This window comes from Desulforhopalus sp., from assembly GCA_030247675.1.
Classification (GTDB): Bacteria; Desulfobacterota; Desulfobulbia; order Desulfobulbales; family Desulfocapsaceae; genus Desulforhopalus_A.
Genome location: JAOTRX010000006.1, coordinates 230,686 through 288,356 on the forward strand (window position 1 = coordinate 230,686; position 57,671 = coordinate 288,356).

Below are 57,671 nucleotides of genomic sequence, written 5' to 3' on the forward strand. Positions count from 1 at the left end.
GTGGCCGACACCCTCGAAGAACTCGCGAAAAAACTGGAGATTACCGACCCGGCAGCCTTTGTAGCCACCGTCAAACGCTACAATGAACTGGTCGCCTCCGGCAAGGACGACGACTTCGGCAAGCCCGCTAACCGGCTGGTGCCAGTCGAGAAGGCACCGTTCTACGGCATCCACCGCCGGGTTCGGGTGTCGACGATCTGCTCCGGCATGCTGGTCAACGAGAACCATCAGGCCCTCGACGCCGACGGTAAGGGCATCAAGGGTCTGTATCTGATCGGCAACCTCGGCGGCGGCTTCTACGGCGGCGTCGATTATCCGCTGACCGTTTTCGGTTTGTCGCTTGGCCGTTGTTATACCTTCGGCTATCTCGCCGGCAAGCATGTGGCGAAGTTGTAGGCTTAAAAGGCCAAGAAAGAGCTAGGGAACGGTTGCGGCCGTTCCTCCACAATATTTACGATTGGAGGAATAATGAAAAACAAAACTCTACAAAAGTTCTTGTTTTCCTTTTCATTTTTGATGTTTTTCGCAGGCGGTGTTTATGCCGCAGATCCGGCGAAAATGGAAAACAGTGCCTTAGGAAAATTGCATGCCGATCAGGGCATTGACTGTGCCCAATGTCACGAAAACGCCAAAAACCCCGAACCGGTAGCAATGGAAAAATGCCTGAGCTGCCATGGCGAGACGGCAAAACTCGCCGAGAAAACCGCTAACGTTAAACCGCACAACCCTCACGAGAATCGCCATTACGGCACGGAGGCCGATTGTAACCTGTGCCATCACCAGCACAAAAAATCGGAGAATTTCTGTCTGCCGTGTCATTCGCGGTTTGCTTTTGCAGTCCCTTGATTTGGAAGGAGGATAAGGCCGGCAGCCCACCGGAAATCTGGTCGGGCTGCTACTTGAGTACCGTGCAGATTGGCTAAATCAATGTGTCTCAAGGTACTTACACCCCACGACGAGGTATTGAAGAGAGGCTCTCTTGTGGGGGGTTGGAGAAAATCAATATCAAAGAGAGGAAGAGTATGAAATTTTTAGCAACAACAGCAATTGCCGGAGTGCTTCTCTCCAGTGTGTCTGCCCTGGCGGCGGACGATTTGAAGAGTGCTTTCTCGGAAGGCACCCTCAAGGGAGAGGTCCGAACATTCTATTATTCGAGGGATTTCGACAAACAAACACCCGATAGAGCAGATCTGGCTCTCGGCACCCTCATGTACTATCGCACCGCCCCGCTTTTTGGGCTGACCGCCGGGCTCGGTACCGCCACGGCCAGTGACATCGGTAGCGATGATGATAAGGCGGTGTATGGCCTTCTGGCCAGGGATGCCGATGGCGGCCATGACAGTTTTGCCCGGCTGCAGGAATACTTCATCCAGGGGAACTGGTTCGACACAACCATCAAACTGGGTGCCCAGGAGATTGAATCGGCCTTTCTCAATGGCCACGATATCCGCCTGCTGCCAAAAACCTACCGGGGCCTGACCGTCGAAAACAAAAGTGTTGAGAATCTCACCCTCAAGGCCTTTTACCTCACCGATTTTATGGGCTGGGCCGATGACGATTTCGTGAGAATGGCCTCCGTTGCCCAGGAAGCAGACGATGAAGCGCTGCTCGCCGGTAGTGTCCGGTATGTTTTCCCCTTTAAGGTTGTTTCCTTAGATACCGAGGCCTGGGATTATCGAATGGAGGATGTATTCAATTCGACCTATTTCAAGGCTACTGTGGGCAAGAAGTTTGACAGCTTCAATGTCAGTTTTACCCCCTCCTACCTCAAGCAGGATTCCATAGGAGATGATCTGGCCGGTGCGTTCGACACCGACCAATATGGTTTTAACACCGCTTTGAGATTTGCCGGTTTCGATGTTACCGCCTTTTATGCCAAGACCGGTGATAATGACCTGTTTGTGCCCTGGGGTGACGGAAAGGTGCTGATCCAGCAGATCAACGCTTCAGGACGGGCTGATGAAGATGCCTACGCCCTCAAACTTGGGTATGATTTTTCCACCATCGGCGCAAAGGGACTGAGCGCCTATGTCTTCCATGGCCTGTATGACACTCCCGATTCCGGGACCCATGCGGCGCCCGACATCAATGAAACCAACTTCAGCGCAACCTATGCCTTTGGCGGTAGTCTCGATGGGTTGAGTCTTCGCGCCCGCTATGCCATCGTCGATTTTGACAGCAATCAAGCCGATGATTTCGATGATTTCAGGATCTACCTCAAATACACCTTTTCCTTTGGTGGCAAGAAAAGTTGATGGGTAACATGATAGTGCAATTTGGCTATTAAAGCTGAGTTGAGCAACTTGCCTGCTTAAACGAAACTTATGCCCTTGTGGTATAAACTCTCCTCAGCCTGTCCAACCTGAACACCGGTTGGGCAGGCTTGAGGGGTGTCCTGACCTGCCTCAGCCACCATTATCTTCAGTGAAATCGTCAATAAGCAATATCTGTTCAGTTTTATAAAAAAGGACTGCCTGATTTTCTTGTATTTATGCCCAGCATTCAGGGGTGGCCCTAAGGGACCATCATCGCGGTTCAAATGATACCAAGAGGTGTAAAACCGGCTGTCATTATAGAATGCAACAATGTTCTCTTGATTTTTTTTAGACTTTCAGGTTGGCGCCTCTTTTGCGCATACGTCTGATTATCTTCAGAAATACAATGGATGAGTTCGCTGTTTCCACGGGCAATAAGCCATAAACGCAAAATCATACTGTGATTTCTTTTAGTTTTTCAAATAGATTTAAAGTGGTTTCCCTGGCATCACCAAGAAGCAGTATGGCCTTGCGGTTGTTGTACAGTTGATTAGGCACGCCCGAGTAGCCAGGATTTGTATCAAAGTTACAGACGATCACCTGCCTGGCATCCTGGGCATGCAGAATGGGCATCCCGGAGATAGGCGTGCCTTCACTTTCAATAGCTGCCGGGTTAACGACGTCACAGGCACCTATGACTATCGCTACATCGGTTTCACCGAACAGCTGATTAGCATCTTCCATCTCCAGCAGATTTTCATAATCAACATCCGCCTCAGCCAGCAGTACGTTCATATGGCCCGGCATCCTGCCGGCAACCGGATGGATGGCGTATTTGACACTCGCCCCCCTCTGTTCGAGCAGCGCCGCCAACTCCACCAGCTTGAACTGTGCCTTGGCAAGGGCCATACCATAGCCAGGGATGATAACCACGCTTCTTGCCGCGGCCAGTGCCGCCACTGCCTTCGATGTGGTATGGGATGCGGGGAGTGGTGTCTGAGCAGGTGTCTCTTCAACCAGGGACTGCTGCAGGAGCTGGATAGTTTCTTTGGCATCACCCTCTAAAAAGATGGTGTTTTCCTGACCGTACAAGGGGTTATCGACACCTGAATAGCCGGGTAGCCGATCGAAATTGCAGCAGATCACCTTTTTTGCCTCGTGGGCCATGAGAATGGGCATGCCCGAGATTGGGGTCCCTTCGACTTCGATGGCCGCCGGGTTGACCACATCGCAGGCACCGACGACGATAACCAGATCGGTTAGATGAAAGTCCGGGTTGATGACATCCATTTCCACGAGCATATCATAGTCGATGCCGGCCTCCGCCAGCAGCACATTCATATGTCCGGGCATGCGGCCGGCTACCGGATGGATGGCGTATTTGACATCCTTGCCCATCGCCGTCAAATCCTCGGCAAGGGTTGCGACCTCCTGTTGCGCCTTGGCCAGGGCCATACCGTAGCCCGGGACAATGATGATCTTCCCCGCCGTTCGTATGGCCGCTACTGCCCGGGGGAAAAGATCTGTGGTGTCAGTGGGAACTGTCTCGGCCTTTGGTGGCTGTACGGTAATAGCTGTTGTTTTGGCGATGGTCTGCTCTGGTTTGTAGTCCGGAAAAATAATCTTGCCTATTTTGCGGTTCATCGCCTTGCACATGACATAGGTAAGAATCGAGCCGGAGGCGGCGACGGTTGCCCCGAAGGCGATCAGCAACTGGTTTTCGATCACCATACCGCAGAGGGAAGCAGCCAATCCTGCGGTTGCATTGAGCGATGAAATGAGCACAGGCATGTCGGCTCCACCAATACGAATTGCCAAAAGGATTCCAAAACAGATGCCAAGTACAATCTCCAAAACGAAAAAATAGGGGGCTATCCCACCTGGTATCAAGAGAGAGAGGGTACCGACAATCACCAGAGCGGCGATATTGAAGATCACCAAAAGATTGTGGCGCGTGACCACCTGGGGGGACTGGACCATTTTACCCGCGAGTTTAGCACTGGCGATCATGCTGCCGCTGAACGTCAGGGAGCCGATGGCCAGACCGAGTACTCCAGAGATTTCGCTTACCAGGCTGAGGGCAGGGGTTGCCCTGGAAAGCTCCACCAGGGAGACTAAAAAAGCGGCAATACCTCCTGCTCCGTGCTGAAAGGCTACCATGGCCGGAACCTGGATCATGCTGACGGCCCGGGCCAGGGCAATGCCGGCTATTGCTCCCACGGTAAGCGCGAGGACAACGGTACCGATGTCGACGATGCCATGCCGGTAAAGAACGAGAATAATGGCCAGGAACAGCGCTAAGGCAGCAGTCAGATTTCCGTGTTTCGCCCTGAGAGGTTCACGGAATTGCCAGATACCAACTATAAGAAGAGCGATTACAATAAAATCGATGAGCAGTGTCATTGCAGGGGGTCTCTGGGTTGATCATTCAGGAAGTCTTCGTTTGCCTTTGAAGAGCTTCAGCATTCTGTCAGTAATGGCAAAGCCGCCGACCACATTGAAAGTTGCGGTCGTTATGGCGATGGCACCGAGAATTTTTTCCATGGCTGTGGTCGGCACGGAAAAAAGGATGAGCGCCGCCAGAATGGTTATGGCGGAGATAGCGTTGGTCATAGACATCAGTGGCGTATGCAGCAAAGGGGGAACCCGTGAAATAAGGGCGTAGCCAATGGCAAACGAAGCGATAAAAACCCCGGCCATCAAAAGCAGATTAAACATGGACATGTCTCCAGGTTATCAATGTCATACGGGAACAGCACGCGGGTGCTGGCAGCTACATTTCGTCTCTGCCGGCATCCGTTTTTTTCTTGCCATCCCGAGCCGTCACCCATTGTCGATGGAACTCACTTCATGGCCTTCAGGGTACCTTCATGGACGATCTTCGACTGATGGGTAACAAGGGAGCTTTTGACGATTTCGTCATCAAAATCGAGGCTGTCCTTGCCCTTTTTAAAGAGATTTTCGACATAGTAATACAGGTTGTTGGCATACAGCCAACTTGCATGGACCGCCATCCGTCCGGGGATATTCTGGATGCCGCAGATATGGACTCCATGTTTTTCGATGAATTTACCGGGAACGGTGACGTCACAGTTCCCCCCCTGATCGATGGATACATCAATGATGACGGATCCGGGCTTCATGGCGGCGACCATCCTGTCGGTAATGAGGATGGGCGCCACTTCGCCAGGCACCAGGGCACTGAGAATGACCACATCGATATCCGCCAGGTGGCTGGAAATGAGCGCCCGTTCTTTTTCCAGCCACCCCTCATCAAGGGACTTTGCATACCCGCCACTGCCTGCTGCCAGTTCTTGAGGGATATCGAAAGCAATGACCTTGCCTCCCAGGCTGTCTGCTTCAACCGCGGCATTTTTTCGAATATCGAGAGTTTTGACAACACCACCCAACCGCTTGGCGGTGGCGATTGCCTGCAGGCCAACGACACCGATACCGATGACCAGGAAATTTGCCGGTTTGATCGTGCCGATGGCGGTTCCAATCATCGGAATGAATTTCGGCAGCTGGTTGGCGGCCATTATGACTGATTTATACCCGGTAACCGCACTCATCGAGGATAGGGCGTCCATTCTTTGCGCGCGAGAAATCCGGGGGATGCCGTCCATGGTCAGGGCGGTGATATTTTTCTGCTGGAGATCCCTGACCATCTGATGGCTGCCGGGGGCCGCGGGATGGAGAAAGGTGATTAAGATGCTGTCTTTCTTCAGCATTTCCACTTCATGTTTGTTCATTTTTTCGTTGAAAACAGGCTGTTTAACCTTCAGGACCACATCGGCCTCGGCAAGCATTTTTTCCAGATCGGCGGCAATGGCCGCCCCGGCATTCCTGTAGTCATTGTCCATGATCAAGACCCCTTCGCCGGCCCCTGCTTCAACCACCACGCTGAAACCGAGGGCGATATATTTTTTTACGGTCTCGGGGGTAGCCGCCACCCGTTTTTCTTCGGATAAGATTTCTTTTGGTATTGCAATCAACATGGTTAACCTCACTGGTAAGCCTGTTGCCAGGCAAGGAAAGTACGCTTAGCGGCGCAGCTGCGCTATGGCTGGAATATCGAGGAGCAGCCAGCCACTTCAAACAATACGAAATCTTTCCCGCACCACTGAGTAAAGCTTCCGCAGTGCCGGTTCGAATATGGGTGGTTGCTGGCTTCCGAGCAGGTCTTCCACTGTTCGGACAATCTCTGCCTTTATTTCCGTATTGAAGTCATTGGCGCTGTTTTTCAGGAATTCCATCATGGTCTCACAGGCAAGAATACGCACCTCGTAGTACAGGTTTTCATCGGCGCTTATATTCATCACCTGCCGGATCAGATCGTCATCAGGACGGCTGATCTTACCGATTCTATTCAGCGTTTCTTCGCGCAACTTCCAGTTGTCCCGGTAGCGAAGTATCCTGGTCAGGCCAGGTTGGCATTCCTGCAGGTTGCCATCATCGGCAAGTTTGTAGATAAGCTCCAATACCGGTCCCCAGTCTTTCAGATTGCCAAATGGATCAGGTTGCATTTTTTCTCCTTGCTGTTGAGAGGAATAAACAGGACGAGCTGTACTGCCTTATCCTGAAAAAGTTTTCGTATTTTCTCTTGAGCAAAGGCAATGCCAGATTGGAAGTATTAGATATCTTGCCGATATAATGTAGTATTTTTAGAAGGGAATCGTCGCCGGGACGAGTACCGGTCGGGCGGAATCGCCCGCACCGGTTGGAGGGTATTAGGGTAATAGCTTAGAATTTTAGTGTTTTATTAAAACGGGCTAATTCGCCCGCAGGGGCGATATTGACACCTAGGGGAGGGGGTTCTTGCGAGAAAGGGCCCTTCGAGAAATACCCAACAGGTCTGCAGCCTTTGTCCGGTTGCCTTTTGCCTGCTGTAACGCTTGGGCGATGAGCGAACTTTCAAGACGTTGCACAGCCAGACGAAGATTAAACTGCATTTCCTTCGGGGCTTGGTCATGCAGAGGGTCGGCCGAGAGGAACTCGAGCCGTCCAATGGTCAAATAGCGCTGGAGGACATTGCGTAACTCACGGACATTACCCGGCCAATCGTATTCCAGGAGCAGATCCATAATGTGGCCCGGGATCTTCTCTAACCGGGAAGAGGGTGACATCTTCTGGACAAAATGATCGACCAGCAGGGGGATATCCTGCTTGCGCTGGCGCAGCGGTGGTAAGCGAATCTGGATGACCTGGAGGCGATAAAAGAAATCATTGCGCATCTGCCCGCTACTGACTTTCTCGCTCAGGGGGACATTGGATGCTGAGATGATACGAAAATCCGATTTTCTTGTCTCGGTGCCCCCCACCGGCCGGTAAACACCGCCTTCAATGGCCCGGAGGAGTTTGGCCTGCATATTGACGGTGAGTTCACTTATCTCATCAAGGAACAGGGTGCCGTGGTCGGCCATATCCAGATAACCAAAAGAGTCTGTATGGGCGCTGGAGAAAGCACCTTTCCGATGGCCGAAAAACTCTCGCTCAAACAGAGATTCCGGGATGGCACCGCAGTTTACCGCGACAAAGCGTTTGTTGTTTCGAGGGCTGTGTTCATGGATGGCCTGGGCCACCAGCTCTTTGCCGGAGCCCGATTCGCCGAAGATGGCCACGCTAGCATCGGTGACAGCCGCTTTCATGATCAGCTCGTAGACCTCCTGCATAATCGGTGAACGCCCGAGAATATTGCCAAAGCGATAGCGTTCTTTCAATGAGGCGCGCAATACCCGGTTTTCATCGTGCAACTGAGCGGCCATGCTTTGTGCGGCAACCTGTTGCTCTTTGATTTCAGTCACATCTTTGAAAGTAGACAAAAGCGCCGGCCGGCCTTTAAAGCTTATTGGGCTGTGGCAGACATGAATCCACAGGCTTTTACCAAGCCGGGAAAAGCAGTGCACGCGATCAACCGTGCCTTCCAAATTGCTGTCGGTGCCGATATAGCCCGTGTACATCTGCCTAATCTCTTTGGCATCACCAGTGCCAGGACTGTGTACCGGAGTGTTACTCAGGTCACTGGCGGAAGAGATGTTGAACATCCTGCAAAATGCCGGATTAACATAATAAAAACAAGAATCCTGGACTAATACGACCCCGTCGGTGACCTGTTCGGTGAGGATCCGGTAGCGTTCCTCACTTTCTTTTATGGCTTCCCCGGAAGCCTTCAGATACAAAATTTTGCTTAAGTGTTCGCTGATTGCCTGCAGCAGGTGGGACTCTTCTTCAAGAAACAAGCTGCTTTCATCCGAAGATACCGCCTCTGTATAGCAGACATCGAGGTCGCCGACATGTTTGTTATTGAGAATGATCGGTGTATTCCTGCACCAGCGGGTGTGCTTGAAATTGGCGGAAACGTACTCGCGGCCGTCGAGCCGGATGCAGGCACAGGCCAGTTCCGGGAATTGCAGGGCAGCAGGAATGAGTTCAACAGCGCGAGCCAGAATCCAGTTTATATCAGCATCTTGATTTTCGAAGAGATTGGAAATGGAATACAGGCAGTTGAGCTCCTTGACCCTTTCAGCAAGGGCGTTCGGAGCGACAGAGAAGGGCAAGGGTTTACCGGCAGTTATGGTATGTAAAGGCTTCATGTATCATCCATCCGGTGATTAACTCCCTGCCAAAAAATGAAGCCCCCTATTCGGCAGCTCCTGTCAGTATGCTTTAACGAATTAAAGATATGCAGAATAGTACAATGTTTAAAATTTAATTGCAGCCATAAGTCGCTGAATATGGAGGTGATCTTGTCACTTCGAAGATCTGAATATTCGACCACCGCGTCGATTTGAGCTTATTGCCATGAATAGCAATACCCTCTCCACTCTCTTCATCCAAAGCCGGTTATCGACTACCGTAAGCGGTGAAAGAGGGCTATGTGCCATTGTCGATGTTGCTGTCGTGCCTGTCGCACCTCAAATCTTTGCCTGCACACCCTGCCAGTCACCTCTGACCATTTCCGCGATTTTCTTTGCCCGCTCGCTAAAGAGCTGGATCGCCTGCCAATCCGGTTCCTGGCACACCTTCTGCATCAGCAGGCTATCGCCGTTTGCAAAACAGGGCAGCACCCCGCCGAGGAAGTAGCCCTGTCGGCGTAAGGTATCGGCCGCCGCAGCGGCATATGGCGAGGCAAGCGGCAACCAGATTTGCCAGACCACGATGCCTTTTTCCCGCGCCTGGTGTTCTAACCGGCTGGTATACGGCTGAAAATCCGCTCCGATTGCGGTCATTCTGATCCGTGCGACCTCTGCCAGTTCAAAAAGAGTCATGCTCCCCTGGCTGTTCCCCGCCGACGGAAACTTGTTCTCCGGCGGCGCAAAGGTCCGCTGCAGACAGAGGCCGGCGTAGAGAAAATCGAGTTCATCCTGGTACACCGGCGGCAGAAAGACGGTCTGCGCTTTGGCCCTGTGTTTGAAATAGCCGAGCAGGACGGAAACACGGCGGGCCTCGCCTCCTCCCACGCCATAGGCAGCTGCGCGCATGAGACCTACCTCCAGTCCGGATTCCTTGAAGTTGAGCTGCAGGCACATTTTCTGTAAGTGGGTATGGTTGGTCACCGGCTCCCCGATAATTCCTTCAATGGTAAAGCGTTTGCCGGTCTGGACGATGGTGTGTTCAAAGAGGCGGGGGAAAATGGCCTGGCCGCGGAAGGTCGACAGCACCGCTCCGGCGGCATTTTCATAGAGGTGCGACGCCGGGTCGAGGAGAACCAGGGCGTTATGACCGACAACTTCACCGGCAGCGGTGCGGGCCACGCAGGAGATGAGACGGCCCGAGGCATTCTCCGTTATTATCTGCTCCGAGTGGTAATATGTCGCAATAGGGTAGCCTTCTCCGTAGACTTGACGAAAAAGCCGGGTAATTCCCGGTGCGTCTTCGTTACGGAAGAAATCTATAGAGATCTCCTGACGCCCTGTCTCTGAAACCGGTGATTCGCTCATTGCTCCCTCCCGTCGCCAGTGCTGTTACCTGCTGTCGGTCTAGCCTTTATTCTGCCTCTTCTTCGCGCAGCTGTCCAGGTATCCCCAATGGTCAAATCAGTCGAAGTGAAACTGCGAGAGATAGCTCGCCAGGGCCTCCTTCTTCTCGCCGACGAGCTGTGGGCAGTTGGTGTGGTCCTTCACCCCTTCCATCACCCGGACGGCAAAGACCATACAGGTCGGCTCGCCGCACTCCTGGCAGTTGGTCTTTGGCAGCAACTTCAGAATTTCAATGAGAAGCGGTTGTTTGGCACCTTCATAACTTGGTACGATCTGCCCACGATTCTCCCAGGCGCTGTTGATCTCGCGCTGCAGCCAGGCAACGATCTTTTCCGCCTGCTCCTCGTCCTGAAGGGCATTGACGGCAATTTTCCGGGCATGGATGGTGATGAGTTTGCCGGAACTTTTCAGGGTCAGCGACGGTGGCTCCCTGGTGTAGGCAAAGCCGCCGAGAACGGTGTTCAAATACGGCAGAACCGCCGCCACATCGTCCTTGAGGTGGGCGTAACAGTGCAGGGTTTGCGCCCCGGCATTACATTTTGATCGGAAGATTTCCAGGGTATAGCCAGTCAGAAGCATGAATCCTCCTCCTTTCTAGCCGGCACGAAGTCCGGCAAAGGTGATGGCGCAAATCCCTTGCCGGCATCACCTAGAGACAGCGAATGCCGCCAAGGCTCCACAGGCAATGGCCGCAGGGCACGCTGCTACCGTAACAGTCATTGGCATACTGGTTGTCGTTGATGAGGGGCGAGCACGGTCCGAGAGAACAGCCCCAGCAGGAGGCGTAGTCGTCGGCATTGGCCTCCTCCCGGAATTTGTGGTATTCGGCACCTTGCCAGATCTCGGCAAGAGACTGCTGATACAAATTGCCGAAGACCCGTTCCTGCACGGGGATATCCTCACCGCGCACCCGGCAGGCGTAGGTATGCCATAAAAAATGGCAGGGCATGACGTCGCCGCTGCCGGAGATAAAGGTGGCGTTTTCACTGACAAAAGGGCATGACCGCGGGCTCTCTGCCTGCAAGGGCGGCAAAAACAGCTGTATATTTGCGGTTTGGGCGATGGTTTTTGTAGTTTGGAAGAGATCTTCGATCATCGGCAGGTCAGGATCGACATGCTCCAGCAGACCCTTCAGGTTCAAATGGACATCGCGTTTTTCCGCCACCCGGCGCATCTCGGCCACCAGCTGCAGCATGGCATGGTCTGTTGGGGTTTTTGCAAGGCTCAAATAGGTGGCGAGATAGCTCGCAAGATCCATCCCCATCTCAGCCGCCATCCTGTTGTAGGTGTTGAAGATCTCGACGGCCTCCCGGTAATGTGGGTTAAAGAGGCCCGCCTGCTCGTTCGCCCCGCCATAAGGGAAGAGATGGGTGGCGATGATGTAATCAACCCCATTTGCCGCGGCCCAGCGCACTACGTCCGGCAGTTCACCGATGGTATTCCTGGCGAGAACCATTTCCAGACCGATGGTGAAGTCATTGCCCGTGCTCAGTCTCGCCCTGTCAAGGGCGGCAACGGCCCTGGCAACCACTGGGAAGGCATGGCCCATTTCGCTGCTCTCCAAACCCTGGGTGCTGAGATTGTCGACGGAAAGGCAGATGGTGCTGAGTCCGGCGTCCAGTAGACCCTTTGCCCGTGGTTGATCGAGGAGGAAGCCGTTGCTTTGCAGGCCGATCCTCGCGTCCTTTGTCATTTTCGTCCGGGCGAGCCTGATGATCTGCTCGAGTTGCGGATGGAGAAGCGACTCGCCAATACCGTTGAGAATAAGGGTATGGGCGTGGGGCAGGGCCGGAGCCAGGCGTCGAAAGAGATCAAGATCCATGTCTTTTTCTTCTATGCAGCTGCCGGTGGCGTATTTGACGCACATCGGGCACTGGAGATTACAGCGGGTCGTCAGTTCGGCGTAGATTTTTTGCGGGTAACGATCAGTCATAATTCAGGGGAAGGTTTTTATTGCACTGCGGCACTTCGCGGAAACCAGTGCCGGGTGCGGTTACAGAACGAGCAGACGGTCAGCATGACCGGCACCTCGACCAGGACCCCCACGACGCAGACCAGGGCCGCCCCTGATTCGGGACCGAAAAGGGTGATGGCCACCGCCACCGCCAGCTCAAAGAAGTTACTGGCGCCGATCAGGGCCCCCGGCGCGGCGACATTGTAGGGCAATTTCAGCCATTTCATCAGACCGTAGGCAAGCGATGAGTTGAAATACACCTGGATGGTGATCGGTATGGCGATAAGCAGGACATGAAACAACCGGCCGGTGATGTTGTCGGCCTGAAAGGCAAAGATCAGCACCAGGGTGGCCAGCAGGGCGGAGATTGCCAGCGGATGGAGGGTCTGCAGAAACTTTTCGTTGAACCACTGGCTGCCCTTGGCCCGCAACAGCCACATCCGGGTGATGATGCCCGCGGTCAGCGGGATGACGATAAAGACCACCACCGAGGTGAAGAGGACGCTGAAGGGGACTATCAGATTCGAGGCTCCGGCCACCAGGTATTTGACGATCGGTGCAAAAAGGACCAGCATCAGCAGGTCGTTGACCGAGACCTGCACCAGGGTGTAACCGGGATCGCCGTCGGTCAGATAACTCCAGACGAAGACCATGGCGGTACAGGGGGCCGCCGCCAGGATGATGCTGCCGGCGATATACTGGTCGGCCTCGTCCGGGCTGATCCACGGGCTGAAGATCAGGCGAAAGAAGATATAGCCGAACAGGGCCATGCTGAAGGGTTTGACGATCCAGTTGACAAAGAGGGTAACGAACAGGCCTTTGGGATTTTTACCGACATTGATCACCGAGGAAAAATCGACCTTCAGCATCATCGGATAGATCATCAGCCAGATCAGCACGGCGATGGGGATATTGATCTGCGAGCCCTGGCCGAACTCAAGTCCGCGCAGGGAGGCAACGGCGTTTGGGATGACCTTGCCAAGACCTATGCCGACAGCCATGCAGATCGCCACCCAGACCGTCAGATATTTATCAAAAAAACTCATCTTCTTTTCCACAATCAGCTCCTCTTCCTCTTTAGCATATTCGTCTTATTGCCTTTTTTCACTCTTGCCTGCTTCTGTTGCCGGCAGAAATCGGTGGTATCGCAGGAAAGAATTTCCGCAAGTTTAAGCCTGTCGGCCGTGATTTGTGTTGTGCCCGCAACTGCCCTTTTCAGCCAGTCGCTGATCTCGGCCGGGAAGGAACCGGCCAGCCGGTAATACACCCAGCGACCTGCCTTGCGGCTTTGCACGAGGCGGGCCTTGTGGAGGATACTCATGTGTCTGGAGACGGTGGCCATGGTGATCTCCAGGAGCTCGGTGATCTGGCAGACACAGAGTTCGTCCCGGTCGGTCAGGGCGGCGATGATACGCATGCGGTTGCCGTCCGCCAGGGCCTTGGCGATATCGAGTGCAGTTTGCATATGGTGGACCTTATGATTGTATACTTATCTAATTGACGAATAATGGTATCGACCGTTCTCTTTCATGTCAAGTTTTTGATAATATTGACCTTGCAAAAATATTGAGTGAAAGCTACCCTCCAATACTACCAGGTTAGCGGAAAAGACCGGTAAATCTCCTGCAGGCAAAGAGGAAATTCGATGAAAAGGCCGTCGCGTTCTGTGATGTTTAGTTTCATTTTATGGCTGCTTTTTTCCTGGCACCAGGCCTTCGCTGTCGAGGAAAAAGTACCCGGACCCTGTCTCAATAAGGGGAAAAAATGGCGGATCGGCTATTACGAGGGGGGGCCGTGGCAGCACTACCGGGAAAGCCTGAAGGTAACTGTCAAAGGACTGATGGAACGAGGCTGGATCGATAAACAGCCACTCCCCGAGGTATCCCTTTCCGACCAGCCGTCTACATTGTACCTTTGGCAGTCGCTGTCCACTTCTCTGAAAAGTCAATACATCGAATTTGTCAGTGATGCCTTCTGGACTTCGGATTGGGAAGAGAGCAAGCGCCCGGCAGTTCGGGAAGACTGCATTCGCCGTCTGCAGGATGGCTACGTTGACCTCATCTTTGCCATGGGCACAAGAGGGGGCAAGGATATCGCTAACGACCGCCATGCGGTGCCCACCATGGTCATGTCGACGACCGATGCAGTGCAGTCGGGAATTATTAAAAGTGCTGAAGATTCCGGCCTCGATCACGTCCACGCCCGGTGCGATCCGACACGCCACCACCGCCAGATCCGTTTGTTTCACGACATCTTTCAATTTAAGACGATTGGCGCGGTCTATGATGAAAATGATCCGGACAGTCGGGTATTGGCCCACCTCGATAAACTGGAGCAGGTCGGCAAAGAACGCGGTTTTACCGTAATAGCCTGTTCAGCCCGGGATTCCATTGTCTCTTTGCACGAGGCGGTGGCTGGGTTTCGGAGGTGTGTCAGCCGCCTGGCCCCGCAGGTTGGCGCCTTTTATCTGGCCGATATGCAAGGCACCGAGGCGGATTTTCTCTGGGAAACCCTTCAGCCCCTTATCGAACATAAGGTGCCCACCTGGTCGGCGAGGGGGAGCATGCTGGTGCAGCGCGGCGCCCTGCTTAGTGTCGCCAGGGAGAATTTTGAGTATCTGGCACCGTTTTATTCGGAGGTTATCGCAAGAATTTTCAATGGCGCCAAACCACGGGCCATTCCGCAGATCATTAAAGAAAAACTGCGCCTGGCCATCAATCTGGAAACCGCCAAACGCATCGGTTATGAAATTCCTCCAAATGTCTTGAAGGTGGCAGATATCGTCTACGACCGCGTCGAGATTCCCGTTGCCGATCCATAAGGGGACAGTGCATGGCTGACAAAAAATGGTTCGAAACCCTCTCCATACCGCAAGGGCAAAGGTGTCGTTTGAGCGGCCAAGCTGCTCAAACCAGCTTTATCATGGGGGTTGCCATGTTTTTTGGGATCCTGTTCTGGGTGCTTGACAGCTATTTCGAATACACCTTCTTCCATGAGAATCTCAGCTTTCTGCTGCTCGAAGGGCCGGAGAGCTTAATGGATTCAATGCTTTTCAAGGTACCTCTACACTCGCTGTTTGTCCGGGGGTCGTTTCTGGTCGCCGCTCTTCTCGGCGGGATGATGACGGCGGTCTTTCTTCACAGCAAGACGAAAAGTGACACCGCCTTGCGAGTCAGCGAGGGAAGATACCGGAATATCTTTGAAACCGCCCGGGATGCCATCGTTGTTTGCACTTCGGAAGCCGGTGGGTTGGTTGATGTCAACCGCTTTGCCTGCGAACTTTACGGCTACAACCGGGAGGAGATGCTGGCAATGAATTTCCGGGATCTGGTCGCCGATCCTGACAAACACATCGTCACTTCCAAGGGTATTGAGAACTGGATTCCCCTGCAATATCACCGTAAAAAAAGCAATGAGGTCTTTCCGGCCGAGGTGTCCGTCAGTACCAATACCTGGCACCAACTTGATGTCTGCACCGTTGTTATCCGCGATATCTCGGAGAGAACCAGGGCGGAAAACGAAAAGCAGCTCCTCGAAGCGCAGCTGCATCGAGCACAAAAAATGGAGGCATTGGGCACACTCGCGGGAGGGGTGGCACACGACCTGAACAATATTCTCTCGGCTCTAGTCGGCTACCCGGATCTGTTGTTGATGGATCTTCCCGAGGAAAGCCCGCTGCGCAAGCCGATCATGACCATCAAGAAATCCGGGCAAAAGGCGGCGGAGATTGTCCAGGATCTTTTGACTCTGGCCAGAAGAGGCGTAACCATCACCCAGGTCGTCAACCTCAATACGGTGGTCAATGAATATTTCCAAAGCCTCGAATTCAGCAGATTAAAATCGCTCTATCCGGAAATTTCCTTTGAGGTAAGCCTTGATGCCGGCTTGTTCAATATCCTCGGTTCATCCGTGCACCTGTCGAAGGCGATCATGAACCTGGTGGCAAACGCCATGGAGGCGATTGCCGGTTGTGGTAAGATTACCATTTCGACCACCAACACCTATGTTGACATGCCGTTCAGGGGCTATGAGGATGTCCGGGAAGGGGACTATGTGCGGTTTCATATTACCGATACCGGATCGGGCATCTCGGCAGTCGATCTGCCGCGGATTTTCGAACCTTTTTATACCAAAAAAGTCATGGGTAAAAGCGGTACCGGCCTTGGAATGGCAGTTATCTGGGGTACGGTCAAGGATCACAACGGCTATATCGACCTGCGAAGCATAGCGGGAAAAGGAACTGCCGTTGATCTGTATTTCCCAATCTGCAGGGAGAAACCCGGTGAGCAAAAGGAGGTCCTTACGTCTACCGTTTCTGGAGGAGCGGAGACGATTCTGGTGGTCGATGACATCGAAGAACAGCGGGAGATCATTAGCCACATGCTGACACATCTTGGCTATCGAGTGACCTGCGTTGCTGGTGGTAAAGAAGCTCTCGCCTATCTGCAGGAGCACTCAGCTGATCTGTTGATCCTCGATATGATCATGGACCCGGGGATCGATGGTCTGACGACCTATCAGCTTGTAAAGCAGCACAAACCCAAGCAAAAGGCTATCATTTCCAGCGGCTTCTCCGAGACCAGCAGAGTGCGGGAGGCCCTGCAACTTGGCGCAGGGGTCTATCTGAAGAAACCCTATGTCATGGAGGATTTGGCAAAAGCGGTGCGGATGGAACTGGACAAAGAACCCGTATTGTAGGCATCTGGCAGCATCAAAATGGAAAAGAAAACTCCCCTTACTGAGCTTGCCAGGCGGCGCGGCGCACGGCACGGGTTTTGGGCAAAGATGGGCGATCGGCTATTCGGCGGGAGGCGGCAGTTTGATTGCCTGCAGGTGGAGGTCAGCTCGCGTTGTCTGGGGCGATGCAGCTATTGCCCGCACACCGTACTGTTTACACGGTGGCAGGGGCGCGACATGGACATGGATACCTTTGGCCGTCTCTGGCCGTTGATGAGTCGCTCCGTCCGGGTGCACCTCCAGGGCTGGGGTGAACCTTTTCTCAATCGCAATTTTTTCGCCATGGCCGACATGGCGCGGACGGCCGGGTGTAAGGTATCCACCACCACCTGTGGTCTTGGCATGGACCAGGACCGGGCAGAGAAGGTTGTCGCAAGCGGCATGGATATCGTGGCGTTTTCATTGGTGGGCACCGATGCCGCCAGCAATGCCCCACGCCACGGCGTCGATTTTGACAAGGTCTGCCAGGGCATTGAAACCCTCAAGGAGGTGCGTCAGCGGCGCAAAGCGGCGTATCCGGAGATTCATATCGCCTATCTCCTCCTTGCCTCCAAGGCTGAGGCGGTGGCCGGACTGCCAACACTTATGCGGCGCCTGGGAGTCAGCCAGGCGGTGGTTTCAACCCTTGATTATCTCCCCGAACCAGGGCTTCAGGACGAGGCCTTTTCCCTTCAAGACAGGGCAAAAACCGATAAAACAGCGGCCCTTCTCGGTGCGACGGCTAAAGAGGCGCAGCGCCTTGGTCTGGGTTTTCATTATCAGTTTCCTGTTGCCAAGTCTTCCATCAACGGCTGTAGCGAGAATATTAGCCGGTCGGTAGTTGTTTCCGCCGACGGGTCGGTGGCCCCTTGCGTCTTTCTTAATGTATCGACGGCGACCGCCGGTCGGGAATCCCGGATCTTTGGCAACGTCCATCTCAAGGCCCCACTGGCAATATGGGAAGGTGCCGAATACCGCCACTTCCGCAATCGCCTGATCCAGGGCGATCCTGATGTTCCCTGCCGGTCCTGCCGGAAGCGCTTTGTCACGGATGGGGGGCTAGAGGATTCCAACGAGTAGAACGAAAAACGTCCACCTGCCCAGGAGATCTGAAAGGCAGGTGGACGTGTTCAGTACATCGAAACGAGAAACCGAGCAGCTACATCATGCCGAGTGTCTTGGGTAACCAGATCGACAACATCGGCCAGTAGGTGACGATGCCGAGGAAAGTCAGCATAGTCAGGAGCCACGGCCAGACGGCGACGGTCAGTTCGGTAATACCCATCTTGGTGAGCCCCGAGGCGACATAGAGGTTCAAACCAACGGGCGGATGACACATGCCGACCTCCATGTTGACGACCATGAGGATGCCGAGATGCACCGGGTCGACGCCCAGTTTGACCGCCACCGGAAAGACGATGGGGGCGAAGATCAGCATGATCGACGACGGCTCCATGAAATTGCCGGCCATAAGCAGGAGGACGTTGACGGCAAGGAGGAAGGCGATATGGCCAAGGCCCATATCCAGCAGCCAGTTGGTCAGCTCCTGGGGGATATTCTCGTTGGCGAGGATAAAGGAGAACATGACAGCGTTGGTGATGATATAGAGCAGCATCGCCGACATGTTGGCCGAGTTAAGGAGGACCTTCGGCACACCTTTCAGGCTCATGTCCTTATAGATGAATACCGCAACAAAGAAGGAGTACACGGCACTCATCGCCGCGGCCTCCGTCGGAGTGAATACCCCGCTATAGATACCACCCATAACGACGATGATCAGCATCAGGCCCCAGACCGACTCGCGGAAGGTCCGCCAACGCTCACCCCACGATGCCTTGGGCTGCCGGGGGTAGTTGAATTTGCGGGCCCGGTACCAGGTCGTGCCGCCGAGCATGGAGGCCATAACGATACCCGGAATAACGCCGGCCATGAACAGGGCGCCCACCGAGGTGTTGGTGGCGATGGAGTACATAACCATGACGATGGACGGCGGGATGAGAATCCCCAGCGCCCCCGAGGTGGCGATAACGCCGGCCCCGAACTTCATCGGGAACCCGGCCTTGACCATGCCCGGAATGAGGATGGCGCCGATGGCGACAACGGTTGCCGGCGAAGAGCCGGATACGGCGGCAAAGAGGGCGCAGGCAAGAACGCCGGAAAGGGCCAGGCCGCCATGCCAGTGACCGACCATGGAGGTGGCGAAATTGATCATCCGCCGGGCGACGCCGCCGTGGGTGAGAAAGTTACCGGCCAGGATAAAGAAGGGGATGGCCATAATCTCAAACTTCTCAATCCCGGAAAAGAGCTTCAGGGCCACCGATTCAAGCGGCACCTGGGTCATGGTAAAGAGGAAGGTCAGAACCGTCAAACCAAGGGAGATGGAGATCGGCATGCCGGTCAGCATCAGGGCCAGCAGAATTCCAAAGATGACTATTGAACTCATTGTTTATCCTCCTTGCGGGCCTGATCATCTTTAAGGACTTCCCGTACCACAATCCGCTCAGTCAGTGATTCAACGGCATCGGCATCGACACCGTCGACATGGCTGTGATCGTGGTGGGGGAGCTCATGGGTCTTCAGGAAATTGACCATAACCTGGAGAAAACGGAAACACATGAGGGTGGAGCCGAAGGGTACGGCGCTGTAAACCAGCCAGGTAGGCCATTCGAGATCGGGGGTGGTTGGGCCCTCGGGCAGGACACCGGTATCCAGGCCAAGCAGGGAGAACACCGCATGGTGCATGCCGTTTTCCCAGATGAAGCGGTAGCCGAGAACGCCGACGATTGCCGTAAAGGTGGCGCCGGACAGCAGGCCGAAGACGATAAATTTGTTGCGCAATTTCGGTTGCATCTGATTGATCAGCACATCAACCCCGACATGGATGCCGGTGCGCACGCCGTAGGCGGCACCGAACTTGGCCATCCAGACGAACATGATAATGCACAGTTCCTGGGCCCAGCCAAAATTCATGCCGAGCAGCACATCCTGCACGACAGGAATCGGCAGGCCGGCCAAATAACGATGGACGACCGCCGCAAAGATGATTGCCACCGCCCCCGCCATAAGGAAGGAAATAAATATTTCCTCAAGATGATTAAGAATTTTCATTACTGCCGTAGCCTCCCCGGAAGAGAACGGGGTGGCAGGTAAAGGCCCGCCACCCCTGATTCTTCCCAGCTTTAAGAACTATTTCTTGAAACCGACCGCCTGGTAAACCGCATCAATGGTCTCTTTACCGATCCGGTCGGCCATCTTGTCGTGTACCGATACCATGGCCGCTTTGAAGGCGGCGCGCTGGGCATCGTTCAGGACAGTGACCTCGGTCTTGCCGGAGGCCTTGACCGCTGCCAGATCCTCATCATTTTTCGCCTTGGCGATGTTGTTGGCGTAGTCGGTGGATTCCTTCATGGCGGTTTCCAGCTGGCCACGGACATCGGCCGGCAGCTCTTCCCAGAATTTCTTGTTGACGATGACCGCATAGCCCAGGTAGCCGTGGTCGGTAATGGTCAGGAACTTTTGTACCTCATGCATCTTCTGGGTGTAGAAATTGGAGATCGGGTTCTCGGTACCGTCGACAACGCCGGTCTGCAGGGCTTGATATACCTCGGAGAACGGCATTACCTGGGGAATGGACTTGATGGCCTGCATCTGGGCCTCAAGGACCTTGGACGATTGGATGCGCAGTTTTTTGCCTTTCAGATCTTCCGGGGTTTTGATCGGGGTATTGGCGGAAAACGACTTGAAGCCGTTGTCCCAGTAAGCAAGACCTTTTATCCCTTTGGGTTCGAGTTTGGCGAGAAGGCTCTGGCCAACCGGGCCCTTGGTGATTTTATGCAGATCGTCGTAGTTATTGAAAATAAAGGGCAGGTCGAAGACCTCGAACTCCTTGGCGCCCAGAGGGCCGAACTTGGCAAGCGACGGGGCGAGCATCTGCACGGCACCGAGCTGCAGCGCCTCCATTTCTTCCTTATCCTTATAGAGTTGGCTGTTCGGATAGACCTCGATCTTTACCTTGCCCTGGGTCAGCTCTTCCGCCCGTTTCTTGAAGAACTCGGCCGCCTGGCCCTTCGGGGTGTCAACCGCTACAACATGGCTGAACTTGATGGAGATCGGTTCGGCAAACACCGGGGTGGCTAAAAGAGCCGTTGAAATCGTCAAGATCCCCAATGCCTTTGTCATTGTCTGAAACATGTTTTTCCTCCGTTATAAGTTGGATTGAAAATGTCGCCCTGCTCATGGGTGCAGGGTCCTTTCGGTTGCACCGGCACGGTGCCAATAGCTCCTTCACCAGCATGCCGGGGAGTATACCAAGAGAACGGTCAATGACGAAGCGAAATATAAATCGGTGAAGAATCCTGTCAGAGCAGATGATTGGCTTGGCGGGAGCTGTCATTGGCCGTCATCAACGATTTAATCAGCAAACACGTGGCGGCTGGTGTTACTTTCGCGTAACATTGTTTTGGGGATGTCCGATTATTCTCGGTATAATTGCCGGTGTAACGGACATGGTTCAATACTTGCAATGCCAGAGGTATGGGTATCTTTCTATCAATTTTGGAGGAGGTAAGCATGGCACTGTGCAGGGCTGTTGCTTGGGTGATCCTGTTACTGTTGATGAGCGATGGCCCCGCCTTGGCCGGACAAACCTTGCGGGCCGGGGTCGCCAGCATGATTACCCCGGTCAGTGCGGTGAAATACTACCAGCAGGTAGTGGACTATCTTGGGCAAAAACTCGGGATGCCCGCGGAAATGATCCACCGCACCACCTACGACGAGATTGACGTCATGCTCGAAGAAGGCAAACTCGACCTTGCCTTTATCTGCTCTTCCCCCTATGTCCTTGATCAGAATAAGTTTGGCGCCGAGCTGCTGGTGGCGCCGCAGGTCGGCGGTTCGACATTCTACCATTCCAACATCATTGTTCATAAGGACAGCCGAACCGAGACCGTGGAGCAGTTGCGCGGCAAATCCTTTGTCTTTGTCGATCCAAAGTCGAATACCGGCAGATTGTATCCGGCCTACCTGCTGGCCAAGCGCCAGGAATCGCTGGAGGGTTTTTTTAACTCTTTCCTGTATAGCTACAGCCATAATAAATCGGTTGAAATGGTGGCCAAGAGCCGGGTCGATGGGGCCGCCGTCGACTCCATCGTCTATGATTTCATGGTGGCCACCGACTCGCCCTATGCGGCCCAGACCAAGGTCATTCACCGTTCGCCGCCCTTCGGTATTCCGCCGGTTGTTGTGCCGCCGGGCATTGAACCAAAGATGAAGGTGGCCCTGCGGGAGATCTTTCTCGCCATGCATGGGGATCCTCTCGGCAAGGCGATCCTCGAACAAATGCGCATTGAGCGGTTTGTCGAGGTTCCGGACAGCAATTACGATCCGATTCGGGCAATGGCCACCTTTCTTGATAACAATACTATTGCCCTTGCAACCGAAGGGACTCCGGCAACGGGGTCTTCCCGCGGTGATGACGGAACGATCTCCTTTGGAGTGCTGCCCCGGGATAATCCGGTGACCACCTACGGCCAGTATCAACCCCTGGTTGATTATCTCAGTAAAAGCACCGGGCAAAAATTCGAACTGCGCCTGGAAAAAAATTACCAGGATGTTGTCGCCAGCCTCGGTGAAGGCAGGATAGCCTTTGCCTTGCTCGGCCCTCTGACCTACCTTGATGCCTATAAACGCTTTGCCGCACCGCCCATCGCCAGGGCAAAGACCTCCAGGGGCGAGACTTTTTTCCGCACCGTTATTGTCGTTGACGCAGGTGGTGGCATTGAGGAAATCTCCCAGCTGGTGGACAAGAAATTCGCCTTCGGAGCGCTGTGGTCGACCTCGGCTAATCTCATTCCCCGGTATATGCTCGCCTGGGCGGGCATCCATCTTGAAAATCTCCGCGAATATCGTAATTACGGCTATAACGACACGGTGGCCAAAAAGATCATCAGCAAGGAATTCGACGCCGGGGCGATCAGCCTGTCCACCGCTGAACGGTATCTGCCGCACGGCTTGAAGATCATCGCCACCTCCGACCCGATACCCACCGGCCCGGTGGCCGTGTCGCCGAAGGCCCCCTACCTTTTGGTGAAGAAGGTTCAGCAGGCCCTCCTTGCCCTTTCCGAGCATGAAGAGGGCCGGAAGGTACTGGCAAAGCTCGATCCCGATCTGCAGGGCGGTTTTGTTGCCGCCTCCGATGCCGACTACGCCGAGATCCGGCGAATGATCAATGAGGTACCGGCAACCTGCGGCAAGGCTTGTCATCCGAAGATTTCGTTTTAAGCTGAGGGAGAGAGGGTGAAGCTGTCGCTACAGAAAAAATTCATTATTATCGCCTTTCTCGCGGTCTTCTTGCTGACCGCCGTCATCAGCATCCTTGCCGCCGCCAAGACCCGTTCCGCCCTTCTCCAGGCCAGTGAAAAACAGGGCCTTATGCTGGCCCAGACGGTCAGCGCCCTGATCATCAACGAGCTCATCTATGAAAAGCTCGGCCTGGTCGAGGAGGGTGGCCTGATCGACAATTATGTCCGCGAATTGTATCAGCGCCGCGAGCTCGACCTGAAATACGTCGCCGTTCTTGACACCTCGCTGCAGGTCATCTCGCACAGCAACTTTGGCGAATTCGGTAAACGCTACAGCAGCCCGCTGATCGAAGAGGCCCGCAAGTCAGGCAGCATCAAGATGCAAAGAACCTCCGGCGGATCGGCCGTAGGAGAGGAAATGGAGTTCGCCGCGCCGCTGGCCATCGAAGGCAAACACTGGGGCGTCCTGCTTTTCGCCCTGTCGTTGCAGGGGGTCGAATTGGAGATACGGGCGATGATCGCACAGATTATCGGTCTTTCCCTGCTTTCCCTTGGTTTCCTCTTTATTGTCATCTATTTCCTCAGCCGCCGCTTTATCAAGCCGATCATTGATCTTTCCCTGGCCATGGGCGAGGTCGAGGTTGAGATGCGCGAGAAGACCATGCCGGTTGCCGGCAGCGATGAACTGTCGAGTCTTGCCGAGAGCTATAACGACATGGTGCGGAGAATCCGCCGGGCCAATGAGGAGATGAAGCTCGCCCATGAAAAGCTCCTGCAATCGGAAAAGCTCGCCACCCTCGGTGTCCTTGCCTCAAGCGTTGCCCACCGGATCAACAACCCCCTGGGCGGCCTGTTTAACTGTGTCCGCCTCCTGCAGAAACAGGGGGACGATCCGGCCTTTCGCAGCAATTATCTGGAGTTGGTCCTTGAAGGTCTGGAGAGTATCGAGAAAACCGTCAGCCAGTTGTTGTATACGGCCGGCCGGCGCGACGGCGAGGAAAAACGCGCGGAGGTGGCGACGGTGCTCGCCCGGGTCTTGAAATTTCTCGATTATCGCATGAAAAAGCAAGAGATTTCCTACCTGCAGGAGGTATCGCCGGGACTCTTTATTGCAGTTGCCCCCCATGACCTGGAGGAGATGTTTCTCAACACCATGATCAACTCCATCCAGGCAATGGAGGAGGGAGGCAGCCTGCAGGTCCGGGCCGCAGGCGGCGAGGGTCAGGTGGAAATCAGCGTTACCGATAGCGGAACGGGAATCCCCCAGGACAAGCTGGATCAGGTCTTCGATCTCTTTTACTCGACCAAAAAGGCCGGTGAGGGCACCGGTCTTGGAATGTGGATGACCTACGAACTGGTGAAGAAATACCGCGGCCATATTGCCCTGGAAAGCCGCGAAGGGGTCGGCACCAAGGTGTCGATCATTATTCCGGAGGGAACATGAGCAAGAGCATTCTGCTGGTTGAGGACGAAAAGATCCTGCGGATATCCCTGACCGACGCCTTAAAAGCCGAGGGCTACACGGTACTGCCGGTGGTCGATGGCGATGAGGCCCTGGCGGCTCTTGGTGAGGGTGATTTCTCCCTGGTGATAACCGACATCCGTCTGCCCGGGGCAAGCGGCGTCGATATTCTCAGAAAGAGCCTGGTCGAGTCGCCACTTACCCCGGTGATCATGATGACCGCCTACGGCAGCATCAAGGACGCAGTGTCGGCCATTCGCTCCGGCGCCTTTGATTACATCACCAAGCCGTTTGATCTCGACGAGATGCTGGTCACCGTTGCCAAAGCCCTGGAGGTGCAGCATATCACCGAGGAAAACATCCGGCTGAAAAAGGAGTTAAGCAGCTATTACGGTGTTCCCAATATCATCGGCGAAAGCAAGGCGATGCAGGCGGTCTTTGTCCTCCTCGGCAAGGTGAGCAGGACCGCCTCGACGGTGCTCATCCTCGGCGAATCGGGCACCGGCAAGGAGCTGATCGCCTCGACCATCCACTATCAGAGTGCCAGGAAGGACAAGCCGATCATCCGCGTCAACTGCGCCGCTCTTCCTCCCGAGCTCATCGAGAGTGAGTTGTTCGGTTACGAAAAGGGCGCCTTTACCGGGGCGAGTACCAGGAAACCGGGGCGCTTTGACCTGGCCGATGGCGGCACCATCTTTCTTGATGAAATCGGTGATCTGCCTCTTCTCACCCAGACCAAAATTCTCCGGGTCCTGGAAGAGCGGACCTTCGAGCGTCTTGGCTCGACCGGTTCGGTGAAGGTTGATGTGCGGATCATTGCCGCCACCAATAAAGATCTGGTGGGGGAGGTCAAGGCAGGCAGATTTCGTGAGGACCTGTACTATCGCCTCAATGTCATCCCGGTGGTTCTGCCGCCGCTGCGCGCCCGAAAAGACGATATCCCCCTGCTGGTGTACGCCTTTACCAGGCGCTTTAATGACCAGCTGGGAACCAGCAACAGTTTTGCCCCGGAGGCGGTCGAGGTCCTGATGAACTACGCCTTTCCCGGTAATGTCCGCGAGCTGCTCAATATCGTCGAACGCTCCATCGCCCTGGCAAACGATACAATCATCAGGCCGGAAGACCTGCCGGCCCATATTATAGGGCCCCGCCAGAAAAAAACACCTCTGACGTCCCTGCAGGGAATTGTCGCCGATGCCGAAAAAGACCATATCATCAAGGTTTTGCAGCTCACCAAAGGCAATCGCTCAAGGGCGGCTGAGATCCTTGGAGTCAGCAGAAAGACCTTGTGGGAAAAAATAAACCTTCATCATCTTGACCTGTAAGAGGGTTTTCGCCTATCCTTTTTAAAGAGTTGTCCGCCTGCCGTTACCTCCAGGTAACAGCCATTACCACTGGTCTTAGTGATAACTCCCTCAATTTACACGATTCTATTCGGTATCTTCGGCACATTTTTTTTGCGGTTCTCGCAGTTGCTGCACATAATTTTCTAACGCATTGATATACAAAAAAATATTCAGCGTTTGAGAATTATTCGTTTCGTTTTCGTAACAACCCATAGCGAAATGGCCATGGCATAGAAAATGCTATTCACAGGCTATAAGGCTGAACAAAGGCGGAGGAGGGATAGCCTCCCTTGGCGGTTTCAAGAGCGCTTTACCGGACGATCCCTCAAATGAACGTTGCAACAATCTCTCAACCAGCGAAACAGGAGGAAAATCAATGAGCCAGGAAGACATTCTCATGGTCATGCAGAGTGACCTTGAACGGGCGATGAAAAAGACGGCGGGAGACCGGCGCTGGGCGATGCTCATCGACCTGCGCAAATGTGTCGGCTGTCACGCCTGCACCGTCGGCTGCGTGTCGGAAAACAAGCTGCCACCTAAACTCCATTACCGGCCGGTTTATGAATACGAACAGGGGACCTATCCCAAGGTTGCCCGGACCTTCCTCCCCAGGCCGTGCATGCAGTGCGACCAGCCGCCCTGTGTTGATGCCTGTCCCGAGCCCGGCAAGAATGGCGCTACCTGGAAGGAGACGGAGGGAATCGGCGCCGGGATCGTCATGATCAACTACGAGAAGTGCATTGGCTGCGGCGCCTGTGTCGAGGCCTGCCCCTATCATGCCCGCACCCTCGACGACGGCGGTTTCCATTCAACAGGGATGCCTGCTCTGCAGCGTTACGAGATCATGCCGTCCTTTGAATACGGTAAGAAACGGTCGCGCAGCAAGAAGGGGCTACCGGTTGAAAAAGCCCGCAAATGCCATTTCTGTGTGCATCGTCTGGCGGCGGGACAATTGCCGGTGTGCATCACCACCTGTATCGGCCGGGCCGGCTATTTCGGCGATGAGAACGACCCCGAGAGCCTCATTGCCAAAGTGAAAAAGGCCAATGCCCTACAGATTCTCAAACCCGAAGAGCGGACAGCGCCGCGTGTTTCTTATGTCGCAGGTGTACAGTTGGAGGTGCTTTATGACAAATAATACCAGCACTGGCGTATCTCGCCGCGATTTCCTGAAAACCACGGCCATAGCCGGATGTACTGCCCTGGTCGCTTCGCAGTTTGACTTTGCCCGCGGCCTGATTGCCCGGGTCGAGGCCGGGGAGATCAGCGAATTCGAGGCCTATGAGCTGATGAAGGCGGAGAATACTTTATATTCCGTTTGCCTCAACTGTAATACCGGTTGCGGCATCAAGGTGAAGATCCTTGATGGGGTGGCGGTGAAGATCGACGGCAATCCTTACAATCCCTTCAATCTCCATCCCCATATGGAAATGAAGACCGATCCGCAGGCGGCTGTAAAGGTTGACGGCGGTCTCTGCCCGAAGGGTCAGGCGAGTCACCAGGGGGCCTATGATCCCTACCGGATTACCAGGGTTTTAAAGCGCGCCGGCAAGAGGGGGGAGAACAATTGGCAGAGTATTCCCTTCGCCCAGGCCATCGACGAGATCGTTGCCGGTGGCAATTTGTTCAAGTATGTTCCCGGTGAGGAGAACCGCAAAATCGCCGGCCTGAAGGAACTCTACGCCCTCAAAGACAAAAAGGCCTTCGAGGAAATGGGAAAAGACGCCGCTGCTCTCGGCAAGAAAAAACCGGAGGAGCGGGCCCAGGCGATTGAAGAATTCAAAAAGAAGCATGCGGCCAACCTGTCGGCACTGATCGATCCCGATCATCCGGATTTTGGGCCGAAGAACAATCAGTTCGTCTATTTCTGGGGCCGTAAAAAGGGTGGCCGCTCCAATTTCGCCGCGGCCTTTACCGGCAGTTACGGTACCGCCAATACCCACGGCCATACCACGGTCTGCCAGGGTTCACTGTATTTTGCCTGTAAGGCGATGAGCGAACAGTATGTCGGCAATACCTTCAAGGACGGCCAGAAGTTTTACTGGCAGGCCGACCAGGAAAACAGCGATTATATCCTCTTTGTCGGCGCCAACCTCTTTGACGGCAACTACGGTCCGACCAACCGCACCATGCGCATGACCCAACGTATCGCCGACGGCAAGCTGAAGATGACGGTGCTCGATCCCCGCTGCACCAAGCTCGCCTCCAAAGCCCAGCGCTGGGTACCGATCAACCCGGGAACCGACGCCGCCTTTGCCATGGGCATGACTCGGTGGATCCTTGAAAACAACAAATTCGACGGCAAATTCCTTTCCTGCTGCAACAAGGCGGCGGCAACGGCTGCCAAGGAGCTGAGCTGGAGCAACGGGCCCTGGCTGGTAAAAATTGATAAGGACGGCAAGCCGGGGAAATTCCTGCGGGCCAATGAAATCGGTCTGAAGGCGGCCGAAAAACGCAAGGATGCCTCCGACAAGGAATATGATTTTGAATACCTGGTGGCGATGAAAGAAGACGGCAAACCGGTGGCCTTTGATCCAAACGATGATAAAGAAGCGGTGAACGGCGCCCTGTTTGTTGATGCCGTCCTCACTGATGCCCAGGGCAAGGAATTTAAGGTAAAGAGCAGTCTGCAGATCATGCTTGAGGCCAGCCGGGAAAAGACCATCGCCGAATACGCGGCCCTTTGCGGTATTGAAGCTGGGACAATCGAGGCGGTGGCGAAGGAGTTCACCAGCTATGGCAAGAAGGCCTGTGTCGATATCCATCGCGGCGCCGCCCAGCATACCAACGGTTTCTACAATATCGCCTCGTGCATGAACCTCAACCTGTTGATCGGCAATTTCGACTGGAAGGGCGGGATGATTGCCGCCTCCACCTTCAATATCGACGGCACCAGCAAGAGCACCGACAAGCAGCCCTTTAACTTTAAGAACATCGGTCCGAAGGGCGTGAAGATCTTCGGTACCTCGGTCATTCGCCATGGCATGAAGTATGAGGAATCGACACTGTTCACCGGTAAAGAGTCCTATCCGGCCAAACGCAACTGGTGGCCTCTGTCTTCCGATGTCTACGAGGAAATCCTGCCGTCCATCGCCGACGCCTATCCCTACCCGGCCAAAGTGGTATTCTCGTACATGGGGGCACCGACCTACTCGCTGCCCGCCGGCCAGACCCAGATCGCCTCGCTGCTCGATCTCGACAAGTTGCCGCTGTATATAGCCAGCGACATCCTCATTGGCCCGACCTCGATGTACGCCGATTACATCATCCCCGATCTCCACTATCTGGAGCGCTGGGAGTTCCAGGGATCGCACCCGAACATGCCGGTCAAGATCCAGCCGGTTCGGCAGCCGGTTATCGCTTCGCCAAACGAAATCGTCAAGGTCTTCGGCGTCGAGCAACCGATCAGCTATGAGACCTTCTGGCTGGCGCTGGCCGAAAAACTGGAGATGAAGGGTTTTGGCAAGGATGGTTTTGGGCCGGGCCAGGATTTCACCCGGCCGGATGATTTCTATATCCGCATGGTCGCCAATATCGCTCTTGACGGCAAGGATCCGGTGGCCGACGCGACACCGGCGGAGATCGAGCTGTTCAAACAGTCCCGGCGTCATCTGCCGAAGACGGTTTTCGACATCGAGCGCTGGCAGGCGATTACCGGCGCCGCCTGGCCGAAGGTAGTCGCCGTCCTCAACCGCGGCGGCCGCTTTGCCAGCCAGGCGTCCAGTTACAAAGACGCCCAGGTTGCCAATAAGTACGGCAAGCTGATCAATCTCTATCAGGAGAAGACCGCCGGCTGCAAGGACGCCTTCACCGGCAAGTCCTTCCATGGTCTTGCCCGCTACGTGCCGATCGCCGACACCATGGGCAAGGACACCAAGGAACTGGCCAAGGGTTATCCGCTCCAGCTCATCACCCAGCGCGATGTCCTGCATACCAAGTCGCGGACCATTACCATGCCCTACCTGACCGACCTATTGCCGGAAAACGGCATCATCATCCACACCAGCGATGCCAAAAAGATCGGGGTGAAGACCGGTGACCGGGTGAAGGTGATATCAGCCACCAATGTTGACGGGGTCTGGGACCTGAAAAAGGGCAGAAAAAAACCGATGATTGGCAAGGTCCAGGTCACCGAGACCATCAAGCCGGGTGTGGTCACCTTCACCCTCGGCCATGGCCACTGGAGTGCCGGGGCGGAAGATGTCACCATCGACGGCAAGGTAGTTCCGGCGGATGTTCGCCGGGCCGCCGGTGTTCACGCCAATGCGGCGATGTGGATCGACCCCAACCTGAAGAACACCTGCATGATCGACAAGGTGGGTGGCAGCGTGTCGTTTTATGACACCATGGTGCAGTTGATCAAGGTGTGATGTTCTGAAGGGAGCGTAACAGGTAAACCAGTAAGGGGCTGCTCATGGGCAGCCCCTTACTGGTTTCAATGCCGCTGTTTCCTCAATGGTGGTCTGTTTTCTTCTTTGCGGTTACCATATAAACGGGATCTGACAATGCTAAATCATGGGTGTCATCGTCCGGCCGCGGGTAGCCGCGCACCGAAAGGGTGGTGAAGTTCTGGAAGTCTCCGGCTGCGTCAAGCAGATCGACAACCAGGCCCAGCCGCTCGAACTCGTGGAGCTGTGACCAAAGGGCGATGGCCTTGGTGGGGAACCAGCGGTTGGAGAAGGCGATGGCGACGGTCCCACCCGGGCGGAGGATGCGACTGATCTCGCGGCAGAGCTGCTGAGGGTCGGTGGCGTATTCGATAGAGGCGGTGTTGAGTATCCCGCCAAAGGAGCCATCGGCAAAGGGCAGTCGCGGATCGGCATTGAGGTCGTGCACGACGGTGGCGGTGGCCCTGGCATTTTTATCCAGCTCTTCCTGGTTCATCCCGAGAACGGTAAGCGAACCGATCGGGAAATCGCCGGGCAGGTGCGAATCCCAGCTGCCCATAAGGTCGAGGATATCGCCTGACATTGGCAGGGCCTTGGCATATTCCTCACCGATGATCCGGCGGGCGGTGCTGTCGAGATGCTGGAGCAGTCGCGGGCTTTGATAAAACAGGCTGTCCGGCCGTTCATTTTCTCTGGCGAAGGCGCCTTCCGTGAAGGTGAGAACCTTTCCCGGCAGCCGCTTCTGCATGCCCGGTCCTCCGGCGCTGATCGTCTCCAGCCAGGCCTCGCACCGGCCACCCCGTTCGACCTGCGGCTGTTCAATGCGCAGGATTGTGGCGCTTATCGTCAACTCCTTCCCGGCCAGGGGATGGTTGAGATCAACGACCAGATTGTCACCGTGCTCCTCAACAAATCGGCATGGAGCGATGGATGTTGGAAAAACTCCGGGGACATCCTGGAGGGAATACTGCGGATAGAACCGGCCGAGAAGGGGTTGGATGCCCCGGGGCAGGGCAAATTGTTTGCGCCTGACGGTACGAAGCAATCTTGCCGAGAAGGGGGCAATAAAGTCAGCCGGTAGAACTTTCACCTGCACTGTATCCCCCACCTGCTTGCCCAGAAGCTCTGCGTGCATCGATCCGGGGAAAAGATCACGCCACATGCTGACCTTCTCGGCAAAAAACCGTTCGCTGTGCCGGGTGCCGTCACTTTCCCAGGAAATGCTGAAGAGCAGCGATAATCTTGAAGTTGCCTGTATCTTTTCCATGCCCTTTCTCCCTGCCGTCGAATTTACGTAGCGGAATATCAATCATCCAATTGATGCCCTCTTGGCCATTACGGTAATTCCTGCATGCCATCTATCAATGGGAGTATATTTGATGCTATATGATAGTGTAGACTACCATTAAATCCCACCTGTTCCCAAAATACTGGATGGCGGCAGGCCGTATCGCTTGCAAAAAATGCAGAATTTTATGGAAAGGGCCGGCCATGCAGTGGTCTCGAAAATTATTGTCGAAGAAAAGTGAACAAGGTACGATGACCGTGTTTTATCAATGACCGGCGGGGATGATCTTCCCGCATCAAACCCGCAATAATTTTGCCGGCAGCCTCTCCCTTTCTGGCAGGGGGCCGCAACAACGCATGCTTCTGTCACCGGGCAGGCTGGGGATTGTACAATGGGCATCGCCGCCGACATCATTATCCTCGTTGTCACCGCTTTTTTCTGCGGACTGCTGATGCAGCGGCTACGTCAGCCGTTGATCCTCGGCTATCTCCTTGCCGGTGTTATCCTTGGGCCGTATACCGGTGGCTTGGCGGTCACCGATGTCCATCATATCGAGCTGCTCGCCGAGATCGGCGTCGCCCTGCTCCTTTTTGCCCTCGGTCTGGAGTTCTCACTGAAAGACCTGAAGCCGGTCAAATACATCGCCCTGCTCGGCACCCCTCTGCAGATAGCCTTGACCATCGGCCTTGGCCTGGCAATCGGTGGAGTATTGGGTTGGGATTGGCGGACCTCCCTGTGGTTCGGGGCCCTGATCAGCCTGTCGTCGACCATGGTCATCCTGAAAACCCTGATGAACCAGGGCTGGCTGGGCACCCTGTCGAGCAAGGTGATGATCGGTATGCTCATTGTCCAGGACCTGGCGGTGGTGCCGATGATGATCATCCTGCCGCAACTCGGTGATCCGGCTGCGGGGCTCGGCACCCTTGGCTTTGCCGGGGTGAAGGCGGCGGTCTTTCTTGCGACCATGCTCCTTTTCGGCAATAAACTGCTACCGATCCTGTTGCGGCATATTGCCAGGCTCGGTTCCCGCGAGCTGTTCCTGCTGGCGATCACCGCCATCGGCCTTGGCGTCGGCTATATTACCTATCTGATCGGCCTGAGCTTTGCCCTCGGGGCCTTTATCGCCGGCATGGTTCTCAGCGAATCCGACTATGGCCACCAGGCCCTGAGCGACATCATTCCCCTGCGTGACCTGTTTGGCCTGCTGTTCTTCGCCTCGGTGGGTATGCTTCTCGATCCCTCCTACCTGCTGGAGAATTGGGGCCAGGTATTGCTGGTGCTGACCTTGGTCAGCCTCGGCAAGGGGATCATCTTCGCGACGCTTGCGGCAATCTTTCGCTATGGCAATGTCGTCCCCCTGGCGGTGGGTCTCGGCCTCTTTCAGATCGGCGAATTTTCCTTCGTTCTCGCAAGAGTTGGGGTCAGCAGCGACTCGATCAGCAAGGACTTCTCCAATTTGGTGCTGACGACCGCGGTGTTATCCATGGTCCTCACCCCCTTAATTTCCGCCCAGACCTCCCGCCTCTACGCCCTGAAAAAGCGCTGGTTTCGCCATGAACCCCTGGAGTCGATCAACTTTCCCGAGGAGGCCCTGCGCGATCATGTGGTCATCGCCGGTTGCGGCCGTGTCGGTTTTCAGGTTGCCTCGGTCCTGGACCGGCTCGGCACCCCGTTTGTTTTGGTGGAAATCGATCAAAACCGGGTTGAAGAGGCCAGGGCCGCGGGTTATCCGGTGGTCTACGGCGACGGCAGCCATGAGGTGGTGCAGGAGGCCCTGGCCGTCGACAGGGCCTCGCTCCTGGTGGTGACGACGCCGGGCATTGTTGTCGCTCAGGCGATCATCCGTCATGCCCGCGAGGTGAACAAGCGGATCAGGGTGGTGGCGCGGATGGCCGACCCGGCGTTTTTTGACGTCTTCAAGGAGTTGGGGGTCAGCGATCTGGTCTATCCGGAGTTTGAAGCGGGCCTGGAGATAACCAGGCAGGCCCTGCTCCATCTGCGCATCCCGGCGCCGGAGATCCAGAGGCAAACCGAGGAAATGCGCCAGCAGCTGCTGGCACCGGCGGTGGCGGAGACCGAGAACTACCGGACCCTCGGGCAGATGCGGGCGGCCGAGCAGCACTTTGATTTGCAGTGGGTGCAGCTGGAGGCCGGCAATAACCTGATCGGCAAGAGTATCGGTGAGGCGGGGATCCGCAAGCTGACCGGGGCCTCGGTGGTCGGGATTATCCGGGCCGAGCAGCTGCAGCCGAACCCTGATCCCGGCTTCCGCTTTCAGGAGGGCGATCTGGTGGCGATCATCGGTTCCGCCGAGGCCCGGACGGGCTTTCACCGCTTGGCCGGTTGCCGGGCGGCAGACGGCGATGCCTTTGGGCCCTTGGTCTGCAGCACCTGATTTGCCGGGAATGTTTTGTGGTCTAGGGCCGCTGCCGAAGTATTGTTTTCCAGGAAATACGAGAAGGAGGGTGTTGTGAGTTCATTACTGCTCAGCGTTGATCTGGAGGATGTCCGGGCCTGGGTCAAGGACGGCCGTCGCTACCGGGACGGGGTGGTGGAAAACACCCGGAGATACCTGGCGCATTTCAAGCGGTGGGGGACAAAGGCGACCTTTTTTACCGTCGGCGAGGTGGCCCGGCGCTACCCGGCGCTTATCGGCGAGATTGTTGCAGCAGGCCATGAACTGGCCTGCCACGGCGATGTCCACCTGCAGCTCGACAAGATGACGGCGCAGCAGTTTCGCGCCGACATGGAGAGCAATCTCGCAGCCCTGCAGGCAGCCGGGGCAAGGGACGTTGTCGGTTTCCGCGCCCCGACCTTTTCGCTGACCGCACGTACCGCCTGGGCCCATGAGGTTTTGGCCGACCTGGGATTCACTTATTCAAGCTCAGTGCTGCCGGCGGCAAATCCACTCTACGGATGGCCGGAATTCGGCAAAGATGCCAGAAAGGTGGCGGGCGGCCTGTGGGAACTGCCGGTGACCCTGCACACCATTCCCGGCATGCCGCTGCCCATCGCCGGCGGGGTGTATTTTCGGGTCCTGCCCTTTTTCCTGACGCGCTGGGCGATCTCCAGAAGCATAGGTCAGGGCCTGCCGGTAGTCACCTATTTCCATCCCTATGATATCGATACAGAGCAGGAACGCTTCATGCACCCGGATCTCGGTGACAAGAGGCATCTCAATATGCTCATGTATATCGGGCGGGCGAAAGTGCTCAGTCGCCTGAACGTCCTACAGCAATTCTTTCCCTTCCAGGCATACGGCGAGTATGTCAGTCATCTTCCGGCGGCTTAGCCAGCAGGACGCTGAGGTTTTTTCTGATCAGGGCGAGTTGTTCGGCAAGAAGCCCGAGAAAGAAAACGATCAAACCGGTAACAAAGAGAAACAGGGTCCCGACCGACACCCCCTCGCCGCGCAATAGAATAGGCAGGCCCCAAAGGGCGCTGAACAGAAAGAAAAACATTGCCGGTGGGATGAAAATGCGCATCGGGCTGAACATCGTGGCCACGTGAAAGAGTTCCAGGACCGTGTCGAAGGCGGTCTTAATATTGATCGTCGACTTGCCGGTGGTGCGCGGCTCGACGGTGATCGGGTGTTCGAGCACCAGGTGACGCTGGTTGATAAAGATCAGGGTGATGATGTCGCTGAAGGCCATGTCGTTCGGGCAGAGCTGCATATAGCGCCTGGCGAAATCGGTATGATAGATCTTCATGCCCGAATTCAGGTCGTGGATCTTGATAGGCATGAGCAGGCCGGCGATAAAGCGGATCAGCGCCTTGCCGGTCTTGCGGTACAGGCTTTCTTTGTTCTTTGTCCGGCTACCGATCACCATATCGGCATCCTTCTCCCGAAGGACCTTATACAGGGCGGTAACGTCTTCGAGGCGGTGCTGGCCGTCGGCGTCAATGGTTATGACATATTCGGTCTTGGTGGCCTTGATGCCGGTTTTGATCGCCCCGCCGTATCCCCGGTTGACCTTGTGGTGGATGGGGGTGAAAAAGCTCGGGTCGGCGTGCCGATTGAGCATCTCCTTGGAGCCGTCCTTTGAGCCGTCGTTGACAATGATCAGTTTGCAGCCAGTGGTCCGGCAGTACTGGAGAAGCTCCGGTAGGAAAAATGACAGGGCCTGTTCTTCGTTATAGGCGGGGATGACAATGGTCAGGTCGTTCATAGGTGGCTCGGGGAGGGTATTGTATTGTTGGTGGAGGTTGAAAACATCGGCGATAACCCGGATAGAGATTGCGGAGATTGCCTGGGGATCGGCCTAAGAGGTGAAGCAGCTGCGCCTCTGCCGGGATGGGCCTTTTCCTTGATCAGCATTTGCAGGAAATTAGCAATATATAAGGAAGCATGACCGTGTCAAGCCCAAAACTTGCCGGCGAGGGGACCTCAGGTATCGGTGGACGAGGTGGGGTGAGTCCTTTTGTTATGTTTTTCTGGAGAATTGACTTGCGTCAAGGGATAGTCCGGCCGGCGGTGCTATACCTCCTTCATACGCTACACTTCTTCTTCCAGCCGGTGGCCTGTGATGCTTTGCATTTTTCGACGGATACGAATCTTTACTCTGCTGCTGCTTATGGCAAGGGCCGCAATACCCTTCTATGGGCTGGCGGTTTTCGCGGAGTTTGCCGCCGCCGGCGTCGATGATCACCCCTTTTCCGTCTGCCTGCAACATGCACAAGAAGAGGATGCCGCAGAGCATGCGCCGCCCGGACATTCCGGCGGGAATCACTGTCACCTGCTCGATGAACCGAGCCATGTCGCCGCCCAACTGGAGTATGGGTTTACCCAGGTGATATGGACACTGATCTCGGAAGAATGGATCAGTCTGCTCGCCGGATTCGGCGGCCCCCCCGATATTCCTCCTGAAAACTTGGTTTGAAGCATATTGACCTGGTGTTTGTCGAGATTCCCCAAGCTTTTTGCGGGATCCGTAGCGCCATTTCGTGTCGTAAACGACATCCAGAAACAAGTTTAATATGGAGACTTCCCATGAGAAATAGAAATTCGATCAGATTACACGTGTTAGGAATTGCCGCCCTCATCGCGGTATCTTTCATTGCTCCGAAGAATGCCGCCGCCCACTGTGATACCCTGGACGGGCCGGTTATCGAGGATGCCCGGAAGGCAATTACCGCCAGGGATATTACCCCGGTGCTCAAGTGGGTCCGGGAAAAGGATGAGGACATTGTGCGCAAGGCCTTTACCAGGCTGTTGGACAGCAAGGGTGCTGCAGCCGGAGTGGCGGAGCAGGATTTTTTTGCCACCCTGGTGAAGATCCATCGCGCCGGGGAAGGGGCGCCGTTCACCGGGTTGAAACCGGCCGGTTCCGTCGAACCAGCGGTTGCCGAGGCGGACCGGGCCCTGGCTGGCGGCTCTCCTGACCGTCTGGTGCAGCTCGTCACCGGTGATATCGCCGCTGGCATAAAAGAGCGGTATCAGCATGCCGCCACCACCTATCAGCACAAGGATGAAAGTGTTGAGCAGGGCAGGGCCTTTGTCTCTGCCTACGTCGCATTCACCCACTACGTGGAACGGCTGCATCAGGACGCAACCGGCGGCGATGCCCATGGCGATGGCAAGCACGCAGTTGCTTCCGCCCCCGGTCATGCCGGTCATGAGCAGCATAAGCCGGTGACCGGTCACGCCCACCAGTGATCGCCGTCCACAAGGAATACCCGGCCCGGTCCGCAGCGAGATCAGGCCGGGTTGCCGGGTGATTTACCGGCAGCGATGATACTCCGGCAACCGGTGTCATCAGCTACCAGCAGCTCCTTGAAGAGGGTCACCGAATCGGCCTTGCTCCACAGGCCGATATGGCCGGTGACCGGACGGGCACTGAGGTAGGAAAAGACCTGCTTTCCATCAAGGAGGCAGGTGATTTGCTTGCCGTTGACGGTTGCCCCCAGGCAATACCATGTGCCCGGGGCAACCGTTGTCTTCACCCGCGCCCGTTCGAGGCGCCGGTTATCAAGAAACTCGAAGAGGATGATGTTGTCCTCGAGGGCGTTGACCCTCAGAGCGAAGTAATTGCCGCTGTCCCTAAGGCCGAAGGCCAGCCCCCCAGCCTGATCGATGACTCCCCGGAGCGGTTTGACCATGAGGGAGATTTCTCCATCGCCGCAGGCTCCCATCCTGGCCACAGCCAGAGGGAAGGTATAGTAGGCGCCCAGGGTGTCGAGCATGTCCTGGTATTTCCGGCCGAAGGTCTTGCCTATCAATCCGGCAACGTTGACCGACAGGGCGCTCAACAGCTGCGAGCCGTCCGCCAGGCAACAGACGGCGCCATCCTCCCCGGTGAGCTGCCAGGTGCCGGTATTGATATGGAAGCCCGGCAGGCCCGATGCCTCCCTATGGTGCAGCAGGTCGTAGTCGCCCCGGAGGAAGGCCTCCGCCAGGTCGTCGACATCCTGCTGGCCGGTGATGGCCATGTCGAGTAGGCGGCTGCTGGCCAGCAGGCGGCCGATGATGTCGAGGCGTTCGAGCATCTCGCCGCGGGGATGGCGGCTCAGCGAGGCCTCGAGCAGATCACCCTGTAGACTTACAACGCAGCCGAGCCCGCCGAGGATCTTGCCGAGGAACTGGATGCGCAGGGTCTTGCCGCTGTAGCTGCCGGCACCTCCCGAGAACTGCAGGGTCAGGTAATTATGGTCGGGATCATCGCCGCAGAGGGTGTCGAGGGTGGCGTAGTGGTAGCCGAATTTTGCCGAGAAGTTGAGATAATCACTACCGACAAGGGCGTAGCTGTTTCCTCCCGGGGCGGTACCGAACTCGGCGGTGGCCGGTGCCGCCAGGCGGGAGAGGAGGCTGCCGCCATCAAACTGCACGCTCCCCCGCCAGTTGATCCCCGGATGGCTGAAGCCCCGCCACAGGGCCTTGAGCGGCTCCGAGGTGAAATGCTCGGCCCTGACCGTGTCGCAGGTGCTGAGGCCCGGGCTCAGGCCGCCGCCGAGGTCGATAAGGTGCAGGGAAAGCGGCAGATGGGTCGTCAGCTGCACCGCAGCGGTCTGGTCTTCGGCGAGGTTTGACAGGCTGAACATCTCGCGCACCGCCTGTTCATGGGCCAAGCGGATGATGTCATGCAGCGAGGTGCAGTTTTCCGGCAAGAAGCCCGGGGCATCGGGGTCGGTGAGGTGGAGAGGCGCCAGGTGGTCGAGTACCGCGCGCATCTTTTCATGCACGGCGCTGTTGATCATGCGCTTCTTGCCGGTACCTGCCTGGCGGCCCTTGAGGAAATCACCGCGATACACCGCCGGTTCCCCCTGGGCAAGGAGGGTGACCAGCTCCCCCGCGGCGATGAGCTGGGTGGCCCCGGCGACGCCTGCCGCCATCGGCACTTCGAACTCGCGGGCCACCGAGGCCAGGTGGCACATGGCGGTGCCGGATTCGCTGACCAGGCCCCGGATCCGCCCCATCACCTCGGCGTAGCGGGGCGAGGCGGTTTTGGTGACCAGCAGCGCCTGATCGGGGATGTCGGCGAGGGATTGGTTGTCGTAGGCGACAGAGGCGATGCCTGCGGCCAGGCCCTGGGAGGCAACAATGCCGCCCCTTACGATCAGCGCCCCGGCGTCCGCTTCCACCGGCTGGTCCACCACCCTCGCGGCCACCTGCAGCGGCCGGCATTGCAGGATGGAGATCTCCCGGCGGCTGTTTATCGCCCATTCGATATCCTGGGGGCCGCCAAAGACCTGTTCCAGCCGGCGGCCGATGTCGGTGAGCTCGGCAAGTTCCTCCCGGTCAAGGGTCGCCCGGCTGGACTCCCGCCTTTCCACCCGGTGTTCCACCGTCCCCTCGATCGCCGTATCGAGGCGCGACACCTTGTCGGCGAGCCGCTGTTCCATAAGCTCTCCCGTCGATCTGTCGAGGATATAGGTATCGGCCGCCGAGGCGCCGCTGACCAGCTGTTCGCCAAGCCCCAGGACGGCATTGACCTGCATGGTCTCCGGGGCCTTGCCGGAAGGATCGCTGGTGTAGAGCACGCCGCTTGCCTCGGCCGCGACCATTGCCAGGCCGAGGACGCACATCGGCGTCTCGGTGATGTCTATTCCGGCCATCTGCCGGTAACTTATCGCATGGGGGGAAAAGGAGCTGGCCACCACCTCCTTGTAGGCGGCGATCAGCTGCCGCCGCGACACGCCCAGCACCGAGCGGTATTGCCCGGCAAAGGAGGATTCGGAGTCCTCGCGGACGGCGCTGCTGCGCATGGCGAGATGGAGGCCGGGGCCGGTCCGCCGCTCAATGGCGTCATAATGGGCATAAAGGAGGGTCGCCAGCTCGTCCGGGACATGGGCGGCAAGGATAAGCCGGGTCAGACGGTCGCTGACCTCGGCAAGCCCGGTGTCGCCCGGCGAGATGCCGGCCAGTTCATCGAGAACCAGCTGGTCGATACCGTTATAGCGGAGAAACCGGTCATAGCCGCTTGCCGTGACGACAAATCCGGCCGGCACCCGCAGGCCGGTCTGCCTGTCTATCGCCGCAAGGTTGGCCGCCTTGCCGCCGGCAGTCGCTTGAGCTTGCTGCGCCAGCTCCGTCAGGGGGACAATCGCCGGTATCTCCAGCCGGTAGATCACCGGCCGGAGAGTTGCCCTAACGGCGGCGTTGATCTTTGTAGCCGCATCAAAGAGCGCAAGGTAGCGCTGATCGGCGAGGCCGTTCAGGGCGCGCAGAAGCTGTTGCAGGTGGCCGTACAGACCCTCGTAGTGGAAGGCGATATCGGCTGCGGTAAAGGCCTTGCCGCTGTAATAGAGCATCTCCATCGCCGACAGGAGGCGAAGGGCGTCGCGGTTGCCGGCCAGGAAGTCGCGGAAATGCCGGTACTTCTCAATATGCACGCCACTTCCCCCGGAAAGCGGCGTGCAACGCTCACCTCGGGTAAACAGATTGAGCAGGTTCTTCATGGCTGACCTCCTTTTCTGCAGGGCCGGAGTCAAGACCGGTATTTCCGGGTCCGCCCGTGACCGGGACCCTGGGCTCCGGGCCTCAGCCGCCTTTTTTGCCCGGCCGCCGGAAAAAATCCCGGAAGCGCGCGTAGAAGTTGCGCTTGCCCTCGCCGGGACAGTTGTCCCGCAGGTGTTTGAAGATTTCGTCGACGCCGTCGGCGAGGCAGATCTGCCGTTTCTTGGCAACGGTGGCAATGGCCAGCCGTTTCGACAACCCCTGATGGCGCATCAGGTAGGCGGCGACGATGCACACCGAGCGGCTGCGCCCGGCCCGGCAATGGACGAGGACCTTGTTGCCCTGATCGACCTGCAGGGCGATATAGTCGATGGCGGCCAGGACGTGCGTCCGGCAATTGCCTGGACCGTCATGGAGGGGGATGCAGCAGCCGTCGACATCGCTGCGAGTCTCGCAGCAGTCGGGCAGCAGGCAGAGGACGGCATCGACCTCCCCGGCGTGGGTGGCGGCGTCGTGGCAATCGCCGATGGCTATCTGGTCGGTTATCCAGTCCATGGTTCGGCAGGCATTGATCCGGCGGAGATGGGCGGGGCGCTCCGCAGGGTGGGGTTGTCGGGTTATGCCTCGCCGCTTTCGGCGGATGGCGTGGTAGGTCTCAGGCACCTGTTAGCCATTCTATGCATCGAGTCGTATCCTGGCAAGCAAGCGGCGAAAGCTTCTTATCCTTTCTTCATCGCCTCAGCCTTCAGGTCTTTGGGCATCTTTTCGATGGCATAGCGCAGGGCGGTGCGCGGCATGACGGCTTTTTTACTGACGACGTAGTCGAAAATCTCCTGCTGGTGGCTCTGGCTTGCCGCCTTGAGCATCCAGCCGTAGCCCTTCTGCACCAGGTCGTCTCCATCGAGGAGGAGGATATCGGCGATCGCCAGGATATCGGCAAGGAACCTGCCCTTCCTGGCGGGGATGATCAGGGATACGGCGGCGGCACGTCGCATCCAGCGGTTTTCGGATCTTGCCCAGACCTTGAGATCCGCGAGAAACTCCGGATACATCTCGATGAAGGTACCGACCGTATGGTTGCAGAGGGTGTCGCAGGCAGCCCAGTTGCCGACATAGTCGCTCACCCAGCGCGCAAATACCGGAAAGTCCTCCGGCTCATACGACTTGCGGAGAAAATACGACCAGTTGCAGGCAATAAAGCCCTCCTCCATATATCCCGAGCGCCACAATTCCTCACAGAGCCTGAAAACCTCCGCCTTGTCCAGCCCCTTAAGCTCCTTGAAGGATGCCTTGCTTATTCTGTCGACTACGGCCGACTTGACGCCGTGAAAACGGACCGCTTCCTTAAAAAAGCGCTGACCGCTCAGGCGGGTGGCTTCCTCGGCGTTTTCCAGCAGCTCCCGCCTGATTTTTTGTAAGATATCGTCCATAGGGTGGTCCTGGGTGATGGGTTGAGAATGGTGGTTTTATCGGCTTTACTGTCGGGGTGTCGGGGCCTGACAACCGGCTCAAAACACGACATGGCAGGCAATGTTCAGTTCCCGGCAGCTCTCTTGCAATTGCTGGCTGACCGCATGGAAATAGTCGCTGGTCCGAAAGTTCCTCAGCCTGTTTTTCATATAGAGCGCATCGGCATGATGGTAATTCATGCGGTCAACGTAAATATAGTCAACCTTTCCCGCAAGGAGTTTCATGATGCCTTCGGCTCCGGGCAGGATCGGCGCGATCATGGCGTAGGTCCTGATCCCTGCCTGGTGCAGCGTATCCAGAGCGGTTATTCGCTCAGCTATCTTTGGGGCGCGGGGCTCAAAGAGCTGTCGTATCGCCTCGTCGGCGGTCGGAATGGAGAAACCCACCGCACAGGTCGCCGATTTCTTCAACAAATCGCTGTCTCTCAGGACGAGAGGCGAGCGGGTTTGCACGACAATCGGCCAGTCATTGTCGATGAGGATTTCCAGACACTGTCTGGTGAGCTGGTACTGTTCCTCCAGAGGCTGGTAGGGGTCGCAGACGCCGCTCAGCCATACCTGGTCCTTAGGCTTTTTCCGTATTTCCCGTTGGAGGACGGCGGCGGCATTGATCTTCACATCGACGAATTCACCCCACGGCTCAGAGTGGCCGGTGAATCGCTTCATATAGCGGGCATAGCAGTACGAACACGCATGCTGGCAACCGACATAGGGATTGATGACGTACTTGTAGATCTTTGAGGCGGAGAGAATCGATTTGGCGGTGACTTCCTTGATGATCATCTCGTGTGAATAGCTTTGTAATAGCCGGTCTTCGGATAGCCGACATTGGAGTAAAATCTCTTGCCGTCGACGTCTTCCCAGCAATAGATGGTTTCAGGAGAGGAGGCGGATTGCCTGGTCGGAACTATGGGCTTGAAATATCCGGCCCGTTCAGCCTTGGCATATTCGGAACCGGTAGGTGTGCCGACCGGTTTGGTAGTTATGATTTGGGTCTTGACTGGCGGCGGAGGTGGCGCATCAGCTCCCCGCTCTTGGTGAATGGAGTCCCTGAGCCTGGCCAGTCCTTCAAAAACGGTGGTGTTCTTGACTACATGAAAATAGTAGTAGGCGCCGCCGTCAATCACCGCACAGATCAAAAGAAAACGCCAAACAACCGCCCAGACCGGATCTGGCCGCCTTTGCGGTTTGCGGTAATCACTTTTGTCGAGACTGATATTTCCGGAATCGGCGGGATGTTGATTCTCCATACTGTTGCCCAGATAAAAAGGTTGGTGCGCAATCTATCGACTGCCGTGGGACTTGATACCAGTGGGACAAGCGGCAGCGCAAACAGGCCATTCGCTCGCCCTCGCAGCCCAAGCAGGCATTACTGTTGTTTCGGTATGCCGATTGCCTCAAAGCCGTATTCTTGCAAAATCGCCTGGCCGGCGGGTGACAGGATGTACATCGCCAGTTGCCAGGCCTCCTGCGGTGCCCCGGTCCTAACGACAAGCCCATAATCGGCCCCGACGGAGAGATCTTCAGGGATGCGGACGATCTGCAGGGCCTGGACATCCTTTTGTGCCAAAACAGCGTTGGTGCAGTAGGTGAGGAAGACGTCGGCCTTCTTCTCGTCCATGACCCAGCCGTACTGGTTGCGACCTTCCGGGGCCTTGGCGCTGTCTGGGCCGCCGGTCAGCTGTAGGGCCTTGCCGGAAAGCGCTGCAAAGCTCCCCGCCTTGATCTTATCGGCCTTCTGGAAAAGTTCCCAGGCGTAATCACCGCTCGGGTCGGCCTTAGGCGTCGAGGTACCAACCCGGACGTTTTGGTCCATGAGGGTGGCGTAGAAGTTCTCAGGTGTTACCTTGACGGCCGGTTGCGCCAGGCCGCACAGCTGATTGCGGGTGAACATGACCACCGGGCTTCCCCAGCCGCCGGCAGTAAGTTTTTGCGGATGGGTCATGTCGGCTGAGGCGAAGACATCGGGTTTTTCTCCCTCTTCTATAGCCTTGCGCAGCAGGCCGCTCGGTCCGAATTTGCTGGTCACCTTAGTCTTATACGTGCTTTCGTAGGATGTCGTTATCTTGCCCAGGGCGTCCTTCAGGCTTCCCGCGGCATAGATGCTTAAAGACTCGGCAGGGGCCGTTACCGGGCTGGAAAGGAGCAGGAAAGCAACAAAGACGGCACAGCTTCTTACGATTTTCATAACAACCTCCTTGTATGATTAATAAATATGCATCTGTTTTTCGAGTTCTTCCAGCCTTACTCGGTAAATCCCTGGTGTTGCATAAACTCACCGTTTACAAATCTTGCCATGCCGGTCTTCATCCTCCGAAAGCCGTGTTTTTCGTAGAAGCCTTCCTTGCCCGGAGAGGCGTAGAGGATGACGTTGCAGCCTTGCAGCCGCGACAGAAGGTTGTCAAGGATCATTCTGCCGATGCCCTGGCCCTGGAAATCAACTGCCACGGCGCAGTCATAGATCGCCGCCTGATAAACACCGTCGGAGATGGCGCGGCCAAAGCCCACCAAGGTGTCCGAGGAATAAATGAAGATTGTGGCATAGCTTGCCTCAAAGGCCCGGCGATGTTTTTCGGGATAGCGCGAGGCCATTCCCACCGACCGCAGGGTGTCCGCCACCGCTTGCCAGTTCACCCCCGTGCAGTCGGTTGTCAAAGAAAGTGTCATGAAAAGGATCTCCCTCACTCAGCCTGCAGGCCCTTCGGCCTTTAATTATCGCCGTATCTCGTGTTGCCAGATCCGCCCCGGCGGCTTTCCGGCAAACGTCAACAACACCCCGGCAACCGGCCCTTCCTCCTGCCAGGACAGGCGGCGATACCCCGCCATGACGCAGTCATTGTCGAAGCTTTCGCCCGGCTGCAGGGGGTTGAGCGAACGGTAGAAGAGCTTGCTCACCTTGTCCGCCCAACCGAGCTGCACGACATCCCGGGAAAGGGGCGCCGGGAAATCAAGCCCATCTTTCCGCCAATGTACGGAAAATTCCTGGGCGGGGAGTTGCTTGGTCGCTTCGCTGTCTATTTGGAATTCAGCCTGCACCAGATTGTTGTCGGCATCGTACCAGTATAACCGCAGAGGCGGCGGCGGGGAATCCGCCGACCATGCCAGGTGCAGGTCGTCGTCCTGGCGGCAGAAGAAAGAATGGGTGCTGGTCCGTGAATCATGGCCGTGGCCGCCGATCAGGGAATCAATATGTTCAAGATGGGGGCCGCCGTCGGCGCTGAGCGTCTGGGTGAAGATCTCTCCCCCATCGCCCAGGCGAAAACGCTGCATCGGCAGGATCTTGTGGGCGAGCGGAACGGTCTTGGCATCGGCAAAGACCTTCTGCCGCAGATGGTGCGACACCATAAACAAGGGGCCCTGCAGCAGGTTGGCCAGAAGCGGCGGAGCCAGCAGCATCGCCAGGCCGCTCAGGGCCACTCGCATACTTTCCGGCCTCGTCAGCTTCGGCGAGAGGAGGTGCCCGGCCAACCAGTGAAGGCCGAACCAGGCAAGCGGTGCCAGTGTCAAGAGCGCCACATAAAAAAAGGCCAGGGCCATCGGCCCGGAAATGGTCCTCGCCGGCAGCCAGACGACAAGCGCGGTGGCAGCGAGGATCGGCAGCGACAACAGCCGCAATCGCAGCCAGCTGCCTTCCTTGCCGAAGGCGCGGAAGCTTCTCTTTTCAAAATACAGGGCGATGCCGATACCGACGACAATGGCGACGCCTGCCAGAACCCAGAGCACCAGCTCCGCTGTCGTCCGGTTACTAAGAAGGGTTTGTGCTATTGAGGGATTCAAGGGGGCCTTTTGCCGCTACAGCATGCGCGGTAACTGCGACGAGTGGTGGTGGATGATCGGCCGGGGCAGGGCAAGATCGAGGAGGTAGCTGAACCGCGCCTCGAAGCTGAGCAGTTCGCCGTCGAGGAGGAAGCGCCAGCAGTAGATGCCGCACAAGCTATAGCTGCTGCCGGAGAGCGGCTGGACGATCAGGGTCTTCTCGTGCAGGGCGATGCTCAGCTCCTCGCGGCTGCAGAGCTTCTGGAAGTATTCGGCGATCTTTTCCGGGGTATTGAGCAGCCGGTTGGAAAAGGTCGGGATGAGCACCGCCTCTTCGCTGTAGAGGGCGAGCAGTCTGGCGACATCGCCGTTGTTGATGGCCTGCATCCATTCCTTCAAGACATCTTCGGGGGTATTGAGCATTAGGGGTATCCGTATGGTTTCTTAGTTTAATTTTTAAAATCGAAAGACTCAGTAATTTCCCTTCACCCCTGCCTTGCCCGCCGCAGGTCGGCATGGCAGGGCAGGCCGAGCAGCGAGGTGGACTGTTTTACGGCGGCGACCACCGCCCGCTCCATGACCCCTGCCGCCAGCATGCCGAGAACGCTGAGGTCGGCCTCGACCTGGCCGGTTGCCAGGGTGAAGATGGTGTCGCCGTCGAACATGGTATGGGCCGGGCGGATGGCCCTGGCATAGCCGTTATGGGCCATGGAGGCGAGCTTGGTCGCCTGTGCCTTGCTGAGGGCGGCATTGGTGGCGACGATGCCGATGGTGGTGTTGCCGGCGAAGAGGTTGTTCTTTTCCTGGGCGAAGCGGAGCATGACTGCCTCGGTGTCGGCAAAATCGGAGAGGTCGTCGCTTAGGGCGCCAGCGAGGCGTTCACCGCTGTCCGGGTCGATGATGTCGCCCAGGGCGTTGACGGCGACGATCGCCCCGATTCTCAGGCCGCCAATCTCTATGGCATGGCAGCCGAGGCCGCTCTTCATGGCATGGGCCATGCCGCGGATCTTGCCGACCGTGGCCCCGGCCCCGGCCCCGACATTGCCTTCCGCTGAGCGGCCCTCGCTGGCGTTCAGGCAGGCCCGGTAGCCCATCTCCTTGTCCGGGCGTATCTGGTGGTCGCCGAAGGCCAGGTCGAACAGAGCCGCGCCGCAGACGATCGGCACCCAGGTGACGCCGACGTCAAAGCCGACCTTCCGTTCTTCCAGATACTGCATGACCCCGGCGGCACTGTCGAGACCGAAGGCGCTGCCGCCGGTGAGGACCACCGCATGGACCTTGTCCACCAAGTTGACCGGGTTGAGCAGGTCGGTTTCCCGGGTGCCCGGCGCCCCGCCCCGGACATCGATGCCGGCGGTGGCGCCGTTCTCGCAGAGGACCACGGTGCAGCCGGTGCCGGCCTGCAGGTCGTCGGCATGTCCGACCCTGAGGCCGCCGATATCGGTAAAGGCGATTTCCTTGTGTGCTGTCGTCATATCAGGTGCTGTGCGGCGCTTGCCGGATTGTCCGGGTGGTAAAGGCTTGATTGCCCTATGGCGGGGGACAGTCCCGGCCGGCCTGCGGAATCCCCCCTTGGTCCTGCAAGTGTACCCAACCAAAAGGCCGTGCCACAAGGATAAATGTCTGCTGCAAGAGCTATTTTTCTTTGGGGCCTTGCTGCTGGTATGCGGCAAATGCCTCGCCGACCGTGTTGGCGTGCAGCCGCGCCACGTCCCGCGGGTCGGCGGTATAGCCACCGCCGAGGGTGATGACCAGGGGGATGCCCCGGCTCCGCGCCGCCGCAATCACCCGCCGGTCCCGTTCCCTCAGGCCCTTCTCGGAGAGGCGCAGGCGGCCGAGCAGGTCATGGCTGAAGGTGTCGACTCCGGCCTGGTAATGCAGGAGGTCGAATCGCCTGCCGCCGGCAAAGAGAGCGGCCAGGGCCTTGTCGAGCTCGGCGAGGTAGACGCCGTCGCCGATACCGGCGGGAAGCCCTGCGTCGAGGTCGCTCGCCTGCTTGAAGAAGGGGAAGGCGTCCTGCTGGTGGAGCGAGAGGGTGAAGACCCGGGGATCACCATGGAAGATGCAGGCGGTGCCGTCGCCCTGGTGCAGGTCGCAATCGACCACCACCGCCGACTGGATGGCGCTCCGGTCCAGGAGAACACAGAGGCCGATGGCGATGTCGTTGAGCAGGCAGAAGCCGGAGGCGTGTCCCCGGTAGGCATGATGGAAGCCGCCGCCGATGTGCACGCCGATGCCGCCAGCAAGGGCCTCCTCCCCCGCCAGGACGGTGCCGCCGGTCATCAGCCGGAAAAGCTCGACGACCTTATGGGTCAGGGGGATCTCCGCCTGGTGCTGTTCGTCCTCGGTAAAGTCGAGGTCGTTGAGCTTTTGCAGGTACTCGGCGGAATGGGCGCGGAGGATGTCGGCGTCGGTGACCTCGGGGGCCTCGATGGTACGCAGGTTGGGGAGGATGCCCTGAAACCCGAGGGATTCGAGGGTCAACCGGTATTTGGAGGTATGCCAGGGGTGATGATCGACTTGTATCTCGTACTTGGGTGAGTAGATGATATTCATGGGGTGGCCGCTGGTGTCTGGTTTTAAAGAAGAACCTTAGGCGGTTACACAGTCTTCCGCCTTCTTTTCAGGACCTTGCGAAGGATTGTTACCCAGAGATTGTGCCGGGAGCGCACCTCATTCTGAGCTACCTGATTATGAACCTTGTCCAGACAATCTTCAAGCAAGGCATCGTGGAGCCATTTGATTGCGACATACCAGGTGATCATGCCCTTGGGGCTGAGGTCCATATCTATGGTATGCCGCAGCAGTGTTTTTTCGTCTCCTATCGCAATGAGCTCAAAACTATGGGTGCCGGCAAAGCCCTCGGGCTTGGTAAAGGTGAACTCGACTGATTTCCCCGGGTCGTGGTCCGAAACATAGTAGCCGATAGGGCCGTGACCACCGGACGAATGCAGTTTGAGGCCATTGTTTAGGACCATCGGCGGCCAGAGTTCGTGGGGCCATAGGCGATCGTTTTTTGAGGAAAGAGTCGCGAGAATTTCCGACAGCACGGAGGGTGGCTGCTGGTACTTCCTTTGGTGGATATTGGTAATCTTCATTGGCTCTTCGACAACCTCGGTAAGGTGCCCCTGTCTGTCGTGCTTGACCGGTATTGCCGGTACAGCACAGCTGTCCCTTCACTTCCCCCAGTTCTACGGGTGATCCACTTATTTCTCAACAGAAAAGAAAACGGTCAATCCGGAATATCAGCAAGAAAGCCCCGCACCGTCCGCACAAAACTCTCCTGCTCTTCATAAAAGGGCAGATGGCCGCTTTGCTCGAAGACGACAAATCTTGATCCGGGAATCGCGTTATGAATGGCATAGGCGACCGACGGCGCGACGTTCATATCGAAACGGCCGGTGAGGACCAGGGTGGGAAAATGAAAGCTGGCAAGCTGCGGGGTGAAGTCCAGCTCCACCATATCTTTGTGGAGGGCATCGGCAACCGCGCTGTTCGAGTTGATGGTTGTCACTGCCGCCAGATAGCTGTCGCGGTTCTTGGCCGAGTAAAAGAGCATCGAAAAATAGTGCAGGAAATAGGCCCTGTTCGTCGACTCGTCGGTGACACGGAGCCTCTGCATCACCTGGTGGGTTTCCGGAAAGACCTGGGCAAAGAGGAAAATGGTGTCGGAAAAGCGTGGGGCCGCCGAATCGCAGATGATCAGGCCTTCGACCCGCTCCGGGTACCGCACCGCATAGGCCATGGCCAGATAGCCGCCGAAGGAGTGGCCGAAAACGTACATCCGCTGGTACCTCAGATGGGCCCGCAAGGCCTCAATGTCGGCAACCTGGTCGGCAACCGTGCAGGATTGACCGGCCCGCAAGGCCGGTGATTTGCCGACCCCGCGCTGGTCGTAGAAGATAACCTGCCGATCCGCGGCCAGTTCATCCAGGGCCGAGACAGGGTGGAGCGTCGAGTGCATATAGCCATGGTCAACGCCCGGCCCGCCATTGATGACCAGCAGCGGCGTGCCGGTCTTTGCGCCTTGGATTTCATAATAGAGTGTTGCGCCAGGGCCCTGAAAGAGCGTTCCGGACTCGAGCTTCTGAGCAACTGCCGGTAATGCCATCAGATGGCACAACAAGATGATGCTTAGGATTCTGCCCAGGCTTCTCTTCAACTTTATTCTCCACAGTCGAATCAATTAGCGAGTCAGTACCCAGCCTCACGCTGATGGCGTACCGCGACGATCACGGCTTCATTTCCATCATAGTGATATAAAACCACATAACCGCTATTGCTAAAATCGATGAGCCACTCCCTGAACCTAGGATCCATTTCGTCGGCAGGGCGGCCAACTTCCGGATGCTCTGCAATGATTAAGACACTCGTTCGGATTGCCTGGACTGCACGCCTGGCGGCATCTCTATTTTTCTCTGCAAGAAACCGATACAAGCGCTGAACATCGCGTAAAGCAGACGGCGACCAGATCAGACGTGACATTCAGGCGGCTCCGCGTCTTCACCATCTTCTAGCTTTGCCAGCCAGGCATCCGCCTCCGCAGCCGTGACGTGCAAGCCGGTGGCCTGGTATTCATGCCATGCTGAAATGGCATCTTTTCGAAATGATTCGCTTTTTTCTTCCCGTTCGACATATTGAAGTATTGCTTCTTTCATCAGCCAATGGGTTGATCGCTGTTTTAGATCGGCGAGACGCTTAATCCGCTCCTTGACTTCCGAATCAATTTTAACGGCAAGTGCTGTAGTACTCATGATCTTCCTCCCCGGTATATGTTGGTATTACTATTATATACCTTCTGGCTGAAAATATGCAAGCGCAAGCAACAATGGATGATGGCTATCTTGTTAACCTTCCGTATCTTTGCGCAAAAGTGGACAGAGTCGAATTAAAATCTCTTTTCTTGCCAAATCCAAATTTACTCTGACCCCAATTAATTAGGCCGGGAGAAGGCGGAACAGGATGAGGCAGAAGATTTTGATCAGGGTTTTATTCAAGTGTTTTTTCTCTTCAGCTGAATCAGCAAGAGGGTCAGTATCCGACTGCCCACTGATGGGGTACGTATTTTTGCCTAAAAGTGGTCAGGATTGAATTGAAAGTTGCTATTCTTGCTAAATTAAATTTTACTCTGGCCATATATAATAACAAAGTGTGACAAAAGGAATTTCCAGGTTCGAGAATCTGTTAGGTTACTCTTCAATTAATAGTTTTGAATTTTGTTCTAAATACTTAGCCTTCGCATTTTCAGAAATAGAATATTCTTTATCATTTATTTTTATCTTTGTCGCATTAGAAACCAAGCGGAGTGTGTCGGAGGCAATCAATGCAATAGACTTTGTAATTGCTTCTTGTGCTAATTGATCAACCTTTATATTCATTTTGTTGCACTCGTCAATTACTTTAATTTCATTCATTAAAATATCAATAACCTCTTTTTTTCTTGTCATTTTTCCTTCAAAGGTAAATTTTGTAAATATTAGTTCTATAGTTCTTTGTAAAATCAATACGATTAGATCTATTAATTTATCGGAACCAATTAATTTGCCCAGGATAGAACCAGACTCAATTCTTTTTACAACTAAGGGTCTTTGCTTTATATTTGCTATTTCAGAAAGTTCTAGATAAATCTTGTTAATGTAATTTAGTGAATCTATAAATTTTCCAAAATCACTCTCTTTATTATCTAAATGAATTATCAATTCTTTTGAGTCGGTTGTTATATCAAGTATTTTCGTGTTCTCTAAACGGTCTGAGAAACTCAGTAAATATTTATGGTTTTCTTTAAAATTCTGGAGAAGCTCAACAGCCGTCTTTATCGACCCTAACAATGAAGATATTATATGATGATTTCGTGTTTTAATATACTCATAAAGTTGTTTTGTCATTATATCATAATGGATGATAACCCCTTCTATAATATTTATTTCGAAAATATATTCAGAATAATCTGTTGAGTTTTTCATGCTATTAATGGTTTTACTTATTTCTATAAGACTTGCATGATGACCCAACATATTAAAATTTTGCGCGAACTGAGCTTGCTTGTTGATTATATCTTGTCTTTTTTGACTAAGTATTGGAGTAGATTCATTATTTATTCCAGAACTGATTAGTAGATCTATTGATTGTCTATTTAACTCATTTATTTCATCATATAGAATATTTAATTCTATCGTGTATGGTTCTAATTTATTCAGCAATTCTGACAGTTGTTGATATACAGCTAATAATTCATACGATGTCATTTAATTCTCCTATTTGCGCCGAAGGCGTCAAGCTAACAAGGAATTCAAAAGAAACTAGAGAACACTCTTCCCCAAGTGTTTCAAGATTACAAGCCAAATGACAGTTTTAAATAGTTAAGTGCCTATCATCCTAAAGTAAAAATTTTCTCCAGGCAAGCATAAATAGTTAGGAATATCCTCTCTGCAAACGCAGTTTGATTTTTCTCACTTCACCACAAACCGCACCTCTGGCGTGACCACCGGCGCTTCATCCCTATCTTGCCAAACGCGCGCTTGGGCGAGGTGGCTGCCCTGGGAAAGGGGCCACATAAAGGCCTTGGGGTGTTCGCCTGATATGCCGGCAAGCTGGCCGTCGATAATCCATTCCACCCGTTTTGCAGAATAGTTCTCGGATATTTTCATCGGATAGGCCTCGATGGCGTCCGGGATATGCGGATCCATGGCCATCTGCAGGTTAGGGGAGGGTTGCAGGATATGCACTGGGGGCGAGTGCTGTGGCGGAGCGGTGCCGGCAGCGATGGCCCTGTTCGCCGCCGTGCTATGCAGATCGCAGAGGCTTCGCGGCAGGGTGCCGGGCATGAATTTTTCGCTGATGGCCGGGCAGGAGGGGCCGGCCAGCAGGCCACTATGACTGCAGACCTTCGCTTCGGCGAGCAGCGGGCTGGTCGGCAGCGGCTCGGGTTCTTCGAAGCGGCCGAGCTCGGCGAAGATGGTGCGGAGGATGACTGCCGGGCCGGTGCTGCCGGTGAGGCCGCCGGTGGGGTGGCCATCGAGGTTGCCCATCCAGATGCCGACGGTATGGCGGTGATTGAAGCCCACCGCCCAGGCGTCGCGGTGGTCGTTGGAGGTGCCGGTCTTGGCGGCGGTCTGCACCGGGAAGCGGAGGAGGCCGCCGTTACCGAACTCCAGGCGGCGGGCCTCCGGGTCGGAGAGGATATCGGCAATCAGCGCCGCCGCCTCGCGGCTGTAGACCCGGTGGCGGGATGGCCCTGCGCTTCTGCCGTCCATGGTTGCCCGCAGTGGGTGAAAGACACCGCCCCGGGCCAGTGCCGCGTAGCCCCGCACCAGTTCCAGCAGGGTCACCTCGCCGTTGCCAAGGGCCAGGCCCTCGCCGTAGTGGCCGGCGGAGCGGTCGAGGCTTGCCATGCCCAGGGCGTGCAGGCGGTCGAGAAAGGCATCGACGCCGGTGAACTGGACGGTGCGCACTGCCGGGATGTTCAGCGAGTTGCCGAGGGCCTCGCGCAGGCGCAGCGGGCCGTAATGTCTGCGGCTGTAGTTGCGGAAGGGGTGCATGCCGTCGCCGACTGGCCGGGCCAGCGGCGCGTCTTCGATGATGGTCGCCGGGCTCCAACCCCGGTCAAGCGCCAGGGCGTAGAGGAAGGGTTTGAGGGTCGAGCCCGGCTGGCGGGGCGAGGTCACCGCGTCGAGCCAGCCGTCCGGGGCATCGGCCGCTGTGGCGGAGACACTCAGCCAGGCGAGGATCTCATCGGTTTGGTGGTTGACGGCGAGGACCGCGCCGTTGTGCACGTCCTGCCGTTTCAGGTCGGCGAGGTGGCGGCGGAGGATGTCGTGCAGGCGGGTCTGCAGGTTGCCGTCAAGGGTGGTGACGATCCGCGCCGGGCCGGTCCTGCCGTCTGATCCGGCGAGTTCGTTGCTTGCCAGGTGACGGAGAAAGTGGTCGGCCGGGGCGGGAAGGCGCAGATTGGCCAGGGCCAGGGGGTGCAGCCTGAGGGATCCGGCAGATGTCTCCGCCAGCTGGCCGGTGCCCTGCAGGAAGGCTGCCAGCCGCGCCAGGGGTTTGTCGAGGCCCGGGCCGCCTGGGCTTTCGCCGAGACGCGAGGGGGCGCGGACCAGCACCGCCAGGGCCAGGGTTTCTCCCGTGGTGAGGGTGGCCGGGTCGCGGTCGAAGTACAGCCGGGCCGCCTGGAGGACACCGCGCCGCTGGCGGCTGTAGGGCACCTGATTGAGGTAGAACTCGAAGATCTCCGCCTTGCTGAACCGCCCTTCCAGCTGCGCCGCCTCAATGCCCTCCAGCCAGCGCGACCACAGGGTGCGCGGCCGGGGATGGAGGATGCGCACCACCTGCTCGGTGATGGTGCTGGCACCGCGCACCCCCCGCCAGGCTTTGAGATTCTGCAACAGGGCGTGGCCCCTTGCCAGCCAGTCGACACCGTGATGCCGGTAGAAGCGCCGGTCTTCCGAGGCGATGAAGGCGTCCTGGAGGAGGGCCGGGATTTCATGGAGGGGCAGCCAGTCGTGGACGTTGAGGGGATTGTCGAAGGTGGCCGACAGGGGGACACCGTTGCGGTCAAGGAACTGGTAGCGGCGAAAACCAAGGGCGTCCGGGAGGAGGCTTGTCTGGAAGGGGCGGAGTTCCTCCCAGGTCTTTTTGCCGAGCCAGAGCGCGGCCGCGACCAGGCAGCAACCAAGGCAGCACCACAGCAGCGGCCGTTTACTGGTAAAACACCGTCGTCGCGCCATACCTTGCCAGGGCCTCCCCCCCGCCGCTTTGCCTTCCCTTCCGAACCTGAAGTGGTTCTACTCGGCTGCCTCGATCCTCAGCCGTGCCGGCACGCCCCTGCCGTAGACCTCCGGGGCGTACATCTCCTCGGCGCGGAGGGGCAGCACCTGGAAATCTCCGGGGGCGATGGCCTGGGCGGTATAGCTGAGATGATAGCGTCCGGCGGCCAGCCGCTCCGAGTAGAAGCGTACCGCATCGTGGCGCAGCTCCCGGTGATAAAAACTCCAGCGGCCGAGGGTGTCCTCCTGCCAGTCGGGATAGCTATTGCGGTAGGAGCCGGCGACATTGCCCGCATCGCCGGTATCGGCATCCTGCAGGGAGGTTGTGGCCAGATCCCTGTTGACCGGTTCGAGGCCACCGGGGACCGGGTCTTCCAGGACAACGAAGTAGCGTTCGGCGGGCAGCGACACATAGAGGTCGACCTTGACCACCTCGCCGCTACGCAGGGCCATGTCCTCGGTCAGGAGCAGCCACTTGCCGTCCCGCTTGACGCTGTACTCGCGAAACACCTCGATTCCGGCATTGACCGCGTCGAGGGCGAGGTGGCTCGGGCTGTACGCCAGCCGGGCGCCGTAGTACAGGCGGCCTTCCCCCTCTTTCTCCACCTGTAGCTGCGCCCTGCGTCCGGCGTCGCCGCGGCGCATCGGCCGCTGCAGAACAAGGGGCGGATCGGTGTAGGCGGTGAAGCTGCCGTTGCCAAGGGATTCCTTGTCGAGCCGGGCGGAGACGGTCATTGCCGGGGCCTGGCTTTCAAAGACCTTGGCATAGTCGGCAAGGGCCTTGACGACAAAGAGATTTTCCTGGGTGGAGGCCCAATGCGGGCGGCCCTTGCGGCTCTGGCTCAGACTGCGCATGGTGCTGACCGCCAGGTCGCTGACGGCGATATCGGCTGGGTTGCCCTGCAGCCAGGCGAGAAGGCCGCTGAGGATGGCGGCGTTGTCGCGCACCGGCGAGGCAAGGAGGGCCTGGTAGCCGCTGTCGAGGGACTCGCTAAAGACAATCTGCCCGGAACTCTGGTCGGCATGGGCGAGGATCCTGTCGAGGACTTCCTGCTGGCGGTCGATAAAGCCGCCGGCGGCGATGAGGGCGCGCAGATAGAAGGTCTTGCCGAAGAGGCTCATCGATTCAAGATGGCCGCGGTAGCGTTCGACGTCGGCCAGGGTCGCCTTGCCGTCTTCGGCCAGGGCCGCCAGGGCCACCGCCCGCACCGTGGCGGCCATGCCCTTGGAAAATTCCTGGGGCAGGGCGTCATGGCGGAGGAGATTCTGCAGATAGCCCTGCAGCCGCTGCTGGACCTGCTCGGGGATTTGGTATCCCTCCTGGTGCAGCCAGTTGAAGGCCAGGGCGGTAAAGGCGCTGAGGTAGGGCGAAACCAGTTCGTCCTTCGGCGTGTAGTAGGTCATGCCGCCGTTGGGGGCCTGGTGCAGGGTCGCCAGGGCCAGGGTTTCCTGGACGGCCTTGTCGCTTTCCGGCCAGGGGGGCAGGTCTTTGAGATAGGGTTTCAGCGGGGTGTACATGGCCGCCATGACCCCCCGGGACAAGCGTTGTTCCCAGCAGCTGTACGGATAGTCCTTCATGAAAGTGAAGGCACCGGCCAGGCCGCCGATGACCGACGGCGACAGCACCAGGGCGACCTCCCCACGGTCTTCCTGCATATTGGAGGGGAAGAGGATGTCTTCAGTGGCCTTGTCCTCGTGGGTCATGCCGTAGGTCGCCGCCACCTCCTGGGCGCGGCGCTTGCCGACCTGCAGGGTGTGGGTGAGGCCGTCCTGACTCGCCCCGTCACCAGCGGTAAGCTGCAGGGTGATCGGCCCCGAGCCGGTGGTCTGCAGGGGGAAGCGCAGGGTCTCCCGCTGAAAGGGTGCCAGGGTGATGTATTTACTTTGGCGCAGTTCCTGTTTGGCTGAAGCTGCCGCCTCGGCCCCTTTGACCGGGCCCTTGGCCACGAGACTGACGGTAAAGCTGCGGCTGGTGTCGGTGCGGTTCATGAGGGTGAAACCGGCGGAGAAACGGTCACCCTCCATGACCTGATTGGGCAGGGCCGGGCGTATCTCCGTCGCCTGGTTGACCTTGAAGGAGCCTTCGCCGAGACCCATGCGGTCTTCCGGACTTACCGCCATGGCCAGTACCCGCCAGCTCGTCAGGTTGTCGGGCAGTTCGAAGCTGATTGTCGCCTTGCCCTCCGCGTCCGGACGAAGCGCCGGGTTCCAGTAGGAAACGAACTTGAACAGTGAGCGCATGCTGAGATCGGCGCCGCCGTCACCGCCGGCGCTGGCACCTTTTAAGGCCAGATTCTCGCGGCCGACCAGCTGCATCAGCAGGTTGTAGTTGCTGAGATCGAGCTCGTCGAGGGAGTAAAAGGCCTGGTAGGGGTCAAAGCGCTTACGCCCTTCGAGGAGGAGATCGAAGACCGCCTCGTCGAGCACCGCCACCGCCAGTTCAACGGGGGCCATGGCCTCGCCCGGAGCGGCATGGCGCGGACGCACCTGCAGGTCGACCCGGGCGGTTTCGCGCGGCTTGTAGACCTCTTTTTCCGGCTTGATGGCAACCACCAGCTCTTTATAGGGGTCCTTGACCGGAACCCGGACATAGCCCATGCGGTAGGCCGGTTTGCCAAGATCTTCGCCCTGCGGCCCCGGTGGTTTTTCCACCCGCGGCGTAGTGACGGTGACCGATACGTAGAAGCCGGGCAGATAATCGGCCAGGACCGGGATCTCGACGATCTCCGAGCTGCTGGCAAAGGTCCTGGTCCAGTGGCTGATGACCCCGAAGCGTTCGACGGTGATCAGTGCCTGGGCGCCGGGGAAGGGGTTCTGCACCAGGAAGCGGGCGGTGTCGCCGACGTTATAGCCGGATTTTTCCGGGAAGACCTTGAGCAGATTGCCGGGAGGTGCTTCCCACAACACCACGCCTTTGCCGGTTACCCAGCGCTCGATAGTCGTGGCATGGCTGCGCCCGGTGGTGTCGTCAATACGTGCCGTCAGCTGGAAGTCGCCGGCCTGGCCAGGGGTGAATTCCATTTCCAGGGGTTCGGCGGCGGAGACTCCGCTGAGCTCCTGCTCCGGCTCCCATTGGTGTTCGTATTCGGTGTGGTAGCCGT

The 57,671-nt window shown here is 56.7% G+C and carries 48 protein-coding genes (2 of these 48 only partly in view); 16 read left to right on the top strand and 32 right to left on the bottom strand.

Features of this window, described 5'->3' with window-relative positions; all coding sequences use genetic code 11:
• The 3 genes from OEL83_14330 to OEL83_14340 all read left to right on the top strand — a co-directional run.
• A protein-coding gene (locus OEL83_14330; GenBank protein MDK9708217.1) for an FAD-binding protein crosses the window boundary here: on the top strand, positions 1 to 396 show its final stretch. Its footprint begins 1,296 nt before the window's first position; 396 of the gene's 1,692 nt are visible here — the last part of the coding sequence; its start codon lies beyond the left edge, outside the window; the stop codon is at positions 394 to 396.
• 72 nt (positions 397 to 468) lie between these two features.
• A complete protein-coding gene (locus OEL83_14335; GenBank protein MDK9708218.1) occupies positions 469 to 846 on the top strand; it encodes a cytochrome c3 family protein in 378 nt (125 codons plus the stop codon).
• Between the two features lie 176 nt (positions 847 to 1,022).
• Complete coding sequence (locus tag OEL83_14340) at positions 1,023 to 2,255, top strand: OprD family porin (protein ID MDK9708219.1); 1,233 nt, start codon at positions 1,023 to 1,025, stop codon at positions 2,253 to 2,255.
• Between the two features lie 453 nt (positions 2,256 to 2,708).
• Here the strand turns inward: OEL83_14340 and OEL83_14345 are convergent, their stop codons facing one another.
• From OEL83_14345 to OEL83_14390, 10 genes are all read right to left on the bottom strand, one after another.
• The gene (locus OEL83_14345) at positions 2,709 to 4,658 is read right to left on the bottom strand and encodes an NAD(P)(+) transhydrogenase (Re/Si-specific) subunit beta (GenBank protein ID MDK9708220.1); all 1,950 of its coding nucleotides are present in this window, start codon (positions 4,656 to 4,658) and stop codon (positions 2,709 to 2,711) included.
• 21 nt (positions 4,659 to 4,679) lie between these two features.
• The gene (locus tag OEL83_14350) at positions 4,680 to 4,973 is read right to left on the bottom strand and encodes an NAD(P) transhydrogenase subunit alpha (protein ID MDK9708221.1); all 294 of its coding nucleotides are present in this window, start codon (positions 4,971 to 4,973) and stop codon (positions 4,680 to 4,682) included.
• Between the two features lie 125 nt (positions 4,974 to 5,098).
• Positions 5,099 to 6,253, bottom strand: coding sequence for an NAD(P) transhydrogenase subunit alpha (locus OEL83_14355; GenBank protein MDK9708222.1), 1,155 nt, complete (start codon positions 6,251 to 6,253; stop codon positions 5,099 to 5,101).
• A gap of 96 nt (positions 6,254 to 6,349) precedes the next feature.
• A complete protein-coding gene (locus OEL83_14360; protein MDK9708223.1) occupies positions 6,350 to 6,781 on the bottom strand; it encodes a hypothetical protein in 432 nt (143 codons plus the stop codon).
• Positions 6,782 to 7,057: 276 nt separating this feature from the next.
• The gene (locus tag OEL83_14365; protein ID MDK9708224.1) at positions 7,058 to 8,848 is read right to left on the bottom strand and encodes a sigma 54-interacting transcriptional regulator; all 1,791 of its coding nucleotides are present in this window, start codon (positions 8,846 to 8,848) and stop codon (positions 7,058 to 7,060) included.
• 321 nt (positions 8,849 to 9,169) lie between these two features.
• Positions 9,170 to 10,195: a hypothetical protein gene (locus OEL83_14370; protein ID MDK9708225.1), complete on the bottom strand. Its 1,026-nt coding sequence runs from the start codon at positions 10,193 to 10,195 to the stop codon at positions 9,170 to 9,172.
• A gap of 96 nt (positions 10,196 to 10,291) precedes the next feature.
• A complete protein-coding gene (locus OEL83_14375; protein MDK9708226.1) occupies positions 10,292 to 10,813 on the bottom strand; it encodes a Fe-S cluster protein in 522 nt (173 codons plus the stop codon).
• A gap of 70 nt (positions 10,814 to 10,883) precedes the next feature.
• Complete coding sequence (locus OEL83_14380) at positions 10,884 to 12,167, bottom strand: radical SAM/SPASM family putative metalloenzyme maturase (GenBank protein ID MDK9708227.1); 1,284 nt, start codon at positions 12,165 to 12,167, stop codon at positions 10,884 to 10,886.
• 17 nt (positions 12,168 to 12,184) lie between these two features.
• Positions 12,185 to 13,234 carry an ACR3 family arsenite efflux transporter gene (arsB, locus tag OEL83_14385; protein ID MDK9708228.1) on the bottom strand — a complete coding sequence of 350 codons (1,050 nt, stop codon included), beginning with the start codon at positions 13,232 to 13,234 and terminating at the stop codon, positions 12,185 to 12,187.
• Positions 13,235 to 13,248: 14 nt separating this feature from the next.
• Positions 13,249 to 13,653: a metalloregulator ArsR/SmtB family transcription factor gene (locus tag OEL83_14390; GenBank protein MDK9708229.1), complete on the bottom strand. Its 405-nt coding sequence runs from the start codon at positions 13,651 to 13,653 to the stop codon at positions 13,249 to 13,251.
• Positions 13,654 to 13,833: 180 nt separating this feature from the next.
• Here OEL83_14390 and OEL83_14395 point away from each other — a divergent pair, with 180 nt between their 5' ends.
• The 3 genes from OEL83_14395 to OEL83_14405 are packed head-to-tail and all read left to right on the top strand — an operon-like array spanning position 13,834 to position 17,984.
• Positions 13,834 to 15,009: a hypothetical protein gene (locus OEL83_14395; protein MDK9708230.1), complete on the top strand. Its 1,176-nt coding sequence runs from the start codon at positions 13,834 to 13,836 to the stop codon at positions 15,007 to 15,009.
• An 11-nt stretch (positions 15,010 to 15,020) separates the two neighbouring features.
• Positions 15,021 to 16,886, top strand: a complete 1,866-nt coding sequence (locus OEL83_14400; protein MDK9708231.1) for a response regulator — start codon at positions 15,021 to 15,023, stop codon at positions 16,884 to 16,886.
• An 18-nt stretch (positions 16,887 to 16,904) separates the two neighbouring features.
• The gene (locus OEL83_14405; GenBank protein MDK9708232.1) at positions 16,905 to 17,984 is read left to right on the top strand and encodes an SPASM domain-containing protein; all 1,080 of its coding nucleotides are present in this window, start codon (positions 16,905 to 16,907) and stop codon (positions 17,982 to 17,984) included.
• A 79-nt stretch (positions 17,985 to 18,063) separates the two neighbouring features.
• On the opposite strand, the gene OEL83_14410 is transcribed toward OEL83_14405, so the two are convergent.
• The 3 genes from OEL83_14410 to OEL83_14420 all read right to left on the bottom strand — a co-directional run bounded on the left by OEL83_14410 (position 18,064) and on the right by OEL83_14420 (position 21,095).
• Positions 18,064 to 19,347, bottom strand: coding sequence for a TRAP transporter large permease subunit (locus OEL83_14410; GenBank protein MDK9708233.1), 1,284 nt, complete (start codon positions 19,345 to 19,347; stop codon positions 18,064 to 18,066).
• Positions 19,344 to 20,012: a TRAP transporter small permease gene (locus tag OEL83_14415; GenBank protein MDK9708234.1), complete on the bottom strand. Its 669-nt coding sequence runs from the start codon at positions 20,010 to 20,012 to the stop codon at positions 19,344 to 19,346. The genes OEL83_14410 and OEL83_14415 overlap by 4 nt, the downstream gene beginning before the upstream one ends.
• Before the next feature lie 78 nt (positions 20,013 to 20,090).
• Positions 20,091 to 21,095, bottom strand: a complete 1,005-nt coding sequence (locus tag OEL83_14420; protein ID MDK9708235.1) for a TRAP transporter substrate-binding protein — start codon at positions 21,093 to 21,095, stop codon at positions 20,091 to 20,093.
• A 378-nt stretch (positions 21,096 to 21,473) separates the two neighbouring features.
• Between OEL83_14420 and phnD the strand changes: the two genes are divergently transcribed.
• From phnD to OEL83_14445, 5 genes are all read left to right on the top strand, one after another.
• Positions 21,474 to 23,183, top strand: a complete 1,710-nt coding sequence (gene phnD / locus OEL83_14425; GenBank protein ID MDK9708236.1) for a phosphate/phosphite/phosphonate ABC transporter substrate-binding protein — start codon at positions 21,474 to 21,476, stop codon at positions 23,181 to 23,183.
• 15 nt (positions 23,184 to 23,198) lie between these two features.
• The gene (locus OEL83_14430; GenBank protein ID MDK9708237.1) at positions 23,199 to 24,647 is read left to right on the top strand and encodes an ATP-binding protein; all 1,449 of its coding nucleotides are present in this window, start codon (positions 23,199 to 23,201) and stop codon (positions 24,645 to 24,647) included.
• Positions 24,644 to 25,990 carry a sigma-54 dependent transcriptional regulator gene (locus OEL83_14435; protein MDK9708238.1) on the top strand — a complete coding sequence of 449 codons (1,347 nt, stop codon included), beginning with the start codon at positions 24,644 to 24,646 and terminating at the stop codon, positions 25,988 to 25,990. Before OEL83_14430 ends, OEL83_14435 begins: the two co-directional genes overlap by 4 nt.
• Before the next feature lie 397 nt (positions 25,991 to 26,387).
• Positions 26,388 to 27,149 carry a 4Fe-4S dicluster domain-containing protein gene (locus OEL83_14440; protein MDK9708239.1) on the top strand — a complete coding sequence of 254 codons (762 nt, stop codon included), beginning with the start codon at positions 26,388 to 26,390 and terminating at the stop codon, positions 27,147 to 27,149.
• Positions 27,139 to 30,381 carry a molybdopterin-dependent oxidoreductase gene (locus OEL83_14445; GenBank protein ID MDK9708240.1) on the top strand — a complete coding sequence of 1,081 codons (3,243 nt, stop codon included), beginning with the start codon at positions 27,139 to 27,141 and terminating at the stop codon, positions 30,379 to 30,381. The genes OEL83_14440 and OEL83_14445 overlap by 11 nt, the downstream gene beginning before the upstream one ends.
• 82 nt (positions 30,382 to 30,463) lie before the next feature.
• On the opposite strand, the gene OEL83_14450 is transcribed toward OEL83_14445, so the two are convergent.
• A complete protein-coding gene (locus tag OEL83_14450) occupies positions 30,464 to 31,666 on the bottom strand; it encodes a methyltransferase domain-containing protein (GenBank protein MDK9708241.1) in 1,203 nt (400 codons plus the stop codon).
• A 412-nt stretch (positions 31,667 to 32,078) separates the two neighbouring features.
• On the opposite strand from OEL83_14450, the gene OEL83_14455 reads away from it, so the two are divergent.
• The gene (locus OEL83_14455) at positions 32,079 to 34,082 is read left to right on the top strand and encodes a cation:proton antiporter (protein ID MDK9708242.1); all 2,004 of its coding nucleotides are present in this window, start codon (positions 32,079 to 32,081) and stop codon (positions 34,080 to 34,082) included.
• A gap of 75 nt (positions 34,083 to 34,157) precedes the next feature.
• Positions 34,158 to 34,979 carry a polysaccharide deacetylase family protein gene (locus tag OEL83_14460; GenBank protein ID MDK9708243.1) on the top strand — a complete coding sequence of 274 codons (822 nt, stop codon included), beginning with the start codon at positions 34,158 to 34,160 and terminating at the stop codon, positions 34,977 to 34,979.
• Here the strand turns inward: OEL83_14460 and OEL83_14465 are convergent.
• Positions 34,957 to 35,856: a glycosyltransferase family 2 protein gene (locus tag OEL83_14465; GenBank protein ID MDK9708244.1), complete on the bottom strand. Its 900-nt coding sequence runs from the start codon at positions 35,854 to 35,856 to the stop codon at positions 34,957 to 34,959. The two genes, OEL83_14460 and OEL83_14465, sit on opposite strands and share 23 nt — an antisense overlap.
• 357 nt (positions 35,857 to 36,213) lie before the next feature.
• Between OEL83_14465 and OEL83_14470 the strand changes: the two genes are divergently transcribed.
• Together OEL83_14470 and OEL83_14475 are read left to right on the top strand one after the other, a co-directional pair.
• The gene (locus OEL83_14470) at positions 36,214 to 36,567 is read left to right on the top strand and encodes a hypothetical protein (GenBank protein MDK9708245.1); all 354 of its coding nucleotides are present in this window, start codon (positions 36,214 to 36,216) and stop codon (positions 36,565 to 36,567) included.
• Positions 36,568 to 36,677: 110 nt separating this feature from the next.
• Positions 36,678 to 37,343 carry a DUF6448 family protein gene (locus tag OEL83_14475; protein ID MDK9708246.1) on the top strand — a complete coding sequence of 222 codons (666 nt, stop codon included), beginning with the start codon at positions 36,678 to 36,680 and terminating at the stop codon, positions 37,341 to 37,343.
• Positions 37,344 to 37,384: 41 nt separating this feature from the next.
• Here OEL83_14475 and OEL83_14480 read toward each other — a convergent pair whose 3' ends face one another.
• The 10 genes from OEL83_14480 to OEL83_14525 all read right to left on the bottom strand — a co-directional run bounded on the left by OEL83_14480 (position 37,385) and on the right by OEL83_14525 (position 47,280).
• Complete coding sequence (locus OEL83_14480; protein ID MDK9708247.1) at positions 37,385 to 40,582, bottom strand: PEP-utilizing enzyme; 3,198 nt, start codon at positions 40,580 to 40,582, stop codon at positions 37,385 to 37,387.
• 82 nt (positions 40,583 to 40,664) lie between these two features.
• Positions 40,665 to 41,243: a dual specificity protein phosphatase family protein gene (locus tag OEL83_14485; GenBank protein MDK9708248.1), complete on the bottom strand. Its 579-nt coding sequence runs from the start codon at positions 41,241 to 41,243 to the stop codon at positions 40,665 to 40,667.
• Between the two features lie 56 nt (positions 41,244 to 41,299).
• Positions 41,300 to 42,010 carry a DNA alkylation repair protein gene (locus OEL83_14490; protein ID MDK9708249.1) on the bottom strand — a complete coding sequence of 237 codons (711 nt, stop codon included), beginning with the start codon at positions 42,008 to 42,010 and terminating at the stop codon, positions 41,300 to 41,302.
• Positions 42,011 to 42,088: 78 nt separating this feature from the next.
• Entirely contained in the window at positions 42,089 to 42,832 is a 744-nt protein-coding gene (locus tag OEL83_14495) for a radical SAM protein (protein MDK9708250.1), read from the bottom strand.
• Complete coding sequence (locus tag OEL83_14500; protein MDK9708251.1) at positions 42,829 to 43,299, bottom strand: hypothetical protein; 471 nt, start codon at positions 43,297 to 43,299, stop codon at positions 42,829 to 42,831. Before OEL83_14500 ends, OEL83_14495 begins: the two co-directional genes overlap by 4 nt.
• Before the next feature lie 119 nt (positions 43,300 to 43,418).
• Positions 43,419 to 44,237 carry a molybdate ABC transporter substrate-binding protein gene (locus OEL83_14505; GenBank protein ID MDK9708252.1) on the bottom strand — a complete coding sequence of 273 codons (819 nt, stop codon included), beginning with the start codon at positions 44,235 to 44,237 and terminating at the stop codon, positions 43,419 to 43,421.
• Positions 44,238 to 44,293: 56 nt separating this feature from the next.
• Positions 44,294 to 44,716 (bottom strand): GNAT family N-acetyltransferase, encoded by a 423-nt coding sequence (locus OEL83_14510; protein MDK9708253.1) that lies wholly within the window; start codon positions 44,714 to 44,716, stop codon positions 44,294 to 44,296.
• 45 nt (positions 44,717 to 44,761) lie between these two features.
• Positions 44,762 to 45,826, bottom strand: a complete 1,065-nt coding sequence (locus OEL83_14515; GenBank protein MDK9708254.1) for a hypothetical protein — start codon at positions 45,824 to 45,826, stop codon at positions 44,762 to 44,764.
• Between the two features lie 15 nt (positions 45,827 to 45,841).
• Positions 45,842 to 46,228, bottom strand: coding sequence for a DUF4440 domain-containing protein (locus OEL83_14520; protein ID MDK9708255.1), 387 nt, complete (start codon positions 46,226 to 46,228; stop codon positions 45,842 to 45,844).
• A gap of 62 nt (positions 46,229 to 46,290) precedes the next feature.
• Entirely contained in the window at positions 46,291 to 47,280 is a 990-nt protein-coding gene (locus OEL83_14525; protein ID MDK9708256.1) for a P1 family peptidase, read from the bottom strand.
• Between OEL83_14525 and OEL83_14530 the strand changes: the two genes are divergently transcribed.
• The gene (locus tag OEL83_14530) at positions 47,264 to 48,346 is read left to right on the top strand and encodes a hypothetical protein (GenBank protein ID MDK9708257.1); all 1,083 of its coding nucleotides are present in this window, start codon (positions 47,264 to 47,266) and stop codon (positions 48,344 to 48,346) included. The genes OEL83_14525 and OEL83_14530 overlap by 17 nt on opposite strands.
• Positions 48,347 to 48,405: 59 nt before the next feature.
• Here OEL83_14530 and OEL83_14535 read toward each other — a convergent pair whose 3' ends face one another.
• The 7 genes from OEL83_14535 to OEL83_14565 all read right to left on the bottom strand — a co-directional run.
• Positions 48,406 to 48,903: a hypothetical protein gene (locus OEL83_14535; GenBank protein ID MDK9708258.1), complete on the bottom strand. Its 498-nt coding sequence runs from the start codon at positions 48,901 to 48,903 to the stop codon at positions 48,406 to 48,408.
• Positions 48,904 to 49,037: 134 nt separating this feature from the next.
• Entirely contained in the window at positions 49,038 to 49,916 is an 879-nt protein-coding gene (locus OEL83_14540; protein ID MDK9708259.1) for an alpha/beta hydrolase, read from the bottom strand.
• Positions 49,917 to 49,999: 83 nt separating this feature from the next.
• Positions 50,000 to 50,290, bottom strand: a complete 291-nt coding sequence (locus OEL83_14545) for a type II toxin-antitoxin system RelE/ParE family toxin (protein MDK9708260.1) — start codon at positions 50,288 to 50,290, stop codon at positions 50,000 to 50,002.
• Positions 50,278 to 50,559, bottom strand: a complete 282-nt coding sequence (locus tag OEL83_14550) for a ribbon-helix-helix protein, CopG family (protein ID MDK9708261.1) — start codon at positions 50,557 to 50,559, stop codon at positions 50,278 to 50,280. The genes OEL83_14545 and OEL83_14550 overlap by 13 nt, the downstream gene beginning before the upstream one ends.
• A 435-nt stretch (positions 50,560 to 50,994) precedes the next feature.
• Positions 50,995 to 52,050: a hypothetical protein gene (locus tag OEL83_14555; GenBank protein MDK9708262.1), complete on the bottom strand. Its 1,056-nt coding sequence runs from the start codon at positions 52,048 to 52,050 to the stop codon at positions 50,995 to 50,997.
• A gap of 204 nt (positions 52,051 to 52,254) precedes the next feature.
• The gene (locus OEL83_14560; GenBank protein ID MDK9708263.1) at positions 52,255 to 54,531 is read right to left on the bottom strand and encodes a transglycosylase domain-containing protein; all 2,277 of its coding nucleotides are present in this window, start codon (positions 54,529 to 54,531) and stop codon (positions 52,255 to 52,257) included.
• A gap of 57 nt (positions 54,532 to 54,588) precedes the next feature.
• On the bottom strand, positions 54,589 to 57,671 hold the 3' portion of the coding sequence (locus tag OEL83_14565; protein ID MDK9708264.1) for a hypothetical protein. It continues 2,854 nt past the right edge of the window; only the last 3,083 of its 5,937 coding nucleotides appear in the window; the start codon falls outside the window, past its right edge; the stop codon is at positions 54,589 to 54,591.

Excerpts from the sequence above, each read along its gene's own strand:
- OEL83_14335 (MDK9708218.1), top strand. The coding sequence starts at position 469 with ATGAAAAACAAAACTCTACAAAAGTTCTTGTTTTCCTTTTCATTTTTG.
- OEL83_14340 (MDK9708219.1), top strand. The coding sequence starts at position 1,023 with ATGAAATTTTTAGCAACAACAGCAATTGCCGGAGTGCTTCTCTCCAGT.
- OEL83_14345 (MDK9708220.1), bottom strand. The coding sequence starts at position 4,658 with ATGACACTGCTCATCGATTTTATTGTAATCGCTCTTCTTATAGTTGGT.
- OEL83_14350 (MDK9708221.1), bottom strand. The coding sequence starts at position 4,973 with ATGTTTAATCTGCTTTTGATGGCCGGGGTTTTTATCGCTTCGTTTGCC.
- OEL83_14355 (MDK9708222.1), bottom strand. The coding sequence starts at position 6,253 with ATGTTGATTGCAATACCAAAAGAAATCTTATCCGAAGAAAAACGGGTG.
- OEL83_14360 (MDK9708223.1), bottom strand. The coding sequence starts at position 6,781 with ATGCAACCTGATCCATTTGGCAATCTGAAAGACTGGGGACCGGTATTG.
- OEL83_14365 (MDK9708224.1), bottom strand. The coding sequence starts at position 8,848 with ATGAAGCCTTTACATACCATAACTGCCGGTAAACCCTTGCCCTTCTCT.
- OEL83_14370 (MDK9708225.1), bottom strand. The coding sequence starts at position 10,195 with ATGAGCGAATCACCGGTTTCAGAGACAGGGCGTCAGGAGATCTCTATA.
- OEL83_14375 (MDK9708226.1), bottom strand. The coding sequence starts at position 10,813 with ATGCTTCTGACTGGCTATACCCTGGAAATCTTCCGATCAAAATGTAAT.
- OEL83_14380 (MDK9708227.1), bottom strand. The coding sequence starts at position 12,167 with ATGACTGATCGTTACCCGCAAAAAATCTACGCCGAACTGACGACCCGC.
- arsB (MDK9708228.1), bottom strand. The coding sequence starts at position 13,234 with ATGAGTTTTTTTGATAAATATCTGACGGTCTGGGTGGCGATCTGCATG.
- OEL83_14390 (MDK9708229.1), bottom strand. The coding sequence starts at position 13,653 with ATGCAAACTGCACTCGATATCGCCAAGGCCCTGGCGGACGGCAACCGC.
- OEL83_14395 (MDK9708230.1), top strand. The coding sequence starts at position 13,834 with ATGAAAAGGCCGTCGCGTTCTGTGATGTTTAGTTTCATTTTATGGCTG.
- OEL83_14400 (MDK9708231.1), top strand. The coding sequence starts at position 15,021 with ATGGCTGACAAAAAATGGTTCGAAACCCTCTCCATACCGCAAGGGCAA.
- OEL83_14405 (MDK9708232.1), top strand. The coding sequence starts at position 16,905 with ATGGAAAAGAAAACTCCCCTTACTGAGCTTGCCAGGCGGCGCGGCGCA.
- OEL83_14410 (MDK9708233.1), bottom strand. The coding sequence starts at position 19,347 with ATGAGTTCAATAGTCATCTTTGGAATTCTGCTGGCCCTGATGCTGACC.
- OEL83_14415 (MDK9708234.1), bottom strand. The coding sequence starts at position 20,012 with ATGAAAATTCTTAATCATCTTGAGGAAATATTTATTTCCTTCCTTATG.
- OEL83_14420 (MDK9708235.1), bottom strand. The coding sequence starts at position 21,095 with ATGTTTCAGACAATGACAAAGGCATTGGGGATCTTGACGATTTCAACG.
- phnD (MDK9708236.1), top strand. The coding sequence starts at position 21,474 with ATGGCACTGTGCAGGGCTGTTGCTTGGGTGATCCTGTTACTGTTGATG.
- OEL83_14435 (MDK9708238.1), top strand. The coding sequence starts at position 24,644 with ATGAGCAAGAGCATTCTGCTGGTTGAGGACGAAAAGATCCTGCGGATA.
- OEL83_14440 (MDK9708239.1), top strand. The coding sequence starts at position 26,388 with ATGAGCCAGGAAGACATTCTCATGGTCATGCAGAGTGACCTTGAACGG.
- OEL83_14445 (MDK9708240.1), top strand. The coding sequence starts at position 27,139 with ATGACAAATAATACCAGCACTGGCGTATCTCGCCGCGATTTCCTGAAA.
- OEL83_14450 (MDK9708241.1), bottom strand. The coding sequence starts at position 31,666 with ATGGAAAAGATACAGGCAACTTCAAGATTATCGCTGCTCTTCAGCATT.
- OEL83_14455 (MDK9708242.1), top strand. The coding sequence starts at position 32,079 with ATGGGCATCGCCGCCGACATCATTATCCTCGTTGTCACCGCTTTTTTC.
- OEL83_14465 (MDK9708244.1), bottom strand. The coding sequence starts at position 35,856 with ATGAACGACCTGACCATTGTCATCCCCGCCTATAACGAAGAACAGGCC.
- OEL83_14470 (MDK9708245.1), top strand. The coding sequence starts at position 36,214 with ATGCTTTGCATTTTTCGACGGATACGAATCTTTACTCTGCTGCTGCTT.
- OEL83_14475 (MDK9708246.1), top strand. The coding sequence starts at position 36,678 with ATGAGAAATAGAAATTCGATCAGATTACACGTGTTAGGAATTGCCGCC.
- OEL83_14480 (MDK9708247.1), bottom strand. The coding sequence starts at position 40,582 with ATGAAGAACCTGCTCAATCTGTTTACCCGAGGTGAGCGTTGCACGCCG.
- OEL83_14490 (MDK9708249.1), bottom strand. The coding sequence starts at position 42,010 with ATGGACGATATCTTACAAAAAATCAGGCGGGAGCTGCTGGAAAACGCC.
- OEL83_14495 (MDK9708250.1), bottom strand. The coding sequence starts at position 42,832 with ATGATCATCAAGGAAGTCACCGCCAAATCGATTCTCTCCGCCTCAAAG.
- OEL83_14500 (MDK9708251.1), bottom strand. The coding sequence starts at position 43,299 with ATGGAGAATCAACATCCCGCCGATTCCGGAAATATCAGTCTCGACAAA.
- OEL83_14505 (MDK9708252.1), bottom strand. The coding sequence starts at position 44,237 with ATGAAAATCGTAAGAAGCTGTGCCGTCTTTGTTGCTTTCCTGCTCCTT.
- OEL83_14510 (MDK9708253.1), bottom strand. The coding sequence starts at position 44,716 with ATGACACTTTCTTTGACAACCGACTGCACGGGGGTGAACTGGCAAGCG.
- OEL83_14520 (MDK9708255.1), bottom strand. The coding sequence starts at position 46,228 with ATGCTCAATACCCCCGAAGATGTCTTGAAGGAATGGATGCAGGCCATC.
- OEL83_14525 (MDK9708256.1), bottom strand. The coding sequence starts at position 47,280 with ATGACGACAGCACACAAGGAAATCGCCTTTACCGATATCGGCGGCCTC.
- OEL83_14535 (MDK9708258.1), bottom strand. The coding sequence starts at position 48,903 with ATGAAGATTACCAATATCCACCAAAGGAAGTACCAGCAGCCACCCTCC.
- OEL83_14540 (MDK9708259.1), bottom strand. The coding sequence starts at position 49,916 with ATGGCATTACCGGCAGTTGCTCAGAAGCTCGAGTCCGGAACGCTCTTT.
- OEL83_14545 (MDK9708260.1), bottom strand. The coding sequence starts at position 50,290 with ATGTCACGTCTGATCTGGTCGCCGTCTGCTTTACGCGATGTTCAGCGC.
- OEL83_14550 (MDK9708261.1), bottom strand. The coding sequence starts at position 50,559 with ATGAGTACTACAGCACTTGCCGTTAAAATTGATTCGGAAGTCAAGGAG.
- OEL83_14555 (MDK9708262.1), bottom strand. The coding sequence starts at position 52,050 with ATGACATCGTATGAATTATTAGCTGTATATCAACAACTGTCAGAATTG.
- OEL83_14560 (MDK9708263.1), bottom strand. The coding sequence starts at position 54,531 with ATGGCGCGACGACGGTGTTTTACCAGTAAACGGCCGCTGCTGTGGTGC.